This is a genomic window from Neisseria sp. LACPHL-SPEC-2024-00856 (genome assembly GCF_047915665.1).
GTDB lineage: Bacteria > Pseudomonadota > Gammaproteobacteria > Burkholderiales > Neisseriaceae > Neisseria > Neisseria polysaccharea.
Genome location: NZ_JBLRPR010000005.1, coordinates 1 through 55,448, shown reverse-complemented (window position 1 = coordinate 55,448; position 55,448 = coordinate 1). Strand labels below are relative to the sequence as shown.

The window sequence follows — 55,448 nt, the reverse complement described above, 5'->3', positions numbered from 1 at the left end:
AGGTAGAAAATGCTGAAAATTATCGCATTTTCCGTATGTTTTTACAGCAGGATGCCGAAAATAAATTTCCCCCGAAATAAAATACGGCTGTTTGGACGGGTTAAATATTTTTCCAAATCAAAAAACTATATTTCCCACCTTGTTATTTTGAAAATAAATGTTGACGCATCTTTTCCTGAACTGTATAGTTCGCTTCTTCAAGTCGGGGCGTAGCGCAGCCCGGTTAGCGCATCTGCTTTGGGAGCAGAGGGTCGTGAGTTCGAATCCCACCGCCCCGACCAATCAATCAGCACGAATCGGCATGAGCGCCCGTAGCTCAACCGGATAGAGCACCGACCTTCTAAGTCGGGGGTTACAGGTTCGATTCCTGTCGGGCGTGCCAAGAATTTGATTGAAAGCCGTTTTTATGGTGGCTGTAGCTCAGTTGGTAGAGCCCCGGATTGTGATTCCGGTTGTCGTGGGTTCGAGCCCCATCAGCCACCCCAGATAAAGACCTGTACTTTTTGGTACAGGTCTTTTTCCATTTGTGCTCATTATTTGCATCAGTCATATTGGTGCGGCGGATATGCCGTCTGAAGCTGTTTCCCCTGTGGGGAAAGAGTATTTCGGATGGGGCATGTGCGCCTTCGGCTTTGCCTTTCGTATATGCTTCTGTATCATGTAGGTTTTCTGTCTTTTATGGTTTCTGTCGGAGGCTTTGATGGTTGGCCATTGGTCTGTTCCTGATTTTGAATCGAAAATCTGTCCGCCTGAGGCATTGTCCGAACGGTTGGCTCGGTTGCCGCGCCCGCTGGTGTTTACCAACGGCTGTTTCGACATCCTCCACAGGGGGCACGTTACTTATCTGGCGCAGGCGCGTTCGGCAGGGGCGGCGTTGGTGTTGGCGTTGAATACCGATGCTTCGGTGCGGCGTTTGGGCAAGGGCGGCGACCGTCCGGTCAATCCTTTGGAGAACCGTGCCGCCGTTGCCGCCGCGTTGGAAAGTGTGGATTTGGTAACGTGGTTTGACGAGGATACGCCGGCGGCGTTGATTGAGGCGGTCAAACCTGAGATTTTGGTCAAGGGCGGCGATTGGCCCGTGGATAAGATTGTCGGGTCGGCGGAAACGCTGGCGCGCGGAGGTAAGGTGTTTTCGATTCCTTTCCTGCATCAAACGTCGACAACCGGAACGCTGGAGAAAATCCGTGCGTCAGAGGGTTGGAAATGATGGTTTTAAAATCCCGGCAATGGCGGATTTTGGCAGAACTTGCTGGTGGTTTGCCGCAACACGTCTCGCAACTGGCGCGTATGGCGGATATGAGACCGCATCAGTTGAACGGTTTTTGGCAGCAGATGCCGGCGCATATACGGGGGCTGTTGCGCCAACACGACGGCTATTGGCGGCTGGTGCGCCCCTTGGCGGTTTTCGATGCCGAAGGTTTGCGCGAGCTGGGGGAAAGGTCGGGTTTTCAGACGGCATTGAAGCACGAGTGCGCGTCCAGCAACGACGAGATACTGGAATTGGCGCGGATTGCGCCGAACAAGGCGCACAAAACCGTATGCGTGGCTCATCTGCAAAGTAAGGGCAGGGGGCGGCAGGGGAGGAAATGGTCGCACCGTTTGGGTGAGTGCCTGATGTTCAGTTTCGGCTGGGTGTTTGACCGGCCGCAGTATGAGTTGGGTTCGTTGTCGCTGGCAACGGCAGTGGCGTGCCGCCGAGCTTTGTTGCATTTAGGTTTGGATGTGCAGATTAAGTGGCCCAATGATTTGGTTGTCGGGCGCGACAAATTGGGCGGCATCCTGATTGAAACGGTCAGGGTGGGCGGCAAAACGGTTGCTGTGGTCGGTATCGGCATCAATTTCGTGCTGCCCAAGGAAGTGGAAAACGCCGCGTCGGTGCAATCGCTGTTTCAGACGGCATTGCGGCGGGGCAATGCCGATGCCGCCGTGTTGCTGGAAACGCTGTTGGCGGAACTTGACGCGGTGTTGGTGCAATATGCGAGGGACGGATTTGCGCCTTTTGTGGCGGAATATCAGGCTGCCAACCGCGACCACGGCAAGGCGGTATTGCTTTTGCGCGACGGCGAAACCGTGTGCGAAGGCACGGTTAAAGGCGTGGACGGACAAGGCGTTTTGCACTTGGAAACGGCAGAGGGCGAACAGACGGTCGTCAGCGGCGAAATCAGCCTGCGGCCCGACGACAGGCCGGTTTCCGTGTCGAAGCGGCGGGAGCCGGAACGTTTGCTGCTGTTGGACGGCGGCAACAGCCGGCTCAAGTGGGCGTGGGTGGAAAACGGCACGTTCGCAACCGTCGGCAGCGCGCCGTACCGCGATTTGTCGCCTTTGGGCGCGGAGTGGGCGGAAAAGGCGGATGAACGCGTCCGCATTGTCGGTTGCGCCGTGTGCGGAGAACTTAAAAAAGCGCAGGTTCAGGAACAAATCGCCCGCCCCATCGAATGGCTGCCTTCCGTCCATCAGGCTTTGGGCATACGCAACCACTACCGCCGCCCCGAAGAACACGGCGCGGACCGCTGGTTCAACGCATTGGGCAGCCGCCGCTTCAGCCGCAACGCCTGCGTCGTCGTCAGTTGCGGTACGGCGGTAACGGTTGACGCGCTCACCGATGACGGACATTATCTCGGCGGAACCATCATGCCCGGCTTCCACCTGATGAAAGAATCGCTCGCCGTCCGAACCGCCAACCTCAACCGCCCCGCCGGCAAGCGTTACCCTTTCCCGACCACCACAAGCAACGCCATCGCCAGCGGTATGATGGATGCGGTTTGCGGCTCGATAATGATGATGCACGGCCGTTTGAAAGAAAAAACCGGGGCGGGGAAACCGGTCGATGTCGTGATGACCGGCGGCGGCGCGGCAAAAGTCGCAGAAGCCCTGCCGCCTGCATTTTTGGCGGAAAATACCGTGCGTGTGGCGGACAACCTCGTCATCCACGGGTTGTTGAACATGATTGCCGCCGAAGGCGGGGAATCGGAACATTAAAAAATACACCCTTTTTCAACACGGGGCGGCATCCGTCCGAATTCGTCCGGATTCTGCCGCCCGACAGACTGCCGCCCGGGCGGGCGGGGTTTCAAACATTGAGGAAATTCTAATGAAATGGCTCTTTACCCTTTTGGCGGTACTCAATATTGCCGTATTCGGCGGCACGGTGGGTTATAAATTAGCCGTTAAAGCGGCGGGCGGCGTGCCGGAAAACCGGGCCGTCGAAAACACGCCCCTCGCAACGCCCGCCGCCGGCAATGCGGCTGCATCCGTGGAGGATACGGCGGCACTGCTCAAACAGGGCGACATCCTGACCGAAGAACAGGCGGAGCAGTTGCGCTTGAAGAAAGAAGCGGAGCAGAAAAGGCTCAAAGAGAAAAAACAGCGCGAGGAAAAAGCCCGCCGCGAAAAACTCGCCGCCGAAAAGGCGCAGGCGGAACGCGAAAACGGTGCGGCGGATGCCTTATGCGCCGCGCAGGCAAGCCTCACGATGGACGAAGACGACTACCACCGGATCAAAGGGCTTTTGGGCAAATGGTCGCACGTTGCCAGCAGAAGTGTCGAAAAACGCACCGCCCAAGCCAAATCCGCCGGCAAAACCTACCGCGTCGTCCTGCCCGTTTCAGCCGATGCCGAAAATCAGGCGGCGGAGCTGTCTGCCAAAGGTTTTAACCCCATACCGTTTGACGGCGCATTGAGTTTGGGTGTCGGCAGCAGCCGGGAAAACGCCCAAGCCCTGCAAAACCGGCTTGCCGGCGCGGGATTCGGCGGGGCGCATATTGTTGAACGCGCTGCGGAAACCGGCCGGCAGGACGATTCTTTGAGCGTGTCGCGTATGACGGTTTTGTTTACCGGCGTGAATGCCGCCGATGCGGACGAAATCCGTAAAATCACGTCCCCATACGGCAAACTGAACCTTAAATCCTGCAAATAAGTGCAGATCAAAAACGCCAAACCCACCGCGAGGGTGGGTTTGGCGTTTCGGTTTTGAGTATCTGATATATAAAAAGGAATGTATGTCTCGTATATGCCGACTCCAAGTGTAAAAGTGAATGATGAGGGAACACGGTGTTTAATGGTTCGGAATGGACGACTTCCGAGTGGTTTTGATTATACGCTAATAATAATAATTATCAATAAAAATTTAAAAATAAATGTGGATTTTTTGTAATACGATGAAAAATAAACAAATTAAGCTGTTTGCCGATGTTGGCGATTCGGATCGGCAGACTTTCATTGTGCCGGACAAATCAGGGTCGGCAGGCATAGCTGAGGGCTTCGTGCCTGACGGAAATAAGGTTGCCCGTGTTTGAACATCCGTCCGATTTGGCGCGGACAGGGTTGTCATTCGGGGGTGTTTGAGCGTGGATTCGGGGATGCAAAAGCGGTGAAACCGTTGCGGATGAAGGCTTACGGATGGCTTTAGGTATTTTTAAATGTATTCAAACAACAACAAAACGCTTCTTCTGTTGCCGTACTTGGGGCTTGCGCGGCAGCCTGCGCACCGTGGAGGCCGGGTGTTTCGTTGGTTGCGGTGTCGGGGCGGGCGGCAAGGTTTTCCGGCCGGTTTCCCTGTTCCTCACGACAAAGCCGTGATGCCGGGGAATGGCGGTTTGTCCGTTTCAGGCTGCCGCCGTTTTGAGCCGCGATGCCGTCTGAAGCCTTCAGACGGCATTTTTGCCGCCTTTTTCAATATTCCGCCGAATGCCAAAACGGTTGTCCGACTGTCGGCGTACTGGCTTGCGCTTTGGTGCGAGCCTCGACCGGTTCGGCTTCAAATGCCAGCCGTCCGGATTCGACGGCGAGTGCGAAGGCGCGCGCCATATTGACCGGATCGCCGCTGCGGGAAACGGCGGTGTTCAAAAGCACGCCGTCAAAGCCCCATTCCATCACTTGTGCCGCCTGTGAGGGCAAACCCAAGCCCGCGTCGATAATCAGCGGCGTGTCGGGCAGGCGTTCGCGCAGGACGTTCAACGCGTAGGCGTGAACCGCGCCCAAACCCGTGCCGATCGGGGCCGCCCACGGCATCAACGCCTGACAGCCCACGTCGAGCAGGCGGCGGCAGGCAATCAGGTCTTCGGTGCAATAAGGCAGCACTTTGAAGCCGTCTTTAATCAGGATTTCCGCCGCTTCGACAAGCTGGAACACATCGGGTTGCAAGGTATCGTCGTCACCGATGAGTTCGAGCTTAATCCAATCGGTTTCAAACACTTCGCGCGCCATCTGCGCCGTCGTTACCGCTTCCTGCACGCTTTGGCAGCCGGCGGTGTTGGGCAGCACGGGTACGCCGGTTTCTTGAAGCAGCGACCAAAATCCCTGACCGTGCGTCTCGCCGCCGCTTCCCGCGCGGCGCAACGAGACGGTAATCATCGCGGGTTGGGCGATACGGACGGATTGTTTGAGGATTTCGGGGGTCGGGTAGGCAGCCGTGCCGAGCAGCAGCCGTGAAGGGAAAGTTTCTCCGTATAGGGTGAGCATAAAAATTCCTTGATATGTTTGGGATACGATGCCGTCTGAAAGCCGGAGGCGTGCCTTTGGGGCTTCAGACGGCATTCAGCCGCCGACGACGGGGCGGACGATGTCGACTTTGTCGTTTTCGTTCAAAACCGTTTCCGCATACGCGCCTTTGGGGACGAAAACGGTGTTGACCGCCACGGCAAAGGGCTGTTGCGGTGCGGTTTGGGCGATGAGGTCGGCAACGGTCGTGCCGTGAAGTTCGGCGGGTTCGCCGTTTAAGATGATGTTCATGGTTTCTCGATATTTCGGTGTTTATAGAGGTTTTCAGACGACCTTTGTAAATGTTGGGTTGCAAGCGAACCTGCAACATTTGTGTCCATTAATATTTTTATGTTCAATTATTTATTATTTTTCTATTTCAATCCCATTAATATAGGCAAATTTAATCATAGTAGCTCCATTAAATTCACATATGTCTAATGAAATGCTTTCCTTTGGTAATTCATTCAAAGAATTATAAAAACCAATATACTTTTTTCTTAATTTGTCTTTTTTGATTATTTTATTAAAATACTGCTGCGCCTTAGCTTTTCCGCTAAAATAATAGATGTAATACAATAAATTATAGTCATTCATATCCTCATTTATAATTTTTTCAATATTGGTTTCTGTGTCCTCAAAATCGTCAAATAACGGTATTATATGCTCCCTTATAAGTTTGCTAACATCCTCTACCGTATATTTATAGCTTGCTCCTGCTAACTGCCACCAAATCCAAGGTTTTCTATTTATCAAGCTCCCCAACTCTCCGCCATATATAAAACCATTATTGATATTTGCCTTTTTCATATCTTTTGAGTAAATGGCGATATGTGGAATAAATTGCACGCTACATTGATAATTGTGCCTATCAGCCTGAAAATAGATTTCAAATGTAATATCCCTGTTTTTAGATACTCTCTTTAATTTCTGCCCTTTAGAAATTATCTTAAAATCAGGAAATTTACTTGCTATTTCTTGCCATGCTTTTTCACATAACTCTCTTGGTTTCATTGTTATCAAATTGCTCCTTATGTATCTTTTTAAAATTTTAAAATATGATAAAAATGAATAAAATAAAAAATAAATTCCTCTGTAAATATATTATCTGGTACGTCTGGTTTTAGACTTTATTATTTTCAGACGACCTTATTTATTTTTATTCCACAAAGTCTGAAACGCTTTAACCACGGCTTCGGGATTTGCCGCTTCGGTCACGGCACGGACGACGGCGAGTGAGGATACGCCTGTTGCCAGCACGGCTTGGGCGTTGTTCAAATCGATGCCGCCGATGGCGACGACGGGCGTGCCGCGAGCCTGTTTGACGTATTCGCGCAGCTTGTCCAAGCCTTGCGGGGCGGTGGGCATTTGCTTGGTCGTGGTCGGGAAAATCGCACCGCTGGCGACGTAGCTGGGGTGCACGGACAGGGCGCGGTCGAGTTCGGCGACGGAGTGCGTACTCAAACCCAAGCGCAAACCGGCGGCGGCGATGGCGGCAAGGTCGGCGGTGTCCATGTCTTCTTGTCCGAGATGCACGCCGTATGCGCCTGCTTCTATCGCTTCACGCCAGTGGTCATTGATGAAAAGCTGCGTGCGGCTGCCCTGACAGGCGGCGACACAGCGGGCGATTTCGTGTTTCAATTCATCGCCGTGCAGGGTCTTGCAGCGCAGTTGCACCGTGTCGGCACCTGCTTTGACCATGCGCTCCACCCAATCGGCGGTGGGAACGACGGCGTAGAATTTGAGCGGGGATTTTAGGGGCGGGAAGGTCATGGGGTTCCTTTCAGACGGCTTTATCTTGTCTTCGGATATACGCCAAACCGCTTTCTTCATCACGTTCGGGTGCGTCTTTTCCGTCAAACAGTGCCACTGCCAATCTGACGGCGGCGGCGGTTACAGCGGGAGAAATCATGAAACCGTGGCGGAAAAGGCCGTTGATTTCAATCAGGCGTCGGGCGCGGCTGTAACGGATTTCGGGGTTGTGGTGATTGAGCGTGGGGCGCAGGCCGGTAGCGATTTCGAGGATGTCGGCTTCGCCGAAGGCAGGATGGACGGCATAGAGTGCGGATAAGAGTTCCAGCCCGGAACGCACGCTGGCGGGGGCTTGGCTTTCGCTTTCGATTTGGGTCGCGCCGATGACGAAGACGTGGTTTTCTTTCGGGGCGATGTAAAGCGGATAACGCGGATGGAGCAGACGCACGGGGCGGTTGAGCGTGATTTCGGGTGTGTAAACCCGCGCCACTTCGCCGCGTATGCCGCGCAAGGTGCTGGTGTGTTCGGGGGCTTGGTTCCAAGCGGTTTTTGCGCCGTAGCCGCGGCAGTCGATCAGCCAGTCGTATTGGGCTTGCAGGTCTTCGGGGGCACATTCGTGTTCCCAATGGCAAGGGACGTTCAGTTCGTCCAAAGCGTCGGCAAGTGCAGACAATATTTGCCGCCCGTCGAGTTGTCCTTCGGTCGGCAGGTAAAGGCCGTCTGAAAACCGTCCGCCGAGTTGCGGTTCGCGTTTGGCGATGTCGTCGGTACGCCAACGGACGATTTCGTCATCCGCCACGCCGCCGCGTTTGAGATGGCGGACGAACTCGTTGGATAAAGGTTTGTCCTGCCCGTGCCACACAATCAGGCTGCCGTTTTCCTGCATCATCGTGTGCGTGTTCAGACGGCATCGGATGCCGCGCCAAAGCGGAATGCTCTGCCTGCCCAGCCTGACCACTTCAGGCGTGGCTTCGACCGCTTCCGCCGCAGGCGCGAGCATCGCGGCGGCAACATAGGCGGCGGCGTGTTCGCCCCGGCGGCTGCCTTTGTCGAAAAGTTCAATCCGATAACCTTGTTCTGCAAGCTGCAATGCGGTCAGCCTTCCCGAGAGGCCGCCGCCGAGGATGGCGATACGGGTCATGACGGGTTCCTTTGTAAAGATTGGGTTTTTTTAAAGAAAAGGCGCACCAGTACGGTGGCAATGGCAACGGCAGACATTACGGGGGCGGTCAGACCGATGCTGCTTTCCCAGCCGGACGAGAGCAGGAAGCGGTAGAGGATGAAGCCCGCCAGCCACAGAACCAGTCCGGCAAAGTCAAAGCTTTCAATCTCCTCACGCCGTTTCAAGACGAAAAAGTCGGCAATCAAAACCGCCGCCATCGGCGCAAATACCGAGCCGATAAGCAGTAGGAAGTTTTCATATTCGGTAACGGGCAGCATGACGGCAAGCACCGTGCCGATCAGGGTAACGCCGACAGCGACGGGTGTTTCCGCAAAACGCGCGGAAATGTTGTTCGCACTCGCGCCGGCGGAATAGGCATCGAGAAACGTTGTGGTAACGGTGGAGAGGACGACCGCCAAAATGCCTGCCGCACCCAAACCTGCGCCCAGCAGGATTTTTGCCACGTCGGTTTCTCCGGTGAACAACGCCGCTGCCAAACCCAAGGCATACATCCAGCAGCCGGTCAGCGTGTAGGCGAGCGTTGCCGTCAGGGTTGCCGCAAACGGGCGGCGCGCGTGGCGCGTGTAGTCGGCGGCAAGCGGCAGCCAGGAAAGCGGCATCACGGCGGACAGCTCGACTGCCGTTCCGAAACTCATGCCGTCTGAAACCTGTGCGGCGGTGCTGCCTGCCGTGGAAAAGACTTCGGCACTCAGCCACAGAACCGCCAACAGCATCAGCAGCATCGAAACGGTTTTCAGCCCGCCTGTTTTGCGTGCGCCGAAAACCAGCCACAGCACAATCAGCGCGCCGTTTGCCAATGCCCACCAGACAAAAGATTCGCCGTCCCACAACACTTTGCCCAAAGCGGAGCTGACCGTTGCGCCGGCGTAAATCATCACCGCCGTCCAGCCGGCCAGTTGCAGCATATTCGCCACGGAAAACAGCACTGAACCGCGTTTACCGAACGACAGGCGCACGCTTTCCATCGAGCTGCGTCCGGTCAGTGCGCCGATATACGCCGCCGCAAAAAACAGCGCGCCGCCGACGGCATGACCCAAAAGTAGAGCCGCCAGACCGCGTTGCCAGCCCAAGGGGGCAAGCAGCGTACCCGTGCTGATTTCGGCAATCGAGACCGCCGCGCCGAACCAAATCAGCCCGATGGCGGCGGAAGATGAAGGAGAGGAGGCATTGCCCGACATATGACGTCCTTTAAAAAGAAGGAAGGTGGGCGGGGAAGTGCGGAAAAGGGAACGGAAGCCTGATAAGGCATTTGACGGTTTGTTTCCTACGCAGGCATTACCCCGACAGGTTCTACGGATTCTGCTTTCGCAATCTCAGCCGCCCGGCGGCACTCCGACAAGAAAGTTTAAGTGTACACAAAAGCAGGGTACGTTGGCAAAAATCTTACATTTCAGACCGCCCGATACATTTCCATAACAAATGCCGTATAATCAGCCCACTGATTTTCTATGTCCCGACACCATGCATCAAACCTATTATGCCGTACAGCGAGATTTGCTCGAAGCCAACCATCTTTCTCCCGATTTGCTTGCCCAAAGCCTGAGCATTATCGGTGCGCATCACGTCGATTACGCTGACATCTACTGTCAACGCACCGCCTATGAAAGTTGGCATTTGGAAGAAGGCATCGTCAAATCGGGCAGCTTCCAAATCGATCAGGGCGTGGGCGTGCGCGCCGTTTCGGGCGACAAAACCGCCTTTGCCTACGCCGACAGCCTGTGTATTGATTCGATCAACCGCTCTGCTAAAGCAGTGCGCGTGATTGGTGCGGCCGGCGGCGAGGCTGGTGTCAAAGTGCCGACACCTGCCTACGGCAAGCCTGTCCATATGGAGGCGGACCCTATTGCCGGCCTTGATTCCGCTGCCAAAGTCGCGTTGTTGAACAAAGTCGAAACGCTGGCCAAAGCCGCCGATCCGCGTGTCGTGCAAGTGATGGCCGGTTTGACCTGCGAATACGACATGGTATATATCGCCCGTCTGGACGGTAAACACGCTGCCGACATCCGCCCGATGGTGCGTCTGAACGTTACCGTCATCGCCAAACAGGGCGACAGGCGCGAGCAGGGCAGCGCGGGCGGCGGCGGACGCTACGACTTGGCTTATTTTGATGAAACTTTGGTACGGCAGTTTGCCGATTCCGCCGTCAAACAAGCCCTGATTAATCTCGAATCCCGTCCTGCGCCTGCCGGCGAGATGACCGTTGTTTTGGGCAACGGCTGGCCGGGCGTGTTGTTGCACGAAGCGGTCGGACATGGTTTGGAAGGCGATTTCAACCGTAAAGAAACCAGCGTTTTCTCCGGCCGAATCGGCGAGCGCGTAGCCGCCAAAGGCGTTACCGTTGTGGATCAAGGCGATATTGCCGACAGACGCGGTTCGCTCAATATTGATGACGAAGGCAACGAAACCCGCCGCACTGTATTGATCGAAGACGGTATTTTGGTCGGCTATATGCAGGACGAAACCAACGCCCGCCTGATGGGTACGCAATCGACCGGCAACGGCCGCCGCGAAAGTTACGCTTCTGCGCCTATGCCGCGCATGACCAATACCTTTATGGAAAACGGCGGCTACGAGCCGGAAGAAATCATCGCGTCCATCGACAAGGGCATTTACGCCGTCAACTTCGGCGGCGGACAAGTGGACATTACCAGCGGCAAGTTCGTATTCAGCGCATCCGAAGCATGGTGGGTGGAAGGCGGCAAACTGCAATATCCCGTCAAAGGCGCGACCATTATCGGCAACGGCCCCGAAGTGCTGAAACATGTTTCCATGATAGGCAACGATACCGCGTTGGACAGCGGTGTTGGCGTGTGCGGCAAAGAAGGGCAGAGCGTCCCCGTCGGCGTGGGGCAGCCGACTTTGCGTATCGATGCCGGGCTGACCGTCGGCGGCAGCGCAATCTGACGCGGAATCCGGCACGATGCCGTCTGAAAGTTTTTCAGACGGCATCGCCTTATTCTTTTTTCTTATGTTTGATATTCCCAAGTATTCTTTAACATTATCTTACAAGTTCATTAAAATACCGCCTTTTGTTAAGCTGATTGTCTGATTCTGATGAACTGGCCTTATCTGATCGATGCCATACCCAAATTCGCCGATGCGGCAAAGCTGACGCTGGAATTGTCCGTTTACGGCGTCGTTTTGTCGTTGCTGTTCGGCTTGCCCGTCGCCGTGGTAACGGCATACCGCATCCGCCCTTTCTACGCATTGGCACGCGCCTATATCGAACTGTCGCGCAATACGCCCCTGTTAATTCAACTGTTTTTCCTGTATTACGGCCTGCCGAAAATGGGCATCAAATGGGACGGTTTCACCTGCGGCGTGATCGCACTGGTTTTCTTGGGCGCAAGCTATATGGCGGAAGCCGTCCGCGCCGGCATTCTAGCCGTCCCCAAAGGACAGATTGAAGCGGGCAAGGCGATCGGTTTGAGCCGGTTTCAAGTGTTCCGCTATGTCGAATTGCCGCAGGCTTGGGCGGTCGCTTTTCCGGCTGTTGCCGCCAATATATTGTTTTTAATGAAAGAAACATCCGTTATTAGCGCGGTCGGTATTGCGGAATTGTTGTTTGTTACCAAAGATGTGATTGGTATGGACTACAAAACCAACGAGGCATTGTTCCTGCTGTTTGCCGCTTATCTGATTATCCTGCTGCCTGTTTCTTTGTTGGTGCGGCGATTGGAAAACCGCATACGGAGTGCGAAATATGGCGTTTGACTGGCTTTTTGAAGGAAAAAATGCGGTACGTTTGGGCGAAGGCCTGCTCTTAACGGCACAAATTTCTTTAATCTCTGTTGTGGCCTCCTGCGTATTGGGGACGCTGTTCGGCTTGGTTTTGCGTTCGCGCAACCGGCTTGTCCGCCTTATCGGACGGTTTTATCTCGAAACCATCCGCATCGTGCCGATTTTGGTGTGGCTGTTCGGCCTGTATTTCGGTTTGTCCGTGTGGACGGGCATACACATCGGCGGATTTTGGGTTTGTGTTTGGGTTTTTACGCTTTGGGGCATAGCCGAAATGGGCGATTTGGTGCGCGGCGCATTGGAATCGATTGAAAAACACCAGGTCGAATCGGGTCTTGCGCTCGGCTTGAGCCGTCGCCAAGTGTTCCGATACATCGAATTGCCGCAAAGCGTCCGCCGCGTATTGCCCGGCGCGGTCAACCTGTTCACGCGTATGATCAAAACCAGCTCGCTCGCCTCCCTGATCGGCGTGATCGAAGTGGTCAAAGTGGGGCAGCAAATTATTGAAAACTCGCTGCTGACGCAGCCCAATGCCTCATTTTGGGTTTATGGCCTGATTTTTATGCTGTATTTTTTATGCTGTTGGCCGCTGTCGCTGTTGGCGGCAAAGCTGGAACAAAAATGGGAACACTGATATGGCTTTATTGAGCATCCGCAAGCTGCACAAACAATACGGCAGCGTAACCGCCATCCAATCCTTAGATTTGGACTTGGAAAAAGGCGAAGTGATTGTGTTATTGGGCCCGTCCGGCTGCGGCAAATCCACCCTCCTGCGCTGCGTCAACGGTTTGGAGCCGCACCAAGGCGGCAGCATCGTGATGGACGGCATCGGCGAATTCGGCAAAGACGTTTCCTGGCAAACCGCCCGGCAAAAAGTCGGCATGGTCTTTCAAAGCTATGAACTGTTTGCCCACATGACTGTCATCGAAAACATCCTCTTAGGCCCGGTAAAAGTACAAAACCGCAACCGCACCGAAGCGGAAGCACAAGCCGACAAACTGTTGGAACGCGTCGGCCTGCTCGACCGCAAAAACGCCTATCCGCGCGAACTCTCCGGCGGTCAGAAACAGCGCATCGCCATTGTCCGCGCCCTGTGCCTGAATCCGGAAGTGATTTTGCTGGACGAAATCACCGCCGCACTCGACCCCGAAATGGTGCGCGAAGTCTTGGAAGTGGTTTTGGAACTCGCCCGCGAAGGGATGAGTATGCTGATTGTTACCCACGAAATGGGGTTCGCACGCAAAGTTGCCGACCGTATCGTCTTTATGGACAAAGGCGGCATCGTTGAATCGTCCGACCCCGAAACCTTCTTCTCCGCACCAAAAAGCGAGCGCGCCCGCCAATTTCTGGCAGGTATGGACTACTGATTTACTGCAAACCGTCCGAAACCCTTTCAGACGGCATTCTATCCCAAGCAAACATTCAAAAAGGAGATTCCCAATGAAACTGAACGCAAAATTCAAAGCACTACTCGCTTCCGCTGCCGTCGCCGTCGGTCTGACCGCCTGCGGGGGCGGCTCCGGCGACACCCAAGCTTCACAAAGCAGCGGAGCGGCAACCGTTGCCGCCATCAAGGAAAAAGGCGTGATCCGCATCGGCGTATTCGGCGACAAACCTCCGTTCGGCTATGTTGACGCCAACGGTAAAAACCAAGGCTTTGACGTTGAAATCGCCAAAGACCTGGCAAAAGACCTGCTCGGCAGCCCCGACAAAGTTGAATTTGTCTTAACCGAGGCCGCAAACCGCGTCGAATACGTCCGTTCCGGCAAAGTCGACCTCATCCTCGCCAACTTCACCAAAACACCCGAACGCGCCGAAGCCGTCGATTTTGCCGACCCCTATATGAAAGTGGCGTTGGGCGTGGTTTCCCCCAAAGGCAAACCGATTACCGACATCGCGCAACTGAAAGACCAAACCCTGTTGGTCAACAAAGGCACGACCGCCGACGCTTTCTTCACCAAAAGCCATCCCGAAGTCAAATTATTGAAATTCGACCAAAACACCGAAACCTTCGATGCATTGAAAGACGGACGCGGCGCGGCACTCGCCCACGACAACGCCCTGCTGTGGGCGTGGGCAAAAGAAAACCCGAACTTTGAAGTCGCCATCGGCAACCTCGGCCCTGCCGAATTCATTGCACCGGCCGTTCAAAAAGGCAATGCCGACCTCCTGAACTGGGTCAACAGCGAAATCGCCGCCATGAAAAAAGACGGCCGTCTGAAAGCCGCTTATGAAAAAACCCTGTTGCCCGTGTATGGCGAAAAAGTCAAACCGGAAGCATTGCTGGCCGAATAAGTTTGTTTGACAAGAAAATCCGCATCCGCATTTGAAGGCGGGTGCGGATTTTTTTCAGCCGCCGAAAATATCGAAAATCCAAAGGAAAAATAAACTATATCATTGTTTTTTATTTATTCCGTTGTTGCCGCTTACGCGGAATAACGGCGGAGCGTTTCTGTTATTCGGATAAATTCCTACGGTATCGGAACGGCGATAAGGTGTTTTTCTTTATTATATAATTTCAATGCAAAATGATATTTTCTGAATCAGCGTGCCGCAAAGCCGGAAAAAATGTTCGAGCCGCATCAGCGGCAGACGGGACGAAAAATGACGTTTGATAAATGGTTGGGCTTGTCAAAACTGCCCAAAAATGAAGCAAGAATGCTGCTGCAATATGCTTCGGAATATACGCGCGTGCAGTTGTTGACGCGGGGCGGGGAAGAAATGCCGGACGAAGTCCGACAGCGGGCGGACAGGCTGGCGCAACGCCGTCTGAACGGCGAGCCGGTTGCCTATCTGTTGGGCTGGCGCGAGTTTTACGGACGGCGTTTCGCCGCCAATCCGAACGTGCTGATTCCGCGTCCCGAAACCGAACATTTGGTCGAAGCCGTATTGGCGCGCCTGCCGGAAAACGGGCGCGTGTGGGATTTGGGGACGGGCAGCGGCGCGGTTGCCGTAACCGTCGCGCTCGAACGCCCCGATGCGTTTGTGCGCGCATCCGACATCAGCCCGCCCGCCCTTGAAACGGCGCGGAAAAATGCGGCAGATTTGGGCGCGCGGGTCGAATTTGCACACGGTTCGTGGTTCGACACCGATATGCCGTCTGAAGGGCGGTGGGACATTATCGTGTCCAACCCGCCCTATATCGAAAACGGAGATAAACATTTGTCGCAAGGCGATTTGCGGTTTGAGCCTCAAATCGCGCTGACCGACTTTTCAGACGGCCTAAGCTGCATCCGCACCTTGGCGCAAGGCGCGCCCGACCGTTTGGCGGAAGGCGGTTTTTTATTGCTGGAACACGGTTTCGATCAGGGCGCGGCGGTGCGCGGCGTGTTGGCGGAGAATGGTTTTTCAGGAGTGGAAACCCTGCCGGATTTGGCGGGTTTGGACAGGGTTACGCTGGGGAAGTATATGAAGCATTTGAAATAATTGTTTGCAAAATTGGCGGGTTTCCCGTTATTGGGTTATGATGTGTTTCGATATGTAAACATTTATAGGTTTGGAGCGATAAACAATGAATGCAGTCGTAGTTGCCGTAATCGTTATGCTGGTGCTGTCGCTGTCGCGCGTGCACGTGGTATTGAGCCTGACGGTCGGCGCGTTTGTCGGCGGCGCGGTGGCGGGTATGCCGCTGCAAAACATTGCCGATGCGGCGGGACAGGTCAGTCAGGCGGGGATTATCCCCGTGTTTAACAAAGGTTTGGAAGGCGGTGCGAAGATTGCGCTTTCTTATGCGATGCTCGGCGCGTTTGCAATGGCGATTACCCATTCCGGCCTGCCGCAGCAGCTTGCCGGCGCGGTCGTCCGCAAACTGAACCGGGGCGGTATGCCCGACAGCGTGCGTTCGGGCGAGGGCGCGGTCAAATGGCTGCTGCTTTCCATCATCCTTGTGATGGGCATTATGAGTCAGAACATCATCCCCATCCACATTGCCTTTATCCCGATGATTGTTCCGCCGCTGCTTTTGGTGTTCAACCGCCTGAAAATCGACCGCCGCCTGATTGCGTGCGTCATCACTTTCGGGCTGGTTACGACTTATATGTTCCTGCCTTACGGCTTCGGCGCGATTTTTTTGAATGAAATCCTGTTGGGCAACATCCATTCCGCCGCGCCGCAGCTTGATGTGAAAAACATCAACGTGATGGCGGCAATGGCGATTCCCGCGTTGGGAATGCTGGCCGGACTCCTGCTGGCGTTTGTCCATTACCGCAAACCGCGCCTGTACCAAAGCAACAATGCCGATACGGCGGGCAACGCCGATGCGGCAAACCGTCCGCAGCCGTCCGCCTACCGCAGCCTGGCCGCCGCCGCCGCCATTGCCGTATGCTTTGCCATACAGTTGATGTATGAAGACTCGCTGGTGTTGGGCGCGATGCTCGGTTTCGCCGTATTTATGATGTTGGGCGTCATCAACCGCGACAAGGCAAACGACGTATTCGGCGAAGGCATCAAGATGATGGCGATGGTCGGCTTCATTATGATTGCCGCGCAGGGTTTTGCCGCCGTGATGAATGCGACCGGGCATATTCAGCCGCTGGTGGAAAGCAGTATGGCGATATTCGGCAACAGCAAAGGTATGGCGGCGTTGGCGATGCTGGTGGTGGGGCTTTTGGTAACGATGGGCATCGGTTCGTCCTTTTCCACTTTGCCGATTATTGCCGCGATTTATGTGCCTTTGTGTGTCGGTTTGGGTTTTTCGCCGCTTGCCACCGTCGCCATTGTCGGCACGGCGGGGGCGTTGGGCGATGCCGGTTCGCCTGCGTCCGATTCCACGCTGGGTCCGACGATGGGGCTGAACGCCGACGGGCAGCACGACCACATCCGCGATTCCGTTATCCCGACCTTCATCCACTACAACATCCCGCTGCTGATTGCCGGCTGGATTGCCGCGATGGTGCTGTAAATGGACGCGGTTCAAGAGTTGGAACACCGCATCACAGAGCTGGAAATCCAATCCGCGCTTCAGGAGGACGTAATCGCCGGCCTGAACGCGATGGTGGCGGAATTGCGGCAGACGCTGGATTTGCAGCAGGCTCAGTTGAGGCTGCTGTATCAAAAAATGCAGGACAGGAATCCCGACGCGCAAGAGCCGTATTCCCTGCGCGACGAGATTCCGCCGCATTATTGATGTGCCGCCGTATCCGGATTTCCTTAAAAAAGGCTGTGTTTGAATATTCCGCCGATGCAAACCTAAGATGTAACTTTAATCAGTCGGACAAAATGCCTTTTATCCGATGGAACCGTTTTCCGCCCGAACGGAAATAAGCGGCTCCCCCTCGCTGCAAACAGATAAAACCAACCGGGTATTCAAACACAGCCAAAAAAAAGCCGTCCGAACCCAAAAGGGACAGACGGCCAAACACATTACGGGGAAAACGTCTTACTCAATGAGTCTGCGAAACAGACATTGCTAAAACAACTGCAATTATAAGGTAAGTTTATTTTTTTTTTTTTTTTTTTTTGCAAAGAAATGTAAATTTTTAAAACCGTTCCTCCGCATCCGTTTGGATGCCGTCTGAAATGGCGGCAGGGTTTTACCGTTCCGCGCCGCAAATCGGGCATTCGGGGTTGCGCGGCAGGTCGAAATATTGCCAGCCCCCTTCCAAGGCACGGTAAACCGCCAGCCTGCCGTGCGACGGTTCGCCCGCATCCAGCAGGATTTTCAGAGCCTCTGCCGCCTGTGTACAGCCGATGATGCCGACCAGCGGCGAGAACACGCCGAAGAGGGAACAGATGCCGTCTGAAGCCGATCCGCCGTCAAACAGGCAGGCGTAACACGGCGAGTCGGGCAAGTCGGGACGGTACACGGCAAGTTGCCCTTCAAAACGTACCGCCGCCCCCGAAACCAGTGGTGTTTTCGTCTGCACGCAGGCGCGGTTGACCGCCTGCCGCGTGGCGTAGTTGTCGCAGCAGTCTAAAACGATGTCGGCGGCTTGAACCAAACCGGTCAGGCGGCAGCCGTCGAGTTTTTCGTTGACGGCGCGGACGTTGACGGTATGGTTGATGCGTTTCAGGCGGTCTGCCAAGGCTTCGGCTTTGGGCTTGCCGACATCGCCCTCGTCAAATGCGACTTGGCGTTGCAGGTTGTGCAGTTCGACCGTGTCGGAATCGGCTATGGTCAGCGTGCCGATGCCGGAAGCGGCAAGGTAGGGCAGGGCGGCGGCACCCAATCCGCCGCAGCCGACGACCAAAATATGCGCGGCGGAAAGTTTCTGCTGCCCTTCGATGCCGATTTCGTCCAAAAGGATGTGGCGGCTGTACCGCAGCAGGAGTTCGTTGTCGTGTTCGGTCGTGGTCATGATGATGTTCGGAAAAAAACAGTTGCGGGCGATTGTAACGCTGCCGTCGGGCGGCGTTCAACTTCAGACGGCATTTCGGGACACGGGCGGTTAAGGTGTGAACGGTTTGGCACGGATGCGGCATTTGGGGTACATTTACAATATTTACGGCAAACGAGAGAGAAAAATCATGCAACTGCATATCTTAAATAATCCGAAAGATGCCGCTTTGGCGGCGGACGCGGAATTTCTGAAACAATCCCTGTTCAACCTCCTGCACGAAGAAGCCTCGCCATTGGTTGTCGAAACGGTCAAACTCTTGTCCACTTCTGACGACAGCGCGGCACTGATTGAGAAGGTTTTGCCGCAACTGGACGAACAGCAAACCTACGATCTGACGCTTGCCTGCGGGCTGTTCGCACAAATTTTGAACATCGCCGAAGACGTGCACCACGAACGCCGCCGCCAAATCCACGAAGAAGCCAGACACAGCGGCGCGGAAGGCAGCCTGACGGAAACCGTCCGCAGGCTCAAAGCGGGGAAAACCGACGGCAAAACGGTGCAGCGGCAGTTGGACAATACGTCCGTTACCGCCGTTTTGACCGCGCACCCGACCGAAGTACAACGCCAGACCGTCTTGAATTTCAACCGCCGCATCCGCGCGCTGCTGCCGCAACGCGAACGCTGCACCAATGCCGATGCGCTGGCACGGCTGCGCCGCGAAATCGACACCGTGCTTTTGGGCTTGTGGCAGACCAGCGAAACGCGCCGCCACAAACTCAGCGTCAACGACGAAATCAACAACGGCGTGTCCATCTTCCCGATGAGCTTTTTTGAAGCCCTGCCCAAGCTCTACCGCAAGATGGAACACGACTTTCAGACGGCCTATCCCGGCGTCCGCGTTCCGGACATCCTCAAAATCGGCGGCTGGATCGGCGGCGATCGCGACGGCAATCCGTTTGTTTCTGCCGAAACCCTGCGTTTTGCGTTCAGACGGCATGCCGATGCCGTGTTCCGCTTCTATCGCGGCGAACTCGACAAACTCTACCGCGAGTTGCCGCTCTCCATCCGCCGCGTCAAAGTCAACGGCGATGTGATGGCGTTGTCCGACAAATCGCCTGATGAAGAAATCGCCCGCACTGAAGAACCCTACCGCCGCGCCATCGCCTACATCATGGCGCGCGCCTTGGGCAAAGCACGCGCGCTTGGTTTGGGCATGGGCTGCAAATTTGGCTTTCTCGAGCCTTATGCTTCGGCCCAAGAATTTCTCGATGATTTGAAAAAATTGCAACGTTCCCTTATCGACAACGGCAGCCGCCTGCTTGCCGAAGGCCGTTTGGCAGACCTCATCCGTTCCGTGTCCGTGTTTGGCTTCCACATGATGCCGCTCGACCTGCGCCAACACGCAGGCAAACACGCCGATGTGGTTGCCGAGCTTTTCCAACACGCAGGCTTGGAAGACTACAACAGCCTGAATGAAGAGCAAAAACAAGCCGCCCTGTTGCGCGAATTGAGCCATCAACGTCCACTGTACAGTCCGTTCATCACATACAGCGACCATACTCGCCACGAACTGGCGATTTTCAACGAAGCGCGCAAAATCAAAGACGAATTCGGCGAAGATGCCGTTACGCAAAGCATTATTTCCAACTGCGAACAACCCAGCGACCTGCTCGCCTTGGCATTGCTGCTGAAAGAAAGCGGCCTGTTGGCGGTGGAAAACGGCAAACCGCACAGCCGCATCAATATTGTGCCTCTGTTTGAAACCATCGAAGCGTTGGAAAACGCCTGTCCGGTCATGGAAACCATGTTCCGCCTCGACTGGTACGATGCCCTGCTCGAAAGCCGCGGCAATATCCAAGAAATCATGCTGGGCTATTCCGACTCCAACAAGGACGGCGGCTACGTTACCAGCTCATGGTGTCTGTATCAGGCCGAGTTGGGCTTGGTCGAACTCTTCAAAAAATACGATGTCCGCATGCGCTTGTTCCACGGTCGCGGCGGCAGCGTAGGTCGCGGCGGCGGCCCGTCTTACCAAGCCATTCTCGCCCAACCGGCAGGCAGCGTGGCCGGACAAATCCGCATCACCGAGCAAGGCGAAGTCATCACCGCCAAATACGCCGACCCCAGCAACGCTGTGCGCAACCTCGAAACCTTGGTTGCCGCCACTTTGGAAGCCAGTATCCTGCCGGATAAAAAAGACCCTGATGCCAAACTGATGCAGGATTTGTCGGACGTATCGTTCAAATACTACCGCGAGCTGATTACCCACCCCGACTTCATCGACTACTTCCTGCAAACCAGCCCGATTCAGGAAATCGCCACCCTCAACCTCGGCAGCCGCCCCGCCAGCCGCAAAACCTTGGCGCGGATTCAGGACTTGCGCGCGATACCGTGGGTATTCTCTTGGATGCAGAACCGGCTGATGCTGCCCGCGTGGTACGGCTTCGGCAGCGCGGTGGAAACCTTGTGCGAAGGCAAACCAGAAACTCTCGCCGCCCTGCGTGAACACGCTCAAAACAACCCATTCTTCCAAGCCATGCTCTCCAACATGGAACAAGTGATGGCGAAAACCGACATCACCCTGGCGGAAAACTATGCCGGCTTGAGCGAATCGCCCGATAAGGCAAAAATCATCTTCGGAATGATTAAGGAAGAATACCGGCGCAGCCGCAAAGCCCTGCTCGACCTGCTGCAAACCGAAGAACTTTTGCGCGACAACCGCAGCCTCGCCCGTTCGCTCGCCTTGAGGATTCCCTACCTGAACGCCCTCAACGGACTGCAAGTCGCCATGCTCAAACGCCTGCGCAAAGAGCCTGACAATCCGCACGCGCTGCTGATGGTCCACCTGACCATCAACGGCGTAGCGCAAGGTTTGCGCAATACAGGCTGATAGTGCCGTATCGGGGCAAAATGCCGTCTGAACGCCTTTCAGACGGCATTTCCCTGACCGCACTTGCAGAGAAACACCGATTGTTTTAAAGTGAACGGCAGTGATATGTTGAAAGACGACCAATGAAAATTACCGTTATCGGCGCAGGTTCGTGGGGTACGGCGCTTGCCCTGCATTTTTCCCAACACGGCAACCGCGTATCCCTGTGGACGCGCAACGCAGACCAAGTCCGCCAAATGCAGGAAGCGCGTGAAAACAAACGCGGACTGCCCGGCTTTTTCTTTCCCGAAACGCTGGAAGTGTGTGCGGATTTGGCAGACGCGCTCAAAGACAGCGGACTTGTCCTTATTGTAACCTCCGTTGCCGGATTGAGAAGCAGCGCAGAGCTGCTCAAACAGTACGGCGCGGGACACCTCCCCGTCCTCGCCGCCTGCAAAGGATTCGAGCAGGATACAGGGCTGCTGACCTTTCAAGTATTGAAAGAAGTATTGCCCGACAATAAAAAAATCGGCGTACTTTCCGGTCCGAGTTTTGCACAGGAACTCGCCAAACAACTGCCCTGCGCCGTCGTCCTCGCCTCCGAAAACCAAGAGTGGATTGAAGAACTCGTACCGCAGCTCAACACGACCGTCATGAGGCTTTACGGCAGTACCGACGTTATCGGCGTGGCGGTTGGCGGCGCGGTAAAAAATGTTATGGCGATTGCCACCGGATTGTCCGACGGTCTAGAGTACGGGCTTAACGCCCGCGCCGCACTGGTTACGCGCGGATTAGCTGAAATCACCCGCCTTGCCTCCGCAATGGGCGCACAGCCCAAAACCATGATGGGACTGGCTGGCATCGGCGACCTCATTCTCACCTGCACCGGCGCACTTTCGCGCAACCGCCGCGTCGGCTTGGGGTTGGCAGAAGGCAAGGAACTGCATCAGGTGCTGGTCGAAATCGGGCACGTTTCCGAAGGGGTCAGCACCATAGAAGAAGTCTTCAATACTGCCTGTAAGTACCAAATCGACATGCCGATTACCCAAACCCTGCTGCAACTCATCCGCAAAGAAATGACCCCTCAGCAGGTCGTCGAAAGGCTGATGGAACGCAGCGCGCGTTTCGAATAAACAACAAACAGATGCCGTCTGAAGCCTTCAGACGGCATACGGACAGGTAAGGTTATGAAACAAAATATCGAAAAACTCGAAAGCAGCGTTTATACGCTGGTACAAAAATTCGAAACCCTCGTCAGCGAAAACCGCCGCCTCAAAGAAACCGTCGCCGAACTCAAACGGGCGCACGAGCGGCAAAAACTCGAACACGAAACCGCCGTCGACGAACTCAGCGAAGCCCTGCTCGTCCAAGTCGGCAAACTCAAAGAAGACCTGCAAAACAAAATCGACAGCCTGACAGAAGAAAATGCACGATACCGCAGCCTGCTCGAACAGAGCAGGGAAAAAATCAGCGCACTGGCAGCGCGCCTCCCCCAACGGCAGGAAACGCAGCAATAAGGATTAAAGGATGAACATCGAACAAGTCCACATCGAAGTCATGCACGCCCGGTTGACCGTCAACACGCCGGCAGAAGAAAAAGACACACTGTTGCAGGCAGTCGGAATGCTCAACGGCAAAGCCGAAGCCATCCGCGAAGGCGGACGCGTCGCGGACAGCGAAAAAATCGTCATTATGGCCGCGCTCAACGTCGTCCACGACCTGTTGAAAACCTCCCTGAACGGCGGCGATTTGGCAATCGGCGATTTTGCGCGTAAAATAACCGATATGGACAACGCCTGCCAAAAAGCACTATCCCGCTTGGCGCAGGAATAACCTCTTTTTCCCTGCGGTGTCCGCGAAGGCATATATTCCTTTGAACCAATAAGTTCGCTTAAGGTTGTCGGGAGCTGTAGTGGGCGCGAGCGTCCTTTTGCGGACGCACCCGAAACTACCCGAGGCAGCCGCCTTGTCAGCAAGGTTCAAGCGGATTCGGCCGAAACGGCTCTCGCGGGGATTCCCATTCAAAACCGCATCGCAACGATGCGGTTTTTCACATTGGCCGCCGCCCCGCCTGAAAAAGCAGTATGCAGTCTGCCGAAATCCGGAAAATCCTTCCGTAACGCGGTAATGCGATTGACAAAATCGAATCCTGTCTTTAAAATTTACAACTTTCTATATCTATCTGGATTTCCACTATGAAAACCTTTTCAGCGAAACCCCACGAGGTGAAGCGCGAATGGTTCGTCATCGATGCCCAAGACAAAGTCTTGGGTCGCGTTGCAGCCGAAGTCGCCAGCCGTTTGCGTGGCAAACACAAACCTGAATACACGCCCCACGTCGATACCGGCGATTATATCATCGTCATCAATGCGGACAAACTGCGTGTAACCGGTGCCAAATTCGAAGACAAAAAATACTTCCGCCACTCCGGTTTCCCGGGCGGTATCTACGAACGCACTTTCCGCGAAATGCAAGAGCAATTCCCGGGTCGCGCTTTGGAACAAGCCGTAAAAGGCATGTTGCCCAAAGGTCCCTTGGGTTACGCCATGATTAAAAAACTGAAAGTGTACGCTGGTGCAGAACATGCCCATGCCGCACAACAACCCAAAGTTTTGGAATTGAAATAAGGACGCGACATGAACGGTAAATACTACTACGGCACAGGCCGCCGCAAAAGTTCAGTGGCTCGTGTATTCCTGACTAAAGGTACAGGTCAAATCATCGTAAACGGCCGCCCCGTTGACGAATTCTTCGCACGCGAAACCAGCCGAATGGTTGTTCGCCAACCCTTGGTTCTGACTGAAAACACAGAATCGTTCGACATCAAAGTCAATGTTGTTGGCGGTGGTGAAACCGGTCAATCCGGCGCAATCCGCCACGGCATTACCCGTGCCCTGATCGACTTCGATGCCGCGTTGAAACCCGCCTTGTCTCAAGCCGGTTTCGTTACTCGTGATGCACGCGAAGTCGAACGTAAAAAACCGGGTCTGCGCAAAGCACGCCGTGCAAAACAATTCTCCAAACGTTAATGTTGGAAATTCAAAAAACCCTGCTTATTGCAGGGTTTTTTATTTGTAGCAGACAGTTTCCCATTGGCAATTTAAAGATTGCAGATTGGGCAAAAATCAAAAACAGCACCAGTATCGACTACACGGACGAACTGACCGCCAGGGATGGCTGTTGCTGGAGAGGACATCGTATTTCTACTTTGTAAAATAACTTTTAATTCATTTGGAGTTATTGAAAAAATAGAATGGCTACTTCAACTAGCTTATAAAAATGGCAATCTATTAGGGTTAGCATAGGTGTCACCGCCGCCGTTCAAGCTGATCATCAGTAAAGGAACAGTTTCCTAGTTTTTAGCTAACCTGTATTACATAAATGGGGAGAATATCTTAAATAACCAAGCATCCTTAATCATAATTTAGAGAAATTATTTTTTCAGAGTCTAACTCTTTTAATACGATTAACTTATTAACTTTATCTATTTCCCAGTCTGATATTATATCGGTAGATACTGAATTCTCTCTTGTTAAGTTTTTATCTGTAATAATTGCACCCAACTCATGAATAATACAAATTTTTTGATTATCCAATAAATAAATATCAAAAACTATTCCATCTATATTTAGCATGTTAACTTTTGAATTTTGTATAGAAATATAAAAAACGACTGAATCAAATCCGATAAAAATATTTTTATCATCAAGTATTAATACTTTTGGGGGAATACTTATGCAGGAAACAGCTAATCCAATACCTATATTGAATTCTTTATAAAAAGAAAGAATAAAACATCGATAAATCTCTTTTCCTCCCTCTTGTAGAATAATATATTTTTGATAGGTGTTTATTAAATAGTCTTCTAACTCTCTTATGGAGTTATAAGGATATTTCGTTAATCTCATTATTTTGTTCCATGCCTAAAACGTCCTGTTGGTCCATATATTTCACCCGTTATGAGTCTGTTCCCATCTCATATAGTTTCAAGTTTAACAACCCCTTGAGGCCATGTTAAAAGAGTTTTTCTAATAACTATTCCGTTTTCTTAAATATAAAAAATAGAAAAACCGCATGGGTATGGTTTGAACAAGGGAAATCAGACTGGTTCCAACTCACTTAATCCGGGCAAGTCCGCGAAGCCGCGTTCACGTATGATTTGGCAAAAGTTGTTCAGATAACTTTTATCTGTGTCTTCAGTGCGGATGGCGGCATACAGTTTGCTTTGCAGTCCGTCGTCGGTAATCTGCCGGTGAACGACATAGCCTTTTTCAAGGTAGGGCATAACGGTCCAGTAAGGAAGGGCGGCGATTCCCCTTCGGCTGGCAACCAGTTGGATAATGGCAATGGTCAGTTCGCTGTGTCGGCGTGGCGGGTTGATGTTTTTCGGAATCAAGATTTTTTTGGGCAAATCCAGCATTTCATCGGGAACGGGATAGGTAATCAGGGTTTCCCCGATAAAGTCTTCCGCCGTCCAAACGTTTTTGGCGGCAAGCGGATGGTCCGGTGCGCAAATGCCGACCATTTCGTAGGCAAACAGCGGTTGGAAAGAAATACCGTTTTGTTTTTCCGCTTCGGAAACAATGGCAAGATCGGCGCGGTGTTGCAGCAGCAGTCCGATAGGGTCTGCTTGGAATCCCGATACGATATCCAATTCGATTTGGGGCCATATCGGGCGGAATTCACCCATCGCGGGCATGAGCCAGTCGAAACAGGTATGGCATTCGACGGCAATCCGCAATTCTCCTGCCTCTCCTTCTATAATACGTGCCAAATCACGTTCTGCATCGGTAACTTGCGGCAACAGGTCGTGAGCGAGGCGTAACAGCCTTTCTCCAACCGGGGTAAAGCGCAAAGGTGTGGATTTTCGTTCGAACAACGGTGCGCCGTAGTGGTTTTCAAGCATACGGATTTGGTGGGAAAGTGCCGATTGGGTAAGGAAAACCCGTTTGGCGGCAAGGGAGACGCTGCCGGTTTCTTCAAGTGCCAGCAGGGTCTTGAGGTGGCGCAGTTCGATGATGGAATCCATGAGGTTTCAGACGGCATATTGAACAGACGCATATTAAAATAATTCATATGCGGGTGCAAATCGGAAAAATGTGAACTCCGGACATTTTGCGATTAGAATGCCCGCTTGTTTAAAGCGATTAGGAAAAAAGATGGTATTGCGCAGGGATTTTCTGACTTGGTGTAATGAAACATTGCAGACAGCATTGTTTAAAGATTATGCCCCCAACGGTTTGCAGATTGAAGGAAAAGAGTATATCGGTAAGATTGCCACATCGGTAACTGCAAGCAAAGCGGCAATTGATTTTGCCGCGGATCAGAAGGCAGATTTGCTTCTGGTTCACCACGGCATGTTTTGGAAAAACGAGTTGCCGACCATTACCGGTTGGAAAAAAGAACGGATTGCCGCGTTATTGAATAATGATATCAATATGGCGGCTTACCATTTACCGCTGGATGCGCATCCTGAATTAGGAAATAACGCCCAACTCGCTGAAAAACTCGGTTTTACAGTCGAAAGGCGTTTTGGCGAACAAAACCTGCTTAACTCAGGAAGCCTGAAACAAGTCAAGACACTTGGTGCATTGGCTGTCCATATTGAAGCAGTTTTGCAGAGGAAGCCGGTCGTTATCGGCGATTTGAACCGTGAAATCAGAAAGGTTGCATGGTGCAGCGGGGGGGCGCAGGGGTTTTTTCAGACGGCAATAGACGAAGGTGTCGATTTATATTTGACGGGGGAAATCTCTGAAGCCCAATACCACCTTGCCAATGAAACGGGTACGGCTTTTGTTTCTGCAGGGCATCATGCGACGGAACGTTACGGCATACAGGCATTGGCGGAGGCGGCGGCAGGAGTGTTCGGATTGGAAGTGTGTCATTTTGATGAAGGCAATCCGGCTTGATTATTGAGAAATATCATAAAACTTTACCTTATTTTAAATAATGCTTTGAGTATCACTGCAAACTGGGTAAAATTGCAATGTTTAATGGCTCGGTATTCCCAAAATATTAGGACGACTGAATAATGGATAATCAAGAAATCAATAACGGCCGCCGCCGTTTCCTGACACTTGCGACCTGCGGCGCAGGCGGAGTGGCAGCATTGGGTGTGGCAACGCCGTTTGTGGCCAGTTTTTTCCCTTCGGAAAAAGCTAAGGCCGCCGGTGCTGCCGTCGAAGTGGATGTCAGCAAAATCGAAGCGGGTCAGATGTTGACTGCTGAGTGGCAAGGCAAACCGATTTGGGTGGTCAACCGTACGGATCAACAGCTTAAAGACCTGAAAAGCCTCAACGGCGAACTTACTGATCCCAATTCCGATGTGGAACAACAGCCGGAATACGCTAAAAACGAGACACGTTCGATTAAACCGAACATTCTCGTTGCCATCGGTATCTGCACTCACTTGGGCTGTTCTCCGACCTACCGTCCCGACATTGCACCTGCCGATTTGGGTGCGGGCTGGAAGGGCGGCTTTTTCTGCCCCTGCCACGGTTCGAAATTCGACATTGCAGGTAGGGTGTATAAAGGTGTTCCTGCGCCGACCAACTTGGTCGTACCGCCTTACAAATATCTGAGCGATACTACCATCTTGGTGGGTGAAGACTGAGAATAAGGAACGATAATTATGGCAAACCAAACCAATAGCAAAGCAAAAGCATTGTTAGGCTGGATGGACGCTCGTTTCCCCCTGTCTAAGATGTGGAATGAGCATTTGGCTCAATACTACGCACCAAAGAACTTCAACTTCTGGTATTACTTCGGCTCTTTAGCCTTGCTTGTCCTTGTGATTCAAATCGTCAGCGGTATTTTCCTGACTATGAACTACAAACCGGACGGCAACCTTAACGCCTACCATCTGCCTGCTGCCTTTACCGCAGTAGAGTACATCATGCGCGACGTGTCTGGCGGTTGGATTATCCGCTACATGCATTCCACCGGCGCATCTTTCTTTTTCATTGTTGTTTATCTGCACATGTTCCGTGGTTTGATTTACGGTTCGTACAAAAAACCCCGTGAGTTGGTGTGGATTTTCGGTTCTCTGATTTTCTTGGCATTGATGGCGGAAGCCTTTATGGGCTACCTGTTGCCTTGGGGTCAAATGTCCTTCTGGGGTGCGCAGGTAATTATTAACCTGTTCTCCGCCATCCCTGTTATCGGTCCTGATTTGTCCACTTGGATCCGCGGCGACTTCAACGTTTCCGATGTTACCCTAAACCGCTTCTTCGCCCTGCACGTTATCGCAGTACCTCTGGTATTGCTCGGCTTGGTTGTGGCGCACATTATCGCCCTGCACGAAGTGGGTTCTAACAACCCTGACGGCGTTGAAATCAAGAAAAACAAAGACGAAAACGGTATTCCACGCGATGGTATCCCATTCCATCCTTACTACACCGTTAAAGACATCTTGGGTGTTGTTGTATTCCTGATTGTCTTCTGTTCCGTGTTGTTCTTTGCACCTGAAGGCGGCGGCTACTTCTTGGAAGCGCCAAACTTCGATGCAGCAAATGCGCTGAAAACACCTCCGCACATTGCACCGGTATGGTACTTCACTCCGTTCTACGCCATTTTGCGTGCGATTCCCTCGTTCTTGGGAACACAGGTATGGGGTGTAATCGGTATGGGTGCGGCAGTTGTACTGATTGCCCTGTTGCCTTGGCTGGATAGGGGCGAGGTGAAATCCGTCCGTTACCGCGGTCCGATTTTCAAAACCGCATTGGTCTTGTTCATCATTGCCTTTATCGGTTTGGGTATTTTGGGTGCGATGGTGGCAACTGATACGCGTACTTTGGTTGCGCGCATCCTGTCCTTCGTCTATTTTGCATTCTTCTTGGGTATGCCGTTCTATACCAAACTGGATACCAACAAACCGGTTCCCGAACGTGTAACCATGAGTACCGCCAAACAGAAAATCATGTTTTTTGTTTATGTAGGCATTACGGCGGTTTGTGCATATCTGTTTGCAACCAACATCTGATGAGGGCAGTTAAAATGAAACAAGTTATGAAAAACTGGTTTACTGCCTTACTGTTGGCAGTACCCATGAGTGCGGCATTTGCTTCGGGCGGTCATGCACACTATGAGAAAGTCGATATCGATTTGCGCGACCAAGTAAGCTTGCAGCGCGGCGCACAAATCTTTACCAACTACTGTCTGTCATGTCACTCGGCAAGCGGTATGCGTTTCAACCGTTTGAAAGACATCGGTTTGACTGACGAAGAAATCAAGAAAAACCTGATGTTTACCACCGATAATGTCGGCGATGTGATGCATGCTGCAATGGATCCTAAAGATGCGGCAAAATGGTTTGGTGCTGCTCCGCCCGATTTGACGTTGATTGCGCGTTCTAAAGGTGCAGACTACCTTTACGCCTATATGCGCGGATTCTATAAGGATCCTACGCGTCCGAGCGGCTGGAACAATACCGTATTTGATAAAGTCGGTATGCCTCACCCGCTGTGGGAGCAACAAGGTGTTCAAGCCGTTGAGTTGGATGCCAAAGGTCAGCCGGTTATGGTAAAAGACGAACACGGCGAGATGAAGCCTAAGCTGTATTGGGAATCTACCGGTCTGCACAGCCGTCGCCTGCCGAACGGCAAAGTGATCCAAAAAGAGTACGACGCATATGTACGCGATTTGGTGAACTATCTTGTGTACATGGGCGAGCCTGCACAACTGCAACGCAAACGTATAGGCTATGTCGTGATGATTTTCTTATTGGCGGTTATGCTGCCTTTGGCGTATTTCCTGAAAAAAGAATATTGGAAAGACGTACACTAAGCGTTTGGAACAAAAGGGCAAATCCTTTAGGATTTGCCCTTTTTGCATGCTTCGGCCCTTTTGGAAAATCAGCACCCGTATGCCGTCTGAACATAGCTGCAACATTTCAGACGGCATCATTCTAAAAATGTCAGACATCGGGAACTTAATTAGGGTTTGTGGCAGATTGATATTGAATTAGGAAAAGGTCTGAAACCGCAAGCAGCATGGTAAGGCGATGTCGAACAGGTTTAAAGCCAATCCGCTATATTTTTTGGAGCTATGTCGAACAAACAGGTAGAATCGGAATAAGCGGCGGTTTTGTCCGGTGTGAAAATGTTTGAATATTAGGATGATTTATGGAGCTGATGACTGTGTTGCTATTGCTGGCGGCTTTGCTGTCAGGCGTGTTGTTTACATGGTTGCTGATGAAGAGCCGGTTTCAAGGTGTATTAGCCGTATTGAACGCGCAATTGGCGGAAAAGGCGGCAAGATGTGATTTTGTTGAACAGGCACACGCAGAAATTGCATCGGAATTGGCCGTTTTGGATGGGAAATACGAGCATTTGCAAGACGAAAATTATGTTTTGGGCAACCGTTTTTCCGCAGCCGAAAAGCAGATTGCTTATTTGCAGGAAAAAGAGGCGGAATCGGTTCGGCTGAAGCAGTCGTATATCGATTTGCAGGAAAAGGCGCAGGGTTTGGCGGTTGAAAACGAACGTTTGGCAACCCAGCTCGGACAGGAGCGGAAGGCGTTTGCCGATCAATATGCGCTGGAACGCCAAATCCGCCAAAGAGTCGAAACCGATTTGGAAGAAAGCCGCCAAACTCTCCGCGACGTGCAAAACGACCTTTCCGATGTGGGCAACCGTTTTGCCGCAGCCGAAAAACAGATTGCCCATTTGCAGGAAAAAGAGGCAGAAGCGGAGCGGTTGAGGCAGTCGCATATCGATTTGCAGGAAAAGGCACAGGGTTTGGCGGTTGAAAACGAACGTTTGGCAACGCAAATCGAACAGGAACGCCTTGCTTCTGAAGAGAAGCTGTCCTTACTGGGCGAAGCGCGCAAGAGCTTGAGCGATCAGTTTCAAAATCTTGCCAACACGATTTTGGAAGAAAAAAGTCGCCGTTTTACCGAGCAGAACCGAGAGCAGCTCCATCAGGTTTTGAACCCGTTAAACGAACGCATCCACGGTTTCGGCGAGTTGGTCAAGCAAACCTATGATAAAGAATCGCGCGAGCGGCTGACGTTGGAAAACGAATTGAAACGGCTTCAAGGATTGAATGCGCAGCTGCACAGCGAGGCAAAGGCCCTGACCAACGCGCTGACCGGTACGCAGAACAAGGTTCAGGGCAATTGGGGCGAGATGATTCTGGAAACGGTTTTGGAAAATTCCGGCCTTCAGAAAGGGCGGGAATATGTGGTTCAGGCGGCATCTGTCCGAAAAGAGGAAGACGGCGGCACGCGCCGCCTCCAGCCCGACGTTTTGGTCAACCTGCCCGATAACAAGCAGATTGTGATTGATTCCAAGGTTTCGCTGACAGCTTATGTGCGCTACACGCAGGCGGAGGATGCGGATGCGGCGGCACGCGAACTGGTGGCACACGTTGCCAGCATACGCGCGCATATGAAAGGCTTGTCGCTGAAAGATTACACCGATTTGGAAGGTGTGAACACATTGGATTTCGTCTTTATGTTTATACCTGTCGAACCAGCCTACCTGCTGGCGTTGCAGCATGACGCGGGCTTGTTTCAAGAGTGTTTCGACAAACGGATTATGCTGGTCGGCCCCAGTACGCTGCTGGCAACTTTGAGGACGGTGGCGAATATTTGGCGCAACGAACAGCAAAATCAGAACGCACTGGCGATTGCGGATGAAGGCGGCAAGCTGTATGACAAGTTTGTCGGTTTCGCCCAAACGCTCGAAAGCGTCGGTAAAAGCATCGATCAGGCGCAAAGCAGCTTTCAGACGGCATTTAAGCAGCTTGCCGAGGGGCGCGGGAATCTGGTCGGACGCGCCGAGAAATTGCGTCTGTTGGGGGTGAAGGCAAACAAGCAGCTTGCACGAGATTTGACCGAACGTGCCAATGAAACAACGTCGTTGTCGGAATCTTTGGAATATGCGGCAGAAGATGAAGCAGTCTGACTTGTGCGGAAAAATATTGTTTCAGCAGGGGCGGGAATGCCGAAAGTGCGGCGTAACTGTACCGGTTCTGATTTGGGGTTTGTTTGAAGTACTTACCAAAGCCTTGTCTGGCGAGGTACACCGGCAAGGCAGCGGTTGTCTGAGCCTTTTGTGTTTCAGACGGCATCAGTGCAGATGATGCCGTCTGAAGACCGTAGGGAAGGCGGTTAGAAAAACGGATTGTGCCGCTTTTCGTGTCCGATGGAAGTCATACGCCCGTGTCCGGCGACAACTTGCACGGTTTCGGGGAGGGCGAATAATTTGTTGCGGATATTATTGATTAAGTCGGTGTGGTTGCCGCGCGGAAAATCGGTTCTGCCTATGGTTTCGTAAAACAGCACGTCGCCCGCAATCAGCAATTCCGCCTCGGCGCAATAAAAGACGACATGTCCTGGCGTATGGCCCGGAATATGCAGCACTTGAAAGGCATAGCGTCCGACCGTGAGCGTTTCGCCTTCTTCGAGCCAACGGTTCGGCGAAAATGCGGGCGAGACGGGAAATCCGTATTGCGCGGTGGTTTGCGGCAGCGATTGGAGCAGGAATTCATCTTCGCGGTGCGGCCCGAGGACGGGGACTTTATGCGTTTTCAGCATCTCGACCACGCCGCCCGCGTGATCGAGATGGCCGTGCGTCAGCCAGATTGCCGTGAGCGTGAGTTTGCGGTTTGCCAACTCTTGCAGCAGGAACGGTACGTCGCCGCCGACATCGGTCAGGACGGCTTCGCCGCTTTCGTCGTCCCAAATCAGGGTGCAGTTTTGGCGGAAGGGGGTAATGGAGAGGATTTCGTAACGTAGGGTCATGGCGTGTTCCTAAACGGTTTTCAGACGGCATCGGGTTTGCCGTTTGTTTTATGGCGGTTTGCCGCCTGTTTTGATATTGGGGGAATCAGGTGATTAAGAAGATAATCGGCGGCATCATACCGATTTTTACGGCGGTTTTCATCCCTGCATCGGCAGGCGCGGCGGATTTGATGCTGGCGCAGGAATACAAAGGGCAGGACATTGCCGGCTGGGCGATGAGCGAGAAACTCGACGGCGTGCGCGCGTATTGGGACGGAAAGCACCTGATGAGCCGTCAGGGCTATGCGTTTACGCCCCCCAAAGGCTTTACCGCGCAGTTTCCGCCTTATCCTTTGGACGGCGAATTGTATAGCGGACGCGGTCAGTTTGAGCAGATTTCCGCCGCCGTGCGTTCGTCTTCCGGCGATTGGCGCGGTATCCGCCTGCACGTTTTCGACGTACCCAAGGCGCAGGGCAACCTCTACCAACGTTTGGCAGTCGCAACGCAATGGCTGAAAACGCATCCGAACGCGCAGATTACCATCATCCCGCAAATCAAAGTGCGCGACCGGCAGCACGCGATGGATTTTTTGAAACAAATTGAAGCGCAGGGCGGCGAAGGCGTGATGCTGCGCCAGCCCGAATCCCGTTACAGCGGTGGCAGGAGCAGCCAATTATTGAAGCTGAAAAGCCAATACGACGATGAATGCACGGTAACGCGGCACTATGAGGGCAAAGGGCGAAACGCCGGACGGTTGGGCGCGGTCGGCTGCAAAAACCGGCACGGCGAATTCCGCATTGGCAGCGGCTTCAAAGATAAAGACCGCGACAACCCACCCAAAATCGGTACGCTGATTACCTACCGCTACCGTGGCTTTACGCAGAAAGGTACGCCGAAATTCGCCACGTTTGTGCGCGTGCGTACCGACCGCTGAGCAGGACGGTTCGGACGGCAGCCGATACTTTGGTTTATAATTTTCCTTTTACCGACCGATTCCGACATATGACCGATTTGGAAACCAAACGCCTTGAAACACAGGCGATGCTTGAAAACGCCGAGCTTTTGTTCGACCAAGGGCAATGCCGTGCCGCGCTGCAAAAAGTGGCGGACGAGATTACGCACGATTTGGGGGATAAATATCCGTTGCTGCTGCCCGTGATGGGCGGCGCGGTGGTGTTTACGGGGCAGTTGCTGCCGCTGTTGCGCTTTCCGTTGGACTTTGATTATGTTCACGTTTCCCGTTACGGCGACAAGCTGGAGGGCGGCGCGTTCAACTGGAAACGTATACCCGATGCGGAACAAATCCGAGGCAGGCATGTGGTTGTGTTGGACGATATTCTGGACGAAGGGCATACGATGTCCGCCATTCAAGCCAAACTTTTGGAAATGGGTGCGGCAAGCTGCCGTTCGGCGGTGTTCGCCAACAAGCTGATCGACAAACCCAAGCCTATCCGAGCCGATTATGTCGGACTGGATGTGCCGAACCGTTATGTTTTCGGTTACGGCATGGATGCGGCAGGCTGCTGGCGCAATCTGGGCGAGATTTACGCACTGAACGGCAAATAGGCAGGCATGCCGTCTGAATGTTTTTCAGACGGCATAACGTTTATACGGCAGGTTGGCAGAAGAATTATAAACAGGACGCATATACACCATGATAGGGCTTTTAATCGTTACACACGAAACCATAGGCGAAGCCTACCGCAAGCTGGCACATCATTTTTTCCCAAGCGGGATGCCTGAAAACGTCCGCATACTCGGTGTGCAGCCGACGGAAGACCAAGACGACATCATCAACAACGCCATTGCCGCGCTTCAGGAATTTCCCGACAACGACGGCGTGCTGATTATGACCGATATTTTCGGTGCGACCCCCTGCAATGCGGCCCGCCGCCTTGTACGCGAAAATAAATCGGCCATTCTGACCGGCCTGAATGCGCCGATGATGATTAAGGCCGTCCAATATTCGCCGACGGCGGAAGACCTTGCCGCATTTACCGAATGCGTCAGAGAGGCGGCGGTAAAGGGCATTTTCGCCATCACGTCCGCGCCCGAAGATTTGGTGTGCCGGCGCAGCGGCGATGCCGTCTGAAGAAGCGGCAGGGTAGGAAAATATTTTAAACGGCATCTGCTGCCGATATACATAAAACGGGAATCGAAATGCTCAAACAATCCATCGAAATCATCAACAAACTCGGACTTCACGCCCGCGCGTCCAGCAAATTCACCCAAACCGCGTCTCAGTTTCAAAGCGAAGTCTGGGTAACGAAAAACGGCAGCCGCGTCAACGGTAAAAGCATTATGGGGCTGATGATGCTCGCCGCCGCCAAAGGCACCGTCATCGAGCTGGAAACCGACGGCTTGGACGAAGCCGCCGCCATGAAGGCATTGACCGACTTAATCAACGACTACTTCGGCGAGGGCGAATAATGAGTATCGTGCTGCACGGTGTCGCCGCGGGCAAAGGCATCGCCATCGGACAAGCCCACCTGATTACGCGCGGCACGGCTGAAGTGCCGCAATACGACGTTTCAGACGAGCTCATCGACACCGAAGCCGCCCGTTTCGATGCCGCCATCAAAGCCACGCGCAAAGAGTTGGAACAGCTGCGCAGCGCGATTCCCGAAAACGCCCCGACCGAATTGGGCGCGTTTATTTCGCTGCACCTGATGCTGCTGACCGATGTAACCTTGTCGCGCGAACCCGTTGATATTTTAAAAGAACAAAAAATCAACGCCGAATGGGCATTGAAGCAGCAGAGCGACAAACTTGCCGCTCAGTTTGACGGCATAGGCGATGCCTATTTGCGCGAACGCAAGCAGGATATGTTGCAAGTCGTCCAGCGCATCCACAACAACCTGGTTGGGCAGGGCAACGATTTAAATGTTGCCGACAACCTGTTTGACGAAACCGTGCTGATTGCGCACGACCTTTCGCCTGCCGATACGGTTTTGTTCAGGGAGCAGCGGATTGCCGCTTTTGTAACCGATGTCGGCGGTCCGACCAGTCATACGGCGATTTTGGGCAGGAGTTTGGATATTCCCTCCGTCATCGGGCTGCACAACGCGCGCAAACTGATTACCGAAGGCGAAACAGTCATCGTGGACGGTATCAACGGCGTATTGATTATTTCGCCGGATGAGTCGGTGTTGAACGAATACCGTCGCCGTGCCCGCGAATACCGCAGCCACAAACGCGAGTTGAACAAGCTCAAAAAGACCGCCGCCGCCACCGCCGACGGGGTCTGCATCGAGCTTGTGGGCAATATAGAATCCGCCGAAGACGTGAAACCGCTGCACAACCTCGGCGCAGACGGCATCGGGCTGTTCCGCAGCGAGTTTCTTTACCTCAACCGCGATACGATGCCGTCTGAAGACGAGCAGTACGAAGTGTACAGCGCGATTGTCAAAAAAATGAAGGGCAAAAGCGTTACCATCCGAATCGTTGATTTAGGCGTGGATAAAAATCCGCGCTGGTTCGGGAAAAACAGCACGCCCAACGGCAGCCTCAACCCCGCGCTGGGCATGACCGGCATCCGCCTGTGCCTTGCCGAACCGGTCATGTTCCGCACCCAGATGCGCGCCATCCTCCGTGCGGCGGTACATGGTCCCGTCCGCATGATGTGGCCGATGATTACCTCTGTATCCGAAGTGCGCCAGTGCCTCATCCACCTCGATACCGCGCAACGCCAGCTTGCCGAACGCGGTGAAGCCTTCGGCGATGTCGGTGTCGGCTGTATGATTGAAATCCCCTCGGCCGCGTTGACTGTCGGCAGCATTTTGAAACTGGTCGATTTTATTTCCATCGGTACCAACGACCTGATTCAATATATCTTGTCCGTTGACCGCAGCGACGACAGCGTCGGACACCTCTACCGCCCGGGCCATCCCGCCGTGTTGAAAATGCTGCAACACGTCATCCGTACCGCCAACCGTATGGAAAAAGACGTGTCCGTGTGCGGCGAAATGGCGGGCGACACGGCGTTTACCCGCGTTTTATTGGGTATGGGGCTGCGCTGTTTTTCGATGAATCCAAACAACATCCTGCCCGTCAAAAACATCATCCTGAACAGCAATATCGCACAGCTCGAAAACGATATTGCCAAAATCGTCCGCTGTGAGGACGAGGAAAAGGCGGAAAAGCTGATCAAACAGATGAACAGCGCGCCGGCAGGGGAGGAAGCCGAAGCTAAAGTGCGGAAATAAATATTGTTGACAATGGAAAAAGATTGCAGTCAAATAACGCCCTTAGAAAAAATATAGCTGCTTTGGTAAAAAAATGCCGTCTGAAAGGTTTTTCAGACGGCATTTTGTTTTTAAGGAAGCATCAACGGAAACGGACGATTTCCTTGTCTTCGATATGGATGCGTACCGTATCGTTTCCCGATATTTCACCGGCGTGCAGCATATCGAGGTTCAGCCACAGGATGCCGTGTTCCGGATGGAGGACGGACAGGCTGAACGATTCGGGCAAACAGGTACGGGATAATACGCGGCACTCCATGCCGTCTTGGTCGAAACGCACCGCATGTTGCGGAATATGGCGGTCATCGTCGGTATTGGGCAAACCCATCAGTCGGGCGACCTGCACGCCGGCAGGCGTTTGACCCAAGGTTTCGGGCGTACCGCATTGAAGGATTTTCCCCTCGTGCATGACGGCGATTTCGTCCGCCGCCGTGCAGGCCTCTTCGGGCGAATGCGTTACCAAAACGGCAGGGATGCCGCCCTTGCGGATGCGTTCGGCAGTCATGCGGCGCAGCGTGCCGCGCAAATGCGTGTCCAAACTGGAAAACGATTCGTCCAACAGCAGCAGGGAAGGGCGGACAACCAAAGCGCGCGCCAGTGCCAACCGTTGTTTCTCGCCTCCGGAAAGTTTTTCAGGCTTGCGGTGCACCTCGTTTTCCAGTCCGACTTCGGCAAGTGCCGCCATGGCAAGGCGTTCGGCTTCGGCTTTCGGCATTTTTTGCATTTTCAAACCGAATGCCGCATTTTCCAGCGCACTCATATGGGGAAACAGCGCGTAATCTTGAAACATCAGCGAAATACGGCGTTTTTCGGGCGGCATACGGGTAATGTTTTCCCCGTTCAGCTGAATTTCGCCGCCGTCCGGCCGGACGATGCCCGCAATCATATTCAGCAGGGTGGATTTTCCGCAGCCCGACCGCCCCAGTACGGCGAGTATTTTGCCGCGCCCGACAGTCAGGCAGATGTTGTCGGCAACCGTTTTGCCGCCGAAGCGTTTGCAGAGTCCGTTCAGTTCAAGCATGGCGCATCCTATAAACGTATGCCGTCCAGCCACTCGGACAGCGGATGGGCGGCATCAATCAGACCGTAACGGCAAAACGCGTCCAGCGTAACCAGTTGCGCGTCGTGCATCATGTTTCCCGACAACATGGTGGCAACCAAGCTGCCGATGTCCATTTTTTCAAAACACGCAACCTCGCCGTCCTGATTTTCAGGCAGGAAGGTTTCGGGTAGGACGGCATCGAATACATACAGGATTTCATTGTGCACACCCCGGCTGACGGGGCGCAGGCTGTGCAGCCGGGATACCGGACGGATAAACGGAAACAGCGTTTTATCCAAACCGGCTTCTTCGCTGCTTTCGCGGCACACGGCTTCAGACGGCATTTCGCCGCCGGAAACACCGCCGGCGGCAGTATTGTCGAGTTTGTCGGGATCGACTGCTTTGTGCGGACTGCGCCTGCCTATCCAGAAATGCCATCGGCCGTCCGATTCGGTCAGACCGTTGAGATGGACGGCGCGGCTGAGCAGTCCGAACGGACGGAAAGCGGCGCGTTCGAGCGCGAACAAGGGATTGCTGCCGCCGTCGGTCAGGTCGAAACACTCGTCGCGCCAGCCGTGAAGCAGTCCCGCTTCTTTCCATATTCGGGCGAGGTGCTGCAAGCGTCTGCCCATATCTGGCCAGCCGTCCGCATTCAGGAAAATGCCGTCTGAAGACTCCGAGCAGCCTGCCTCCCAGTCTTTTTTGACGCGCTCCGCCCATTCCGGCGACAGATTGCCCAAAGGCAGGCCGTTCAGATACAGCGTTTTCCAGCAACTTTCTGCACCGTAACTTGCTTTTGCCCACTCGAACAGGGCATCAAGGTCGTGTTTGCTGACGGATTCGGTAAAACGGACGGTCGGCATGGTTGGCTTTCTTGAAGACAATGCGGAAGATTGTAGCCAAACTGCCTGAATTTGCAACCGCAAACAGACGGCGGGCTGCCGTTCCGATATTGCGGCAGGAAGGAAAATCCGGCAAAAAACGGAGGCGGCAGGAAACAGGAAACAGGCAAAACAAAACCCCTCGGCATTGAACCGAGGGGTTTGATATTTGGTTGCGGGAGCAGGATTCGAACCTACGACCTTCGGGTTATGAGCCCGACGAGCTACCATGCTGCTCCATCCCGCGTCAGAAGATGAAACTATACGGCAGATTTTTTATGTTGTCAAACATTACTTCCGCGAAAAATCATAAAATTTTGCCGTCCGGCGGTTTATGCCTGATTTGAAATATCATTTTCTTTACAAAAGTTCATGTTCGTGATTTAATTTTGGTTAACATCGAAACAGGGGTGCTGCCTGATGTTCAGGCGGCTGAGAAATACCCTTTACACCCGATCGGGATAATACCTGCGTGGGGAGTTTTCACGGATTCTGTCTTTCAGACAGCATTGGTTTTCAAATGCCGTCTGAAAACGCAAAACGCTCCTGTTTCTTTATTCTAAACGAGAAAACAGGAGCATTTTTTATGACTACGCCAAAAAAAACCGCCAAAACTTCCGGCAACGAAGCGCGCGAACTTGCCGACTTGAGCGAAGACATCGGTATCCGCTTCAAATATCCGAACTCGGAACGCGTGTATCTGCAAGGCAGCCGCGACGACATCCGCGTGCCTTTGCGTGAAATCCGTCAGGACGACACCTATACGGCGCAAGGCGCGGAAGCCAACCCGCCGATTCCCGTCTATGACACCAGCGGCGTGTACGGCGATCCAGCGGCACACATCGACCTGAAACAAGGTCTGCCGCACATCCGCACCGCATGGCTGAACGAACGCGGCGATACCGAAATCCTGCCCAAGCTCTCCAGCGAATACGGCATCGAACGCGCACACGATCCGAAAACCGCCCATCTGCGCTTCAACCAAATCACCCGCCCGCGCCGCGCGAAAAGCGGTAGCAACGTAACCCAGCTTCACTACGCGCGCCAAGGCATTATCACGCCCGAAATGGAGTTTGTCGCCATACGCGAACGTTTAAAATTAGACGAATTGTCCCAAAAATCGGAATACGCCAAACTCTTGAAACAACACGCAGGGCAAAGTTTCGGCGCGAACATCCCGACCCGTCCCGATCAAATCACACCCGAATTCGTGCGCCGGGAAATCGCCGCCGGACGTGCGATTATTCCCGCCAACATCAACCATCCCGAACTCGAACCGATGATTATCGGCCGCAACTTCCGCGTCAAAATCAACGGCAACTTGGGCAACTCCGCCGTTACCTCCAGCCTGACCGAAGAAGTCGAAAAAATGGTGTGGTCGCTGCGTTGGGGCGCGGACACGATTATGGATTTGTCCACCGGTGCGCACATCCACGAAACGCGCGAATGGATTATCCGCAACGCCCCTGTTCCCATCGGCACCGTGCCGATTTACCAAGCGTTGGAAAAAACCGGCGGCATCGCCGAAGATTTGACTTGGGATTTGTTCCGCGACACCCTCATCGAACAGGCGGAGCAAGGCGTGGACTATTTCACCATACACGCGGGCGTGTTGCTGCGTTATGTGCCGATGACTGCCAACCGCCTCACCGGCATCGTCTCGCGCGGCGGTTCGATTATGGCGAAATGGTGTTTGGCACATCATCGGGAAAATTTCCTCTACACGCATTTCGACGAAATCTGCGAAATTATGAAAGCGTATGACGTATCGTTCAGCCTCGGCGACGGCCTGCGCCCCGGCTGCATTGCCGATGCCAACGACGAATCCCAGTTCGCCGAACTGCACACCTTGGGCGAATTGACCTCCAAAGCGTGGAAACACGACGTACAGGTGATGATCGAAGGTCCCGGCCATGTACCGCTGCAACGCGTCAAAGAAAATATGACCGAAGAGTTGCAACACTGTTTTGAAGCACCGTTTTACACCCTCGGCCCGCTCGTTACCGACATCGCCCCCGGCTACGACCACATCACCTCGGGCATAGGCGCTGCCAATATCGGCTGGTACGGCACGGCGATGCTCTGTTACGTTACCCCCAAAGAACATTTGGGACTGCCCGACAAAGAAGACGTGCGTACCGGCATCATCACCTACAAACTCGCCGCCCACGCCGCCGACCTCGCCAAAGGCTGGCCGGGCGCACAGTTGCGCGACAACGCCCTGAGCAAGGCGCGTTTCGAGTTCCGCTGGCGCGACCAGTTCCGCCTAAGCCTCGACCCCGAACGCGCCGAAAGCTTCCACGACGAAACCCTGCCCGCCGAAGGCGCGAAAATCGCCCACTTCTGTTCGATGTGCGGCCCCAAATTCTGCTCGATGAAAATCACGCAGGAAGTGCGCGACTACGCCGACAAGCAAAAAGCCCAACGGCAGGGCATGGAGGAAAAAGCGGTCGAGTTCGTCAAAAAAGGAGCGAAGATTTACAGCTAAAACGTCAAGCAAAAAATGCCGTCTGAAGCCCGGATGTCGGGTTTCAGACGGCGTTTTTGTTTTCAAACGGGGTACGGTTCTGAGCCGGTGTGGGGACGGAAGCCTATTTTGCAGAAACCGATCCGCTTACGGACGATTCGCTGCCGGAGGCAGGCTTTTGCACTCTTTTGTCGGTAAATACGCAAACGACGCCGGCATTGTTGTAGGTAATGTTCCTGAATGTTATTGCAGTAAATGCCAAAAAAGTTGCTCACGCTACTGCTTATTAGCTACAAAGCGATTGCAAGTTTATTTGGATATGTGGTTTTATTCTTATGCTAAAACTACTAACATCGTTATTTTGTTTTAATTCAACATAAAGATATTCACTTATCTCATCATTTTTTATTTTCATTTCAATAATTTGCTCTAAATAATATGATCAAATCATTCCAATGGATGAAAAAACTTTTATGGATACATACGGCAAAGCATATCCAAAGGCAATTTCAAAATTATTGATACCGTCATTTAATTTGAAAATAACACAACTTTCATCTTCGCTAATTACTGGTTCTTTTTCAAAAAACCACATTAACTCATCTGCGTTAAGTAACATATTTTCATACATTATTGTCCCCCTTTGGGAATTACTGTATTAAATACCCTTGTTCCGTTTGGTAATACTTGATATGTGGTTTCAAATTTTACAAAATTTCCACTTGGACTTGTAAACAACGATTCTCGAACTTCAAAATTACCGTATTGTGTAGAAAAAGGCTGTAGGGTGGGCTTCAGCCCGCCGATTCCGCCGATTCCAACCAACTTCGCCAATTTCAACGATTTCAAAAATTCCACCAACTCCGCCGAAAACCGAAACCGCCGAATCCCGCCGGTTCGCCAAAAACCTTTGATGCGGTGAAATTGGTGGAATCGGTGGGCTGAAGCCCACCCTACATTTCACCCTACGGCTCGATGAATCGTCAGAAATACCCGAACCGTCATTCCCGCGCAGGCGGGAATCCAGACCGGTCGGTGCAGAAACTTATCGGTTTGACAGCGTTTCACTTCCCCTTCCATCCCGAAAAACGCAAAAAATACCGTCTGAAAGCGGCGGTAGCGGTATGTGCCGCCGGCTGTGATGCTGCCTTCCGGATGTCCGTTTGGGCGGAAGCCTGAATTGGCGGATGTCTGCCCAGCAGCGTCAACCCAAGGCGAAAAGTTCCCTGCCGCGGTCTTTGAGCCATTGCTTGGCTTCGTCCGCGTAGGGTGCGAAGCGGCGGGTCAGCACCCAGAATGCGCGGCTGTGGTCGGCGTGGGCGAGGTGGCAGAGTTCGTGTATGCAGACATAGTCGGCAACGTATTCCGGTGCGCCGACCAACCGCCAGTTGAGGCGTATGCCTGTGGTTTTGCGGCACACGCCCCAGAAGGTTTTGGCAGAGGTTAGCGAGGAGGAGGCGGGGAACAGTTGTGTGGTGCGGGCGTGGTGTTCGAGGCGGGGAAGCAGGTAGCTTTGGGCCTGCCGTTTCAGAAAGGTTGCCAACAGTGCCGCCTGTTTGTCGTGCGTGTCTTCGGGAACGCGGATTTCAGACGGCATCAGCAGGATTTGCGTGTCTTGATGGGTGGTGAGGGCAAGCTGTCTGCCGTGGAACCAGATATGTTCGGGCAGCCGGTTTTCGGCAGTTTGCGGCGGTGTTTTCGCCAGTGTTCGCCGCAGGATGGCTTCGTTTTCATACAGCCAGCGGTTTAGAGCGGAGACGGAGAAGCAGGGTGGGACGCTGATGCTGACGGTATGTGTGCCGATAGGGCGGATAATCAGGTTTTTCTTGGCACGGCGTTTGATTTCTATGGTCAGTTCCATGCCGTCTGAAAGAGTGTGGATCAGGGAGGTCATACGGTTTCAGACGGCATTTTGGCGGCAAACGGGCCTGCGCCGGAAATGAGCGGCTGCTGCGTTTCGATGAGGTGTTCGCATTTTTCCATCAATTCGGCTTCGCTGCCGCTTGCGTGCGGGATGGTCGGACAGATGACGACGGTGATTTCCCCCGGATATTTCAGAAAGGAATTTTTCGGCCAAAATTCGCCGCTGTTGAGGGCGACGGGGACGATGTCCATCTCAAACATTTTCGCCATGCGCGCGCCGCCGAGCTTGTATTTGCCGCGTTTTCCGGGTGCAAGGCGCGTGCCTTCGGGGAAAATGGTAATCCAATAGCCTTCGTTTTTGCGCGCCAACCCCTGTTTTATGAGCTGTTCGTTGGCTTCGCGGCGGTTGTTGCGGTCTATGCCTATGGTTTTGACCAGCTTCAAACCCCAACCGAAAAAGGGGATTTTGAACAACTCGCGTTTGGCAACGTAAACCTGCGGCGGAAAAATGTCCTGAAGGGCAAGCGTTTCCCAGCCGCTTTGGTGTTTGGCGCAGATGACGGCGGGGCGGTCCGGAATGTGTTCCGCGCCGATGATGCGGTATTCGAGCCCGACGATGTGTTTGAGCGACCAGTTGAGGATGCCGACCCAGATCCGCGCCATCTTGTGCGCCCCATCACGGAAAGGCGAGGCGAGCAGCATAAAGGGAAAGAGGAAAATCAGGCTGGAACAGAGTATCAGCCAGTAAATCAGGTTGCGGATGATGAGCATGGTTTTGCCTTGTCGGAATGCGGTATGTTCAGTCGGCTTGTGGTGCGGCGTTTTCCTGCATGATGTATTGTGAGAAATCGAGCAGGGTATCGAAAACCTGTGTGTGTTCGGGCAATTCGTGTCCGTGTTGGGAGAGCGTTTTTTTGCCTTTTCCGGTCAGAACCAGCGCGGGTTTTCCGCCGACGGCATCGATTGCCTGCAAATCACGCAGGCTGTCGCCGACCAGCCAAGTTTCCGAAGCTTGGGCGTTGAAGCGTTCGAGGATGTCTTCAATCATGCCCGGTTTGGGCTTGCGGCAGTTGCAGTTGTCGGCGCCGGTATGCGGGCAGAACCAGATGCCGTCGATTTCGCCGCCTGCCTGACGGATGAGGCGGTGCATTTTGGCATGCATTTCGGTGAGGTCTTGAACGGTAAAATATTTTCGCCCTATGCCGGATTGGTTGGTGGCAACGGCGACGGTGCAGCCTGCCTGCGTCAGAAATGCCACCGCATCCATGCTGCCTTCGACAGGTATCCACTCGTCAACGGATTTGACGAAGTCGTCGCGGTCTTGATTGATGACGCCGTCGCGGTCGAGAATGATGAGTTTCATCGCGTTTCCTTTGGATTGGGGCAGGTCGGGGGTGGCATTATACTGAAATATCGGCAGTGATGCGCCTGTGGCGCGCGATAACGAGGCAATGCCGTCTGAAGCTGCCGGCGGGCTTCAGACGGCATTTTGCCTTTATCCTTTAAATACGGGGACGAGTTCCATTTGGCTCAATACCTGTGCGGCGATGTTGACGATGCCGAAAAGGAAGACCCAAACCATCAGCCACAAGCCGCCGTAAACTTTATAGGTTTTGCCTGCGCCGAATTTTTTGCGCGAACGGTAGAGCAGCATGGCGGGGATGATGCCTGTCCAAATGGTTGCCGCCAGGCCGACGTAACCGATGGCGGTAACGAAGCCGGTGGGGAAGAGCAGGCAGGAAATTAGAGGCGGCAGGAAGGTCAGCGCGGCGGTTTTGGTGCGGCCGGAGATGCTGTCGTTCCATTTGAAGATGTCGGCGATGTAGTCGAACAGACCTAAGGTTACGCCTAAAAACGAGGTGGCGATTGCCATATAGGAAAACAGGGACAATATTTTATCCATATTGCCGGTTTGGGCGAATTTGGACAGGGTTTCAATCAGGACGGAGACTTGCCCTTCGGCGGCGATGACGGGGGCGAACTCGTTGCGCGGCAGGTTGCCTTGGATGGCGATTTGCCAGAGGACGTAAATCACCAGCGCAATCAGTGTGCCCGTCCAGATGGATTTAGCCACTTTGGGCGCGTCGCCTTTAAAGTATTTGAGTAGGCTGGAGACGTTGCCGTGGAAGCCGAAGGAAGCGAGGCAGACGGGCAGGGCGGTGGCGACATAAATCCAGTAGCTGGTGCCGACGGGGGCTTGGGTGTCGAACAGGACGGACGGTTTGGCATCGGCAATCAGCCCGCCGGTTGCCCAAATAAAGGTCAATACCATGCCGCCGATAAGGATGCCGGTGAAGCGGTCGACCAAGCGTGCGGATGCCCACACGCAAAAGGCGAGGATGCCGAAGAAGACGAGTTGTCCGACGGTGAGCGAAACATTGCCGCCCAAGGCGTTGCCGATGCCTTTGGCGGTCAGGTCGCCGCCGACGAAGATGTAGGCGTAGGTGAGCAGGTATAGGACGAAGGCGACGGCGATGCCGTTGATGATGTTCCAGCCGCGTCCGAGCAGGTCTTTGACCATGGTGTCGAAACTTGCGCCGTGGGGGTAGTGGGTGTTGACTTCCAAAATCATCAGGCCGCTGGAGAGCATAGAAAACCAGGTGTAGAGCAGCACAATCAGCGAGCCGGCAAACCATACGCCGGAGGTGGCGGTCGGGTTGGCGAGCATACCGGCGCCGATGACCGTACCGGCGATAATCATCGCGCCGCCGAACAGGGAAGGGGTTTTGTTGGGCATATTTTGTCTTTCTGCCAAAAAAAAGCGTGCCGCCATTATGCCGTAAAGTGTAAGGGTTTGTAAGGTATTTGCGCCGCGCCGCCCGAAAAGGCTTTCAGACGGCATCGCGTTCCATAGTATAATCTTGGGTTTTGGAGTGGGGCGGTTCGTCAGATGGGAGGGAAAATGTCCGACAAAAAATATAATGTCGATGAGGGGGAAATCGCCAAATTCAGCCGGATTGCCGACAAATGGTGGGACAAATCGGGCGAGTTCAAAACCTTGCACGACATCAATCCGCTGCGGCTGGATTATATCGACGGACACGCGGATTTGCGCGGCAAACGGGTTTTGGACGTGGGCTGCGGCGGCGGAATTTTGGCGGAAAGTATGGCGCGGCGCGGCGCGGCGTTTGTCAAAGGCATCGATATGGCGGAGCAGTCGCTGGAAACCGCCCGCCTGCACGCGGCTTTGAACAATGTCGCCGATATCGAATACGAATGTATCCGCGTGGAAGACCTTGCCGGGGCGGAACCGCATTCTTTTGATGCGGTAACGTGTATGGAAATGATGGAACACGTCCCCGATCCCGCCGCCATCGTGCGTGCTTGCGCCAAGCTGGTCAAACCGGACGGTATGGTGTTTTTTTCCACCATCAATAAAAACCCGAAATCTTATCTGCATCTGATTGTGGCGGCGGAATATCTGTTGAAGTTTGTCCCCAAAGGCACGCACGATTGGAAAAAATTTATCGCGCCTGCCGATTTGGCGCGGATGTGCCGTCAGGCGGGTTTGGACGTGGTGGAAACCAAGGGTATGACCTTTTCCGTGTTGTCGCAAACTTATGCCCTGTGCGATTCGACCGATGTGAATTATATGTTTGCCTGCCGTCCGGCGTTCTGACGGCGGGTTTGATTGTTTTGAACGGGTGAATGGATATGTCTGTTTATACCAGTGTTTCCGATGATGAAATGCGCGGCTTCCTGAGCGGTTACGATTTGGGGGAATTTGTTTCCCTGCAGGGCATCGCGCAGGGGATTACCAACAGCAATTATTTTCTGACGACAACTTCGGGACGTTATGTGCTGACCGTGTTTGAAGTGTTGAAACAGGAAGAGCTGCCGTTTTTTCTGGAGCTTAACCGGCATTTGAGTATGAAGGGCGTGGCTGTTGCCGCGCCGGTTGCGCGCAAAGACGGCCGGCTCGATTCCGTTTTGGCGGGCAAGCCCGCCTGCCTGGTTGCCTGCCTGAAAGGTTCGGATACCGCGCTGCCGACGGCTGAGCAGTGCTTCCATACCGGTGCGATGTTGGCAAAAATGCACCTTGCCGCCGCCGATTTCCCTTTGGAAATGGAAAACCCGCGTTACGATGCGTGGTGGACGGAGGCGTGCGCCCGGCTGCTGCCCGTCCTGCCGCGAGACGATGCCGCGCTGCTGTGTTCCGAAATCGATGCGCTGAAGGACAATCTCGGCAACCATCTGCCTTCGGGCATCATCCACGCCGATTTGTTTAAAGACAATGTGTTGCTTGACGGCGGTCAGGTGTCGGGCTTTATCGATTTCTATTATGCCTGCCGGGGCAATTTTATGTATGACTTGGCGATTGCGGTCAACGATTGGGCAAGGACGGCGGACAATAAGTTGGATGAGGCGTTGAAAAAGGCGTTTATCGGCGGTTATGAGGGCGTGCGCCCCTTGAGTGCCGAAGAAAAGGCGTATTTCCCGACCGCCCAACGCGCCGGCTGCATCCGTTTTTGGGTGTCGCGCCTGTTGGATTTTCATTTTCCGCAGGCGGGCGAGATGACGTTTATCAAAGATCCGAACGCGTTCCGCAACCTGCTGTTGAGTTTGGGTTGAGTGCGTCCAGCGTTTGACAGAAATGCCGTCTGAAAGGGTTTCAGACGGCATTTTGTTTCGGGTTTGGATGTGTTTTCCGGATGTTTTCCGGTTCGGCATACCGGTTTCGGCTGTTTTGTTACGCACCCGCGCCGGTGTCCGACGCTGAATTCCGGCGGACGGATAAAATTGTGCAGTCATTTTTGACCGGCTTTGGGTACAATTCCGCCGTTATGTTTTGAAATGGGAAAACGGATGGATATGCGGCGTTGGGCGGTTGCCGGATTGGTTGCGCTGCCGCCCCTGTGTTTTTTGACCGCGATGGTGCTTGCGCCTTTGTGGGCGATGGCGGCGTATGACGGTTTGGCGTGGGGCGCGGTGCTGTCGGATGCCTATATGCTCAAGCGTTTGGCGTGGACGGTATTTCAGGCGGCGGCAACCTGTGTGCTGGTGCTGCCTTTGGGCGTGCCTGTCGCGTGGGTGCTGGCGCGGCTGGCGTTTCCGGGGCGGGCTTTGGTGCTGCGCCTGCTGATGCTGCCGTTTGTGATGCCGACGCTGGTGGCGGGCGTGGGCGTGCTGGCCCTGTTCGGGGCGGACGGCCTGTTGTGGCGCGGCGGGCAGGATACGCCGTATCTGTTGTTGTACGGCAATGTGTTTTTCAACCTGCCCGTGTTGGTCAGGGCGGCATATCAGGGGTTTGTGCAAGTGCCTGCGGCACGGCTTCAGACGGCACGGACATTGGGCGCGGGGGCGTGGCGGCGGTTTTGGGACATTGAAATGCCCGTTTTGCGCCCGTGGCTTGCCGGCGGCGTGTGCCTTGTCTTCCTGTATTGTTTTTCCGGGTTCGGGCTGGCATTGCTGTTGGGCGGCAGCCGTTATGCCACGGTCGAAGTGGAAATTTACCAGTTGGTCATGTTCGAACTCGATATGGCGGGTGCTTCGGCGCTGGTGTGGCTGGTGTTGGGGGTAACGGCGGCGGCGGGATTGCTGTATGCGTGGTTCGGCAGACGCGCGGGTTCGGATAAGGCAGTTTCCCCTGTGATGCCGTCTGAACCGCAGTTGGTCGGGGAATATGTGCTGCTGGCGTTTGCGGCGGCGGTGTTGTCCGTGTGCTGCCTGTTTCCGCTGGCGGCAATTGTGGTGAAAGCGTGGTCGGCCGGCGAATCGTGGCGCGTGTTAATGGAAAGTGAAACGTGGCAGGCGGTGTGGAATACTTTGCGCTTCTCGGCGGCGGCGGTGTTTGCGGCGGCGGTTTTGGGTGTCATGTATGCGGCGGCGGCGCGGCGGTCGGCGTGGATGCGCGGGCTGGTGTTTTTGCCGTTTATGGTGTCGCCGGTTTGTGTTTCGGCGGGCGTGCTGCTGCTTTATCCGGGGTGGACGGCTTCGTTGCCGTTGCTGCTGGCGATGTATGCGCTGCTGGCGTATCCGTTTGTGGCAAAAGATGTTTTATCGGCCTGGGACGCACTGCCGCCGGATTACGGCAGGGCGGCGGCAGGTTTGGGCGCAAACGGCTTTCAGACGGCATACCGCATCACGTTCCCCCTTTTGAAACCGGCGTTGCGGCGCGGTCTGACCTTGGCGGCGGCAACCTGCGTGGGCGAATTTGCGGCGACATTGTTCCTGTCGCGTCCGGAATGGCAGACGTTGACGACTTTGATTTATGCCTATTTGGGGCGTGCGGGTGAGGACAATTATGCGCGGGCAATGGTGCTGACATTGCTGTTGTCGGCATTTGCGGTGTGCATTTTCCTGCTGTTGGACAACGGCGAAGGCGGAAAACAGACGGAAACGTTATAATGCGAACCCTTTTTCAGAGGACGGCAAAATGAGCGAGTTGGATAACATCCTTGCCCACAACCGGCAGTTTGTCGAATCGGGCGAATATGAAAAATACTTTACCGACAAATACCCCGAACGCGGGCTGGCGGTTTTGTCCTGTATGGATGCGCGGATTATCGAGCTGCTGCCCAATGCTTTGGGATTGAGGAACGGCGATGCCAAGCTGATTAAAAATGCCGGCGCGCTGGTTACGCACCCGTGGGGTTCGGTGATGAGGAGCCTGTTGGTCGCCGTGTTTGAACTGAAGGTCAGAGAGATTATGGTCATCGCCCATCACGATTGCGGGATGCAGGGGCTGAATGCCGAAGAATTCCTCGGGCGCGTCCGGGAAAGCCGGATTCCCGAAGACCGCATCGAAACCCTGCGTTATGCCGGCATCGACCTCGACGGCTGGCTGACCGGTTTCGACAACGTCGAAGACAGCGTGCGCCACACGGTCGAACTCATCCGCCACCATCCGCTGATGCCGCGCCATATCGCCGTTCACGGGCTGATTATCCATCCCGTTACCGGCAAACTGACCACGGTGGTGCGGGACGGCGTTTCAGACGGCATTTCAAGGGAGGCGGTATGATGGAGAAAATCGGACTCTTCGGCGGCACTTTCGACCCGATACACAACGGGCACCTCCATATCGCCCGCGCCTTTGCCGACGAAATCGGCTTGGACACGGTTGTTTTCCTGCCGGCAGGCGGCCCCTACCACAAAGATGCCGCCGCCGCATCCGCCGCCGACCGTTTGGCAATGATTGAAGCGGCAACGGCGGAAGACGCGCGTTTTGCCGTCAGCGACTGCGACATCGTCCGCCGGGGTGCGACTTACACTTACGATACCGTCCAAATCTTCCGCCAGCAGTTTCCGTCCGCGCAACTCTGGTGGCTGATGGGCAGCGACAGCCTGATGAAGCTGCATACTTGGAAAAAATGGCAGATGCTCGTGCGCGAAACCAATATCGCCGTCGCGCTGCGCCAAGGCGGCAGCCTCAAACACGCCCCGCACCAGTTGCACGCGTGGCTGGGCAATGCGCTTCAGGACGGCAGCGTCCGCATCTTGTCCGCCCCGATGCATAATGTGTCGTCAACGGAAATCCGCCGCAACCTTGCCGGCCAAGGCGTTTCAGACGGCATACCGCCTGCCGCCGCCCGTTATATCCGAGAACACCGGCTGTACGAAAAATTATGATAAATAATACTCACTAGAAATATGAACAGCAAAACTAAACTTCGAGTTAATAAAATAATCGAACTGAAGCATCATATTGAGAATTGGGAAATTCAAACAAGCGAAGAGATCGAAAAGCTTCTTGTTGATTTTGAGAAACAGCCTAGGCAAGAAATGTCTTCTTATTATACGGAGCTTTTTAGAGATGTTCAATTTGCGGGTGTTTTGGTGCAAATAGCAAATAAGTATGCGGAAAACAGTAAAATCAATCGCTGTATAGTATCTGCTCTTGGGATGATGATGTGGAGGTATAAGCTTCCTGAGAGTGAGGAAATATATCGCCTTATGTTAGCGAATATTCAAAGAAAGGGAGTAGCTCTTTTTGTAGCATTTCATCTCCCTAAGATGAAAATGTTTGAGGAATTCCCGAATAAATGGGCCTATTTTATGAGTATACCTAAACTCTCTCCTAAAAAGACTTCTGCGGAATACTTTACTAACTTGGTCGAAGAATACGTTTACTTTGTACCTATGATGTATAAGTCAGAATTGATTCAATACTTCAGTTTGAAATATAGTGAAACAAAAAGTGAATATCTAAAAGATAGATATAAAAAAATACTAATAATCCTGCGGGATTAGTACTTAATTGAGTAATTTTTGAGGAAAAACATCAACCCGAAAAGTCAAATCAGTAAGGAACGGCTATAATGCCGTCTGAAAACATCCCGTTAGGAATATAATGAACGAGCAAGAACTGCAAGACCTGAAAAAAATGGTCGGGGTGGCCGTCAACGCCCTTGAAGACATCAAAGCCAAAGACATTTCCGTTTTGGAAACCCAAGACAAAACTTCGCTGTTTGCCCGCATGATTATCGCCAGCGGCGACAGTACGCGCCAAGTCAAAGCGCTGGCGAACAACGTTGCCGTCGATTTGAAAGAAGCCGGTTTTGAAATCCTCAGCACCGAAGGCGACAGCGGCGAATGGACGCTCGTTGATGCGGGAGATCTCGTCGTCCACGTTATGCTCCCCGCCGTGCGCGACTTCTACGACATCGACACCCTGTGGGGCGGAGAGAAACCGAGTTTTCACGCCGGAATGCAGAAGCCGTGGCACGCGGCAGACTGATTCCCGATGCCGTCTGAACCTTCAGACGGCATTTTCCTGTCAGGGAGAAAGCATTGAACATCACCGTCTTGGCAGTCGGCACCAAAATGCCGCGCTGGGTTGACGAAGCTGTTGCCGAATACGCCAAACGTTTCGGACGCGACATCGCCTACGCACTCAAAGAAATCAAACCCGAAAAACGCGGTGCGGGCGTGAATGCCGCCCAAGGTATGGCGGCGGAAGAAAAACGCATCCTCGAAGCCGTGCCGCAAGGCGCGTTCCTCGTCGTCCTTGACGAACGCGGCAAAGCACCGACCTCCGTCGAGCTGGCGGAACACCTCAAAAGCTGGCAGCAAAACGGCGAACACGTCTGTTTCGTCATCGGCGGTGCGGACGGCATGACCGACCGCCTCAAACAACAAGCCCGCATGATGATGCGCCTGTCCAGCCTCACCCTGCCGCACGGGATGGTGCGCGTCTTTCTGACCGAGCAGCTCTACCGCGCCGTTTCCATCCTGCACAACCATCCCTATCATCGGGAATAAGAAGGCTTTTGTCCGCACTCCCAATCGGTTAAAATCACCCCGTTATTTCTGAACACAGCAAAGGAATCCGCTATGGCACGCATGGTATTCTGCGTCAAGCTCAACAAAGAAGCCGAAGGCATGAAATTTCCGCCGCTTCCCAACGAATTGGGCAAGCGCATTTTTGAAAACGTATCGCAAGAAGCGTGGGCGGCGTGGACGCGCCACCAAACGATGCTGATTAACGAAAACCGTTTAAGCCTCGCCGATCCGCGCGCGCGCGAATACCTGGCTCAGCAGATGGAGCAGTATTTCTTCGGCGACGGCGCGGATGCCGTTCAGGGATACGTTCCGCAATAACGGTTTTCCGTTTTGAACACAGGCTGTCCGAAACTGCTTCAGACGGCCTTTAAAATACGCCGGACAACTTTATCTTCACGCAACCGGACAAATTTTGACATTGGGCAATGTTAAAATCCCCCATTATTCCCAACCGCGCTTTCAGGAGCAGATGATATGCAACACGACGTTTACGACTACACCGCGCATACGGTTTCTAAAAACACCGTCCTGCAGAAAACCTACCGCCTGCTCGGATTTTCATTCATTCCGGCAGCCGCAGGCGCGGTGCTTGCCGCCAATGCCGGCTTCAATTTTTACGCCGCCTTCGGTTCGCGCTGGATAGGGTTTGCCGTCGTGCTGGCGTTTTTCTACGGCATGATTCACGTCATTGAGAAAAACCGTTACAGCAATACCGGCGTTGCCATGCTGATGGTATTCACATTCGGTATGGGCGTATTGATCGGCCCCGTGCTGCAATACGCGCTCCATATTGCCGACGGTGCGAAAATCGTCGGCATTGCCGCCGCGATGACCGCCGCCGTCTTTTTAACGATGTCCGCCTTGGCGCGCCGGACCCGGCTCGATATGAACGCGCTCGGACGCTTCCTGACCGTAGGCGCGGTCATTCTGATGGTCGCCGTGGTTGCCAACCTGTTCTTGGGTATTCCCGCACTCGCCTTGACCATTTCCGCCGGCTTTGTCTTGTTCGGTTCCTTAATGATTATGTGGCAGGTACGCACCGTCATCGACGGCGGCGAAGACAGCCACATCAGCGCGGCACTGACACTGTTTATCTCGCTTTACAACATCTTCAGCAGCTTGCTCAACATCCTGTTGTCTTTAAACGGCGAGGATTGATGCCGGCAAAACGCCGTCCGGCTATGCCGTCTGAAAATGCTTCAGACGGCATTTTACTTTGGGCATACAATACGGATGCACGCACATATAGTGGATTAACAAAAATCAGGACAAGGCGACGAAGCCGCAGACAGTACAAATAGTACGGCAAGGCGAGGCAACGCCGTACTGGTTTAAATTTAATCCACTATAAAAACACAGCCGGCTATGAAGCCGGGAGGAATCAAATGTTACCAAATACACCGCGCCGCGCCGTTTATGCCGGCAGTTTCGATCCGCCCACATTGGGGCATCTGTGGATGATACGGCAGGCGCAATCTATGTTTGACGAACTCATCGTCGCCATCGGCATTAATCCCGACAAACGCAGCACCTATACCGTCGCTGAAAGGCAGGATATGTTGTGCGCCATTACCGACAACTTCCCAAACGTCAAAATTGAAGTGTTTGAAAACCGGTTTTTGGTGCATTACGCCCGTGAGGTAGATGCAGGATTCATCGTGCGCGGCATCCGTTCTGCCGCCGATTACGAATACGAACGCTCTATGCGCCATATCAACAGCGACCTCGCCCCCGAAATATCCACCGTATTCCTTATGCCGCCGCGCGAAATCGCCGAAGTGTCGTCCACTATGGTCAAAGGACTGGTCGGGCCGGAAGGCTGGACGGAAACCGTCAAAAGATATGTGCCGCCGGCCGTGTATCAAAAAATGATTGCAGAACATCACAAAAATGCCTGACAGAAAGCTTCTGTCAAATATATTCAGGTTCAAATATGTGGGAAATCTTATTCAGACACCAAGATTTTGTCGCCATCAATAAACCTCAAGGCATATCCGTCCACCGTTCCGACGGCGAAGTCAGTCTGACGGCAACACTTGCGGCACAGTTGGGCGTAGAAAAGGTATGGTTGCTGCACAGGTTGGACAAACAGACCGGAGGCATATTGCTGTTTGCCCTTAATCCCCAAAGTGCCGCTGTTCTTGCCGCACAGTTTGCCGAAAGGAAAATGAAGAAAACCTATTTGGCTTTGTCCGACCGCAAACCGTCCAAAAAACAAGGATGGATAAAAGGCGGCATGGAAAAATCCAGACGCGGGATGTGGAAGCTGACGCGCAATATGGAAAATATTGCCGTTACCCGTTTTTTCAGTATACGTATCAGTGAAAAAATGCGGCTGTTCATTCTTGAGCCTCATACGGGTAAGACACATCAGCTGAGAGTGGCAATGAAAAGTCTGGGCAGTCCTATTTTGGGGGACCGCTTATACGGAGGGACAGAATCCGAAACTATGTTCCTGTATGCATGGAAAATACAATTTACCTATCAACAACAAGAAATCGAAATTACTGCACCTTTGAAAAATGCATGGCAGGCTGAAAATATCTCTCATGCGCTGGAAGAATTTTATATGGCAAAAGCAGTTTAATAAATATAAATTAATTTATAAACAATATGATAAATATTTTTATAAAAATTTTTTAAGAAAACGGTTGACCGCAAATCTCTTCAAGCGTATAGTTCGCTTCTTCGCTGCTGACGAA

General features: G+C 53.5%; 58 protein-coding genes, 4 tRNA genes, 1 other RNA gene, 1 pseudogene and 2 riboswitches. Of the genes and pseudogenes, 46 read left to right on the top strand and 18 right to left on the bottom strand.

Annotated elements, in window-relative coordinates:
- The first annotated feature begins 203 nt into the window (after positions 1–203).
- The 7 genes from ACNAU7_RS06005 to ACNAU7_RS05975 all read left to right on the top strand — a co-directional run bounded on the left by ACNAU7_RS06005 (position 204) and on the right by ACNAU7_RS05975 (position 4,578).
- A tRNA-Pro gene (locus tag ACNAU7_RS06005) sits at positions 204–281 on the top strand.
- Positions 282–305: 24 nt separating this feature from the next.
- Positions 306–382: transfer RNA gene (locus ACNAU7_RS06000), tRNA-Arg, on the top strand.
- 27 nt (positions 383–409) lie between these two features.
- Positions 410–485: transfer RNA gene (locus ACNAU7_RS05995), tRNA-His, on the top strand.
- A gap of 215 nt (positions 486–700) precedes the next feature.
- Positions 701–1,207, top strand: coding sequence for a D-glycero-beta-D-manno-heptose 1-phosphate adenylyltransferase (rfaE2, locus tag ACNAU7_RS05990; protein ID WP_416301477.1), 507 nt, complete (start codon positions 701–703; stop codon positions 1,205–1,207).
- Positions 1,204–2,979 carry a bifunctional biotin--[acetyl-CoA-carboxylase] ligase/type III pantothenate kinase gene (locus ACNAU7_RS05985; protein ID WP_416301474.1) on the top strand — a complete coding sequence of 592 codons (1,776 nt, stop codon included), beginning with the start codon at positions 1,204–1,206 and terminating at the stop codon, positions 2,977–2,979. The genes rfaE2 and ACNAU7_RS05985 overlap by 4 nt, the downstream gene beginning before the upstream one ends.
- 112 nt (positions 2,980–3,091) lie before the next feature.
- A complete protein-coding gene (locus ACNAU7_RS05980) occupies positions 3,092–3,916 on the top strand; it encodes an SPOR domain-containing protein (RefSeq protein ID WP_118779768.1) in 825 nt (274 codons plus the stop codon).
- A gap of 482 nt (positions 3,917–4,398) precedes the next feature.
- On the top strand, positions 4,399–4,578 hold the full coding sequence (locus ACNAU7_RS05975; protein ID WP_042508118.1) for a hypothetical protein: 180 nt from the start codon (positions 4,399–4,401) through the stop codon (positions 4,576–4,578).
- A gap of 93 nt (positions 4,579–4,671) precedes the next feature.
- Here ACNAU7_RS05975 and ACNAU7_RS05970 read toward each other — a convergent pair whose 3' ends face one another.
- The 6 genes from ACNAU7_RS05970 to cytX form a co-directional block, all read right to left on the bottom strand.
- Complete coding sequence (locus ACNAU7_RS05970; protein ID WP_003712947.1) at positions 4,672–5,460, bottom strand: thiazole synthase; 789 nt, start codon at positions 5,458–5,460, stop codon at positions 4,672–4,674.
- A gap of 75 nt (positions 5,461–5,535) precedes the next feature.
- Positions 5,536–5,730 carry a sulfur carrier protein ThiS gene (thiS, locus tag ACNAU7_RS05965; RefSeq protein ID WP_003708858.1) on the bottom strand — a complete coding sequence of 65 codons (195 nt, stop codon included), beginning with the start codon at positions 5,728–5,730 and terminating at the stop codon, positions 5,536–5,538.
- A 114-nt stretch (positions 5,731–5,844) separates the two neighbouring features.
- The gene (locus ACNAU7_RS05960) at positions 5,845–6,492 is read right to left on the bottom strand and encodes a DUF4304 domain-containing protein (RefSeq protein WP_003749922.1); all 648 of its coding nucleotides are present in this window, start codon (positions 6,490–6,492) and stop codon (positions 5,845–5,847) included.
- 135 nt (positions 6,493–6,627) lie between these two features.
- Positions 6,628–7,251 (bottom strand): thiamine phosphate synthase, encoded by a 624-nt coding sequence (gene thiE, locus ACNAU7_RS05955; RefSeq protein ID WP_025457467.1) that lies wholly within the window; start codon positions 7,249–7,251, stop codon positions 6,628–6,630.
- A gap of 10 nt (positions 7,252–7,261) precedes the next feature.
- The gene (locus ACNAU7_RS05950) at positions 7,262–8,371 is read right to left on the bottom strand and encodes an FAD-dependent oxidoreductase (RefSeq protein ID WP_416301469.1); all 1,110 of its coding nucleotides are present in this window, start codon (positions 8,369–8,371) and stop codon (positions 7,262–7,264) included.
- Positions 8,368–9,591, bottom strand: a complete 1,224-nt coding sequence (cytX, locus tag ACNAU7_RS05945) for a putative hydroxymethylpyrimidine transporter CytX (protein ID WP_002242067.1) — start codon at positions 9,589–9,591, stop codon at positions 8,368–8,370. The genes ACNAU7_RS05950 and cytX overlap by 4 nt, the downstream gene beginning before the upstream one ends.
- A 66-nt stretch (positions 9,592–9,657) precedes the next feature.
- Positions 9,658–9,758: riboswitch (TPP riboswitch) on the bottom strand.
- Positions 9,759–9,832: 74 nt separating this feature from the next.
- On the opposite strand from cytX, the gene tldD reads away from it, so the two are divergent.
- The 8 genes from tldD to ACNAU7_RS05905 all read left to right on the top strand — a co-directional run bounded on the left by tldD (position 9,833) and on the right by ACNAU7_RS05905 (position 17,276).
- Complete coding sequence (gene tldD / locus ACNAU7_RS05940) at positions 9,833–11,317, top strand: metalloprotease TldD (RefSeq protein ID WP_416301466.1); 1,485 nt, start codon at positions 9,833–9,835, stop codon at positions 11,315–11,317.
- A gap of 150 nt (positions 11,318–11,467) precedes the next feature.
- The gene (locus ACNAU7_RS05935) at positions 11,468–12,127 is read left to right on the top strand and encodes an amino acid ABC transporter permease (RefSeq protein WP_416301464.1); all 660 of its coding nucleotides are present in this window, start codon (positions 11,468–11,470) and stop codon (positions 12,125–12,127) included.
- A complete protein-coding gene (locus ACNAU7_RS05930; RefSeq protein WP_416301462.1) occupies positions 12,117–12,785 on the top strand; it encodes an amino acid ABC transporter permease in 669 nt (222 codons plus the stop codon). The genes ACNAU7_RS05935 and ACNAU7_RS05930 overlap by 11 nt, the downstream gene beginning before the upstream one ends.
- 1 nt (position 12,786) lies before the next feature.
- Positions 12,787–13,518, top strand: a complete 732-nt coding sequence (locus ACNAU7_RS05925) for an amino acid ABC transporter ATP-binding protein (RefSeq protein ID WP_416301460.1) — start codon at positions 12,787–12,789, stop codon at positions 13,516–13,518.
- A 73-nt stretch (positions 13,519–13,591) separates the two neighbouring features.
- Positions 13,592–14,446: an amino acid ABC transporter substrate-binding protein gene (locus tag ACNAU7_RS05920; RefSeq protein WP_416301458.1), complete on the top strand. Its 855-nt coding sequence runs from the start codon at positions 13,592–13,594 to the stop codon at positions 14,444–14,446.
- Between the two features lie 309 nt (positions 14,447–14,755).
- Positions 14,756–15,577 (top strand): peptide chain release factor N(5)-glutamine methyltransferase, encoded by an 822-nt coding sequence (gene prmC, locus ACNAU7_RS05915; protein WP_416301456.1) that lies wholly within the window; start codon positions 14,756–14,758, stop codon positions 15,575–15,577.
- A gap of 85 nt (positions 15,578–15,662) precedes the next feature.
- Positions 15,663–17,051, top strand: coding sequence for a Na+/H+ antiporter family protein (locus tag ACNAU7_RS05910; protein ID WP_002218192.1), 1,389 nt, complete (start codon positions 15,663–15,665; stop codon positions 17,049–17,051).
- On the top strand, positions 17,052–17,276 hold the full coding sequence (locus tag ACNAU7_RS05905) for a SlyX family protein (protein WP_002218191.1): 225 nt from the start codon (positions 17,052–17,054) through the stop codon (positions 17,274–17,276). It abuts the gene before it with no gap.
- Positions 17,277–17,682: 406 nt separating this feature from the next.
- Here ACNAU7_RS05905 and ACNAU7_RS05900 read toward each other — a convergent pair.
- Positions 17,683–18,571, bottom strand: a pseudogene (locus tag ACNAU7_RS05900) (HesA/MoeB/ThiF family protein).
- A gap of 45 nt (positions 18,572–18,616) precedes the next feature.
- On the opposite strand from ACNAU7_RS05900, the gene ppc reads away from it, so the two are divergent.
- From ppc to rpsI, 7 genes are all read left to right on the top strand, one after another.
- Positions 18,617–21,319 carry a phosphoenolpyruvate carboxylase gene (gene ppc, locus ACNAU7_RS05895; RefSeq protein WP_416301453.1) on the top strand — a complete coding sequence of 901 codons (2,703 nt, stop codon included), beginning with the start codon at positions 18,617–18,619 and terminating at the stop codon, positions 21,317–21,319.
- A gap of 122 nt (positions 21,320–21,441) precedes the next feature.
- Complete coding sequence (locus tag ACNAU7_RS05890; protein WP_416301451.1) at positions 21,442–22,431, top strand: NAD(P)H-dependent glycerol-3-phosphate dehydrogenase; 990 nt, start codon at positions 21,442–21,444, stop codon at positions 22,429–22,431.
- Positions 22,432–22,485: 54 nt separating this feature from the next.
- On the top strand, positions 22,486–22,815 hold the full coding sequence (locus ACNAU7_RS05885) for a hypothetical protein (RefSeq protein WP_003708894.1): 330 nt from the start codon (positions 22,486–22,488) through the stop codon (positions 22,813–22,815).
- Between the two features lie 10 nt (positions 22,816–22,825).
- Entirely contained in the window at positions 22,826–23,131 is a 306-nt protein-coding gene (locus ACNAU7_RS05880; RefSeq protein ID WP_013448331.1) for a cell division protein ZapA, read from the top strand.
- 5 nt (positions 23,132–23,136) lie between these two features.
- A non-coding RNA gene (ssrS, locus tag ACNAU7_RS05875) (6S RNA) lies at positions 23,137–23,316 on the top strand.
- A 177-nt stretch (positions 23,317–23,493) separates the two neighbouring features.
- The gene (rplM, locus tag ACNAU7_RS05870; RefSeq protein WP_002215010.1) at positions 23,494–23,925 is read left to right on the top strand and encodes a 50S ribosomal protein L13; all 432 of its coding nucleotides are present in this window, start codon (positions 23,494–23,496) and stop codon (positions 23,923–23,925) included.
- Between the two features lie 9 nt (positions 23,926–23,934).
- Positions 23,935–24,327 (top strand): 30S ribosomal protein S9, encoded by a 393-nt coding sequence (rpsI, locus tag ACNAU7_RS05865; RefSeq protein WP_003677242.1) that lies wholly within the window; start codon positions 23,935–23,937, stop codon positions 24,325–24,327.
- A gap of 384 nt (positions 24,328–24,711) precedes the next feature.
- Here the strand turns inward: rpsI and ACNAU7_RS05860 are convergent, their stop codons facing one another.
- The gene (locus ACNAU7_RS05860) at positions 24,712–25,206 is read right to left on the bottom strand and encodes a hypothetical protein (protein WP_416301445.1); all 495 of its coding nucleotides are present in this window, start codon (positions 25,204–25,206) and stop codon (positions 24,712–24,714) included.
- Positions 25,207–25,397: 191 nt separating this feature from the next.
- On the bottom strand, positions 25,398–26,327 hold the full coding sequence (locus ACNAU7_RS05855) for a LysR family transcriptional regulator (RefSeq protein ID WP_003677243.1): 930 nt from the start codon (positions 26,325–26,327) through the stop codon (positions 25,398–25,400).
- Positions 26,328–26,457: 130 nt separating this feature from the next.
- On the opposite strand from ACNAU7_RS05855, the gene ACNAU7_RS05850 reads away from it, so the two are divergent.
- The 5 genes from ACNAU7_RS05850 (at position 26,458) to rmuC (ending at position 32,205) form a co-directional block, all read left to right on the top strand.
- The gene (locus ACNAU7_RS05850) at positions 26,458–27,207 is read left to right on the top strand and encodes a Nif3-like dinuclear metal center hexameric protein (protein ID WP_416301442.1); all 750 of its coding nucleotides are present in this window, start codon (positions 26,458–26,460) and stop codon (positions 27,205–27,207) included.
- A 122-nt stretch (positions 27,208–27,329) separates the two neighbouring features.
- The gene (gene petA, locus ACNAU7_RS05845) at positions 27,330–27,911 is read left to right on the top strand and encodes a ubiquinol-cytochrome c reductase iron-sulfur subunit (protein WP_003752780.1); all 582 of its coding nucleotides are present in this window, start codon (positions 27,330–27,332) and stop codon (positions 27,909–27,911) included.
- Between the two features lie 18 nt (positions 27,912–27,929).
- Positions 27,930–29,279 carry a cytochrome b gene (locus ACNAU7_RS05840; RefSeq protein ID WP_107863866.1) on the top strand — a complete coding sequence of 450 codons (1,350 nt, stop codon included), beginning with the start codon at positions 27,930–27,932 and terminating at the stop codon, positions 29,277–29,279.
- A 14-nt stretch (positions 29,280–29,293) separates the two neighbouring features.
- Complete coding sequence (locus ACNAU7_RS05835; RefSeq protein ID WP_416301439.1) at positions 29,294–30,082, top strand: cytochrome c1; 789 nt, start codon at positions 29,294–29,296, stop codon at positions 30,080–30,082.
- Between the two features lie 338 nt (positions 30,083–30,420).
- Positions 30,421–32,205: a DNA recombination protein RmuC gene (gene rmuC, locus ACNAU7_RS05830; protein WP_308032074.1), complete on the top strand. Its 1,785-nt coding sequence runs from the start codon at positions 30,421–30,423 to the stop codon at positions 32,203–32,205.
- Positions 32,206–32,411: 206 nt separating this feature from the next.
- On the opposite strand, the gene ACNAU7_RS05825 is transcribed toward rmuC, so the two are convergent.
- Positions 32,412–33,044, bottom strand: coding sequence for an MBL fold metallo-hydrolase (locus ACNAU7_RS05825; protein WP_416301437.1), 633 nt, complete (start codon positions 33,042–33,044; stop codon positions 32,412–32,414).
- Positions 33,045–33,133: 89 nt separating this feature from the next.
- On the opposite strand from ACNAU7_RS05825, the gene ACNAU7_RS05820 reads away from it, so the two are divergent.
- The 5 genes from ACNAU7_RS05820 (at position 33,134) to ptsP (ending at position 37,229) form a co-directional block, all read left to right on the top strand.
- Complete coding sequence (locus ACNAU7_RS05820; protein ID WP_416301435.1) at positions 33,134–33,958, top strand: DNA ligase; 825 nt, start codon at positions 33,134–33,136, stop codon at positions 33,956–33,958.
- Positions 33,959–34,026: 68 nt separating this feature from the next.
- On the top strand, positions 34,027–34,590 hold the full coding sequence (locus tag ACNAU7_RS05815; RefSeq protein WP_416301433.1) for a hypoxanthine-guanine phosphoribosyltransferase: 564 nt from the start codon (positions 34,027–34,029) through the stop codon (positions 34,588–34,590).
- 88 nt (positions 34,591–34,678) lie between these two features.
- Positions 34,679–35,116: a PTS sugar transporter subunit IIA gene (locus tag ACNAU7_RS05810; RefSeq protein ID WP_308076252.1), complete on the top strand. Its 438-nt coding sequence runs from the start codon at positions 34,679–34,681 to the stop codon at positions 35,114–35,116.
- A 68-nt stretch (positions 35,117–35,184) separates the two neighbouring features.
- Complete coding sequence (locus ACNAU7_RS05805; protein ID WP_003677272.1) at positions 35,185–35,454, top strand: HPr family phosphocarrier protein; 270 nt, start codon at positions 35,185–35,187, stop codon at positions 35,452–35,454.
- Positions 35,454–37,229 (top strand): phosphoenolpyruvate--protein phosphotransferase, encoded by a 1,776-nt coding sequence (gene ptsP / locus ACNAU7_RS05800; RefSeq protein ID WP_416301430.1) that lies wholly within the window; start codon positions 35,454–35,456, stop codon positions 37,227–37,229. Before ACNAU7_RS05805 ends, ptsP begins: the two co-directional genes overlap by 1 nt.
- A 121-nt stretch (positions 37,230–37,350) precedes the next feature.
- On the opposite strand, the gene ACNAU7_RS05795 is transcribed toward ptsP, so the two are convergent.
- The 3 genes from ACNAU7_RS05795 to ACNAU7_RS05785 all read right to left on the bottom strand — a co-directional run bounded on the left by ACNAU7_RS05795 (position 37,351) and on the right by ACNAU7_RS05785 (position 39,438).
- Positions 37,351–38,289: an ABC transporter ATP-binding protein gene (locus ACNAU7_RS05795; RefSeq protein ID WP_416301428.1), complete on the bottom strand. Its 939-nt coding sequence runs from the start codon at positions 38,287–38,289 to the stop codon at positions 37,351–37,353.
- A gap of 8 nt (positions 38,290–38,297) precedes the next feature.
- A complete protein-coding gene (locus ACNAU7_RS05790) occupies positions 38,298–39,173 on the bottom strand; it encodes an NUDIX hydrolase (protein WP_096111497.1) in 876 nt (291 codons plus the stop codon).
- A 188-nt stretch (positions 39,174–39,361) separates the two neighbouring features.
- Positions 39,362–39,438: transfer RNA gene (locus ACNAU7_RS05785), tRNA-Met, on the bottom strand.
- 149 nt (positions 39,439–39,587) lie between these two features.
- A riboswitch (TPP riboswitch) is annotated at positions 39,588–39,687 on the top strand.
- 90 nt (positions 39,688–39,777) lie between these two features.
- Between ACNAU7_RS05785 and thiC the strand changes: the two genes are divergently transcribed.
- The gene (gene thiC, locus ACNAU7_RS05780) at positions 39,778–41,679 is read left to right on the top strand and encodes a phosphomethylpyrimidine synthase ThiC (RefSeq protein ID WP_416301426.1); all 1,902 of its coding nucleotides are present in this window, start codon (positions 39,778–39,780) and stop codon (positions 41,677–41,679) included.
- A gap of 421 nt (positions 41,680–42,100) precedes the next feature.
- Here the strand turns inward: thiC and ACNAU7_RS05775 are convergent, their stop codons facing one another.
- On the bottom strand, positions 42,101–42,289 hold the full coding sequence (locus ACNAU7_RS05775) for a hypothetical protein (protein ID WP_416301424.1): 189 nt from the start codon (positions 42,287–42,289) through the stop codon (positions 42,101–42,103).
- 404 nt (positions 42,290–42,693) lie between these two features.
- Between ACNAU7_RS05775 and ACNAU7_RS05770 the strand changes: the two genes are divergently transcribed.
- A complete protein-coding gene (locus ACNAU7_RS05770) occupies positions 42,694–42,837 on the top strand; it encodes a hypothetical protein (RefSeq protein ID WP_308076248.1) in 144 nt (47 codons plus the stop codon).
- Between the two features lie 25 nt (positions 42,838–42,862).
- Here the strand turns inward: ACNAU7_RS05770 and ACNAU7_RS05765 are convergent, their stop codons facing one another.
- From ACNAU7_RS05765 to ACNAU7_RS05750, 4 genes are all read right to left on the bottom strand, one after another.
- On the bottom strand, positions 42,863–43,552 hold the full coding sequence (locus ACNAU7_RS05765; RefSeq protein WP_416301421.1) for a SprT family zinc-dependent metalloprotease: 690 nt from the start codon (positions 43,550–43,552) through the stop codon (positions 42,863–42,865).
- Positions 43,549–44,292, bottom strand: coding sequence for a lysophospholipid acyltransferase family protein (locus tag ACNAU7_RS05760; protein WP_308085580.1), 744 nt, complete (start codon positions 44,290–44,292; stop codon positions 43,549–43,551). The genes ACNAU7_RS05765 and ACNAU7_RS05760 overlap by 4 nt, the downstream gene beginning before the upstream one ends.
- A 28-nt stretch (positions 44,293–44,320) precedes the next feature.
- Positions 44,321–44,884, bottom strand: a complete 564-nt coding sequence (gene gmhB / locus ACNAU7_RS05755; protein ID WP_025457440.1) for a D-glycero-beta-D-manno-heptose 1,7-bisphosphate 7-phosphatase — start codon at positions 44,882–44,884, stop codon at positions 44,321–44,323.
- Between the two features lie 132 nt (positions 44,885–45,016).
- The gene (locus ACNAU7_RS05750) at positions 45,017–46,258 is read right to left on the bottom strand and encodes an aromatic amino acid transporter (protein ID WP_025457439.1); all 1,242 of its coding nucleotides are present in this window, start codon (positions 46,256–46,258) and stop codon (positions 45,017–45,019) included.
- A 153-nt stretch (positions 46,259–46,411) separates the two neighbouring features.
- On the opposite strand from ACNAU7_RS05750, the gene ubiG reads away from it, so the two are divergent.
- From ubiG to ACNAU7_RS05690, 12 genes are all read left to right on the top strand, one after another.
- The gene (gene ubiG, locus ACNAU7_RS05745; RefSeq protein WP_045750340.1) at positions 46,412–47,140 is read left to right on the top strand and encodes a bifunctional 2-polyprenyl-6-hydroxyphenol methylase/3-demethylubiquinol 3-O-methyltransferase UbiG; all 729 of its coding nucleotides are present in this window, start codon (positions 46,412–46,414) and stop codon (positions 47,138–47,140) included.
- Positions 47,141–47,175: 35 nt separating this feature from the next.
- A complete protein-coding gene (gene thrB, locus ACNAU7_RS05740; protein WP_308030087.1) occupies positions 47,176–48,093 on the top strand; it encodes a homoserine kinase in 918 nt (305 codons plus the stop codon).
- 234 nt (positions 48,094–48,327) lie between these two features.
- A complete protein-coding gene (locus ACNAU7_RS05735) occupies positions 48,328–49,869 on the top strand; it encodes an ABC transporter permease (RefSeq protein ID WP_416301418.1) in 1,542 nt (513 codons plus the stop codon).
- A 28-nt stretch (positions 49,870–49,897) separates the two neighbouring features.
- Positions 49,898–50,485: a beta-class carbonic anhydrase gene (locus ACNAU7_RS05730; RefSeq protein ID WP_003710879.1), complete on the top strand. Its 588-nt coding sequence runs from the start codon at positions 49,898–49,900 to the stop codon at positions 50,483–50,485.
- Positions 50,485–51,093, top strand: a complete 609-nt coding sequence (nadD, locus tag ACNAU7_RS05725) for a nicotinate-nucleotide adenylyltransferase (RefSeq protein ID WP_416301636.1) — start codon at positions 50,485–50,487, stop codon at positions 51,091–51,093. Before ACNAU7_RS05730 ends, nadD begins: the two co-directional genes overlap by 1 nt.
- Positions 51,094–51,114: 21 nt before the next feature.
- Positions 51,115–51,714 carry a hypothetical protein gene (locus ACNAU7_RS05720; protein WP_416301415.1) on the top strand — a complete coding sequence of 200 codons (600 nt, stop codon included), beginning with the start codon at positions 51,115–51,117 and terminating at the stop codon, positions 51,712–51,714.
- A 100-nt stretch (positions 51,715–51,814) separates the two neighbouring features.
- The gene (gene rsfS / locus ACNAU7_RS05715) at positions 51,815–52,201 is read left to right on the top strand and encodes a ribosome silencing factor (protein ID WP_416301413.1); all 387 of its coding nucleotides are present in this window, start codon (positions 51,815–51,817) and stop codon (positions 52,199–52,201) included.
- A 53-nt stretch (positions 52,202–52,254) separates the two neighbouring features.
- Entirely contained in the window at positions 52,255–52,725 is a 471-nt protein-coding gene (rlmH, locus tag ACNAU7_RS05710) for a 23S rRNA (pseudouridine(1915)-N(3))-methyltransferase RlmH (protein ID WP_416301411.1), read from the top strand.
- 72 nt (positions 52,726–52,797) lie between these two features.
- Positions 52,798–53,064 (top strand): oxidative damage protection protein, encoded by a 267-nt coding sequence (locus ACNAU7_RS05705; RefSeq protein WP_002214948.1) that lies wholly within the window; start codon positions 52,798–52,800, stop codon positions 53,062–53,064.
- A gap of 156 nt (positions 53,065–53,220) precedes the next feature.
- A complete protein-coding gene (locus ACNAU7_RS05700; RefSeq protein ID WP_114935790.1) occupies positions 53,221–53,904 on the top strand; it encodes a Bax inhibitor-1 family protein in 684 nt (227 codons plus the stop codon).
- A gap of 227 nt (positions 53,905–54,131) precedes the next feature.
- Positions 54,132–54,644 carry a pantetheine-phosphate adenylyltransferase gene (gene coaD, locus ACNAU7_RS05695; protein WP_096108983.1) on the top strand — a complete coding sequence of 171 codons (513 nt, stop codon included), beginning with the start codon at positions 54,132–54,134 and terminating at the stop codon, positions 54,642–54,644.
- 35 nt (positions 54,645–54,679) lie between these two features.
- Positions 54,680–55,333, top strand: a complete 654-nt coding sequence (locus tag ACNAU7_RS05690) for a TIGR01621 family pseudouridine synthase (RefSeq protein ID WP_416301401.1) — start codon at positions 54,680–54,682, stop codon at positions 55,331–55,333.
- Positions 55,334–55,448: the final 115 nt, after the last annotated feature.

Coding starts and splice junctions, on each gene's coding strand:
- rpsI (WP_003677242.1), top strand. CDS start 23,935: ATGAACGGTAAATACTACTACGGCACAGGCCGCCGCAAAAGTTCAGTG.
- rfaE2 (WP_416301477.1), top strand. CDS start 701: ATGGTTGGCCATTGGTCTGTTCCTGATTTTGAATCGAAAATCTGTCCG.
- thiC (WP_416301426.1), top strand. CDS start 39,778: ATGACTACGCCAAAAAAAACCGCCAAAACTTCCGGCAACGAAGCGCGC.
- ACNAU7_RS05840 (WP_107863866.1), top strand. CDS start 27,930: ATGGCAAACCAAACCAATAGCAAAGCAAAAGCATTGTTAGGCTGGATG.
- ACNAU7_RS05705 (WP_002214948.1), top strand. CDS start 52,798: ATGGCACGCATGGTATTCTGCGTCAAGCTCAACAAAGAAGCCGAAGGC.
- ACNAU7_RS05795 (WP_416301428.1), bottom strand. CDS start 38,289: ATGCTTGAACTGAACGGACTCTGCAAACGCTTCGGCGGCAAAACGGTT.
- ACNAU7_RS05880 (WP_013448331.1), top strand. CDS start 22,826: ATGAACATCGAACAAGTCCACATCGAAGTCATGCACGCCCGGTTGACC.
- ACNAU7_RS05720 (WP_416301415.1), top strand. CDS start 51,115: ATGAACAGCAAAACTAAACTTCGAGTTAATAAAATAATCGAACTGAAG.
- ACNAU7_RS05930 (WP_416301462.1), top strand. CDS start 12,117: ATGGCGTTTGACTGGCTTTTTGAAGGAAAAAATGCGGTACGTTTGGGC.
- ACNAU7_RS05910 (WP_002218192.1), top strand. CDS start 15,663: ATGAATGCAGTCGTAGTTGCCGTAATCGTTATGCTGGTGCTGTCGCTG.
- ACNAU7_RS05700 (WP_114935790.1), top strand. CDS start 53,221: ATGCAACACGACGTTTACGACTACACCGCGCATACGGTTTCTAAAAAC.
- ubiG (WP_045750340.1), top strand. CDS start 46,412: ATGGGAGGGAAAATGTCCGACAAAAAATATAATGTCGATGAGGGGGAA.
- thrB (WP_308030087.1), top strand. CDS start 47,176: ATGTCTGTTTATACCAGTGTTTCCGATGATGAAATGCGCGGCTTCCTG.
- ACNAU7_RS05985 (WP_416301474.1), top strand. CDS start 1,204: ATGATGGTTTTAAAATCCCGGCAATGGCGGATTTTGGCAGAACTTGCT.
- ACNAU7_RS05890 (WP_416301451.1), top strand. CDS start 21,442: ATGAAAATTACCGTTATCGGCGCAGGTTCGTGGGGTACGGCGCTTGCC.
- ACNAU7_RS05735 (WP_416301418.1), top strand. CDS start 48,328: ATGGATATGCGGCGTTGGGCGGTTGCCGGATTGGTTGCGCTGCCGCCC.
- ACNAU7_RS05855 (WP_003677243.1), bottom strand. CDS start 26,327: ATGGATTCCATCATCGAACTGCGCCACCTCAAGACCCTGCTGGCACTT.
- thiE (WP_025457467.1), bottom strand. CDS start 7,251: ATGACCTTCCCGCCCCTAAAATCCCCGCTCAAATTCTACGCCGTCGTT.
- ACNAU7_RS05775 (WP_416301424.1), bottom strand. CDS start 42,289: ATGTATGAAAATATGTTACTTAACGCAGATGAGTTAATGTGGTTTTTT.
- coaD (WP_096108983.1), top strand. CDS start 54,132: ATGTTACCAAATACACCGCGCCGCGCCGTTTATGCCGGCAGTTTCGAT.
- gmhB (WP_025457440.1), bottom strand. CDS start 44,884: ATGAAACTCATCATTCTCGACCGCGACGGCGTCATCAATCAAGACCGC.
- petA (WP_003752780.1), top strand. CDS start 27,330: ATGGATAATCAAGAAATCAATAACGGCCGCCGCCGTTTCCTGACACTT.
- ACNAU7_RS05950 (WP_416301469.1), bottom strand. CDS start 8,371: ATGACCCGTATCGCCATCCTCGGCGGCGGCCTCTCGGGAAGGCTGACC.
- ACNAU7_RS05790 (WP_096111497.1), bottom strand. CDS start 39,173: ATGCCGACCGTCCGTTTTACCGAATCCGTCAGCAAACACGACCTTGAT.
- thiS (WP_003708858.1), bottom strand. CDS start 5,730: ATGAACATCATCTTAAACGGCGAACCCGCCGAACTTCACGGCACGACC.
- ACNAU7_RS05760 (WP_308085580.1), bottom strand. CDS start 44,292: ATGCTCATCATCCGCAACCTGATTTACTGGCTGATACTCTGTTCCAGC.
- ACNAU7_RS05975 (WP_042508118.1), top strand. CDS start 4,399: ATGGCTTTAGGTATTTTTAAATGTATTCAAACAACAACAAAACGCTTC.
- ACNAU7_RS05850 (WP_416301442.1), top strand. CDS start 26,458: ATGGTATTGCGCAGGGATTTTCTGACTTGGTGTAATGAAACATTGCAG.
- ACNAU7_RS05980 (WP_118779768.1), top strand. CDS start 3,092: ATGAAATGGCTCTTTACCCTTTTGGCGGTACTCAATATTGCCGTATTC.
- ACNAU7_RS05730 (WP_003710879.1), top strand. CDS start 49,898: ATGAGCGAGTTGGATAACATCCTTGCCCACAACCGGCAGTTTGTCGAA.
- ACNAU7_RS05810 (WP_308076252.1), top strand. CDS start 34,679: ATGATAGGGCTTTTAATCGTTACACACGAAACCATAGGCGAAGCCTAC.
- ppc (WP_416301453.1), top strand. CDS start 18,617: ATGCAACTGCATATCTTAAATAATCCGAAAGATGCCGCTTTGGCGGCG.
- ACNAU7_RS05690 (WP_416301401.1), top strand. CDS start 54,680: ATGTGGGAAATCTTATTCAGACACCAAGATTTTGTCGCCATCAATAAA.
- rsfS (WP_416301413.1), top strand. CDS start 51,815: ATGAACGAGCAAGAACTGCAAGACCTGAAAAAAATGGTCGGGGTGGCC.
- prmC (WP_416301456.1), top strand. CDS start 14,756: ATGACGTTTGATAAATGGTTGGGCTTGTCAAAACTGCCCAAAAATGAA.
- ACNAU7_RS05925 (WP_416301460.1), top strand. CDS start 12,787: ATGGCTTTATTGAGCATCCGCAAGCTGCACAAACAATACGGCAGCGTA.
- ACNAU7_RS05815 (WP_416301433.1), top strand. CDS start 34,027: ATGACCGATTTGGAAACCAAACGCCTTGAAACACAGGCGATGCTTGAA.
- rmuC (WP_308032074.1), top strand. CDS start 30,421: ATGGAGCTGATGACTGTGTTGCTATTGCTGGCGGCTTTGCTGTCAGGC.
- ACNAU7_RS05920 (WP_416301458.1), top strand. CDS start 13,592: ATGAAACTGAACGCAAAATTCAAAGCACTACTCGCTTCCGCTGCCGTC.
- nadD (WP_416301636.1), top strand. CDS start 50,485: ATGGAGAAAATCGGACTCTTCGGCGGCACTTTCGACCCGATACACAAC.
- ACNAU7_RS05935 (WP_416301464.1), top strand. CDS start 11,468: ATGAACTGGCCTTATCTGATCGATGCCATACCCAAATTCGCCGATGCG.
- ACNAU7_RS05960 (WP_003749922.1), bottom strand. CDS start 6,492: ATGAAACCAAGAGAGTTATGTGAAAAAGCATGGCAAGAAATAGCAAGT.
- ACNAU7_RS05825 (WP_416301437.1), bottom strand. CDS start 33,044: ATGACCCTACGTTACGAAATCCTCTCCATTACCCCCTTCCGCCAAAAC.
- ACNAU7_RS05905 (WP_002218191.1), top strand. CDS start 17,052: ATGGACGCGGTTCAAGAGTTGGAACACCGCATCACAGAGCTGGAAATC.
- cytX (WP_002242067.1), bottom strand. CDS start 9,591: ATGTCGGGCAATGCCTCCTCTCCTTCATCTTCCGCCGCCATCGGGCTG.
- ACNAU7_RS05970 (WP_003712947.1), bottom strand. CDS start 5,460: ATGCTCACCCTATACGGAGAAACTTTCCCTTCACGGCTGCTGCTCGGC.
- ptsP (WP_416301430.1), top strand. CDS start 35,454: ATGAGTATCGTGCTGCACGGTGTCGCCGCGGGCAAAGGCATCGCCATC.
- ACNAU7_RS05835 (WP_416301439.1), top strand. CDS start 29,294: ATGAAACAAGTTATGAAAAACTGGTTTACTGCCTTACTGTTGGCAGTA.
- ACNAU7_RS05805 (WP_003677272.1), top strand. CDS start 35,185: ATGCTCAAACAATCCATCGAAATCATCAACAAACTCGGACTTCACGCC.
- ACNAU7_RS05860 (WP_416301445.1), bottom strand. CDS start 25,206: ATGAGATTAACGAAATATCCTTATAACTCCATAAGAGAGTTAGAAGAC.
- tldD (WP_416301466.1), top strand. CDS start 9,833: ATGCCGTATAATCAGCCCACTGATTTTCTATGTCCCGACACCATGCAT.
- rplM (WP_002215010.1), top strand. CDS start 23,494: ATGAAAACCTTTTCAGCGAAACCCCACGAGGTGAAGCGCGAATGGTTC.
- ACNAU7_RS05765 (WP_416301421.1), bottom strand. CDS start 43,552: ATGACCTCCCTGATCCACACTCTTTCAGACGGCATGGAACTGACCATA.
- ACNAU7_RS05750 (WP_025457439.1), bottom strand. CDS start 46,258: ATGCCCAACAAAACCCCTTCCCTGTTCGGCGGCGCGATGATTATCGCC.
- ACNAU7_RS05885 (WP_003708894.1), top strand. CDS start 22,486: ATGAAACAAAATATCGAAAAACTCGAAAGCAGCGTTTATACGCTGGTA.